The organism is Streptomyces sp. NPDC021356, from assembly GCF_040641015.1.
Lineage (GTDB): Bacteria > Actinomycetota > Actinomycetes > Streptomycetales > Streptomycetaceae > Streptomyces.
Genome location: NZ_JBFACU010000002.1, coordinates 1 through 56,980 on the forward strand (window position 1 = coordinate 1; position 56,980 = coordinate 56,980).

The 56,980-nt window shown below is 71.5% G+C and carries 45 protein-coding genes and 1 pseudogene; 19 read left to right on the forward strand and 27 right to left on the reverse strand.

Features of this window, described 5'->3' with window-relative positions; all coding sequences use genetic code 11:
* Positions 1-385: 385 nt before the first annotated feature.
* A complete protein-coding gene (locus AB0G56_RS02190; RefSeq protein WP_360962264.1) occupies positions 386-1,036 on the reverse strand; it encodes a DNA-3-methyladenine glycosylase in 651 nt (216 codons plus the stop codon).
* 139 nt (positions 1,037-1,175) lie between these two features.
* Between AB0G56_RS02190 and AB0G56_RS02195 the strand changes: the two genes are divergently transcribed.
* The 3 genes from AB0G56_RS02195 to AB0G56_RS02205 all read left to right on the forward strand — a co-directional run bounded on the left by AB0G56_RS02195 (position 1,176) and on the right by AB0G56_RS02205 (position 3,228).
* On the forward strand, positions 1,176-1,958 hold the full coding sequence (locus tag AB0G56_RS02195) for a sporulation protein (RefSeq protein ID WP_360962266.1): 783 nt from the start codon (positions 1,176-1,178) through the stop codon (positions 1,956-1,958).
* 59 nt (positions 1,959-2,017) lie between these two features.
* A complete protein-coding gene (locus AB0G56_RS02200; RefSeq protein ID WP_360962268.1) occupies positions 2,018-2,557 on the forward strand; it encodes a YbhB/YbcL family Raf kinase inhibitor-like protein in 540 nt (179 codons plus the stop codon).
* Positions 2,558-2,721: 164 nt separating this feature from the next.
* Positions 2,722-3,228 carry an HNH endonuclease gene (locus AB0G56_RS02205; RefSeq protein ID WP_360962271.1) on the forward strand — a complete coding sequence of 169 codons (507 nt, stop codon included), beginning with the start codon at positions 2,722-2,724 and terminating at the stop codon, positions 3,226-3,228.
* Positions 3,229-3,373: 145 nt separating this feature from the next.
* Here the strand turns inward: AB0G56_RS02205 and AB0G56_RS02210 are convergent, their stop codons facing one another.
* The 3 genes from AB0G56_RS02210 to AB0G56_RS02220 form a co-directional block, all read right to left on the reverse strand.
* Positions 3,374-4,354 carry an SPFH domain-containing protein gene (locus AB0G56_RS02210; RefSeq protein WP_360962274.1) on the reverse strand — a complete coding sequence of 327 codons (981 nt, stop codon included), beginning with the start codon at positions 4,352-4,354 and terminating at the stop codon, positions 3,374-3,376.
* A 129-nt stretch (positions 4,355-4,483) separates the two neighbouring features.
* On the reverse strand, positions 4,484-4,915 hold the full coding sequence (locus AB0G56_RS02215; RefSeq protein WP_360962277.1) for an NfeD family protein: 432 nt from the start codon (positions 4,913-4,915) through the stop codon (positions 4,484-4,486).
* A gap of 179 nt (positions 4,916-5,094) precedes the next feature.
* Positions 5,095-5,892, reverse strand: coding sequence for an ABC transporter ATP-binding protein (locus AB0G56_RS02220; RefSeq protein WP_360962280.1), 798 nt, complete (start codon positions 5,890-5,892; stop codon positions 5,095-5,097).
* A gap of 152 nt (positions 5,893-6,044) precedes the next feature.
* On the opposite strand from AB0G56_RS02220, the gene AB0G56_RS02225 reads away from it, so the two are divergent.
* Positions 6,045-6,833: a hypothetical protein gene (locus AB0G56_RS02225; RefSeq protein WP_360962283.1), complete on the forward strand. Its 789-nt coding sequence runs from the start codon at positions 6,045-6,047 to the stop codon at positions 6,831-6,833.
* A gap of 244 nt (positions 6,834-7,077) precedes the next feature.
* Here the strand turns inward: AB0G56_RS02225 and chpE are convergent, their stop codons facing one another.
* The 3 genes from chpE to AB0G56_RS02240 all read right to left on the reverse strand — a co-directional run bounded on the left by chpE (position 7,078) and on the right by AB0G56_RS02240 (position 9,259).
* Complete coding sequence (gene chpE, locus AB0G56_RS02230; RefSeq protein ID WP_037862057.1) at positions 7,078-7,323, reverse strand: chaplin ChpE; 246 nt, start codon at positions 7,321-7,323, stop codon at positions 7,078-7,080.
* A 156-nt stretch (positions 7,324-7,479) separates the two neighbouring features.
* On the reverse strand, positions 7,480-8,121 hold the full coding sequence (locus AB0G56_RS02235) for a response regulator transcription factor (protein WP_360962286.1): 642 nt from the start codon (positions 8,119-8,121) through the stop codon (positions 7,480-7,482).
* A complete protein-coding gene (locus AB0G56_RS02240; protein ID WP_360962289.1) occupies positions 8,114-9,259 on the reverse strand; it encodes a GAF domain-containing sensor histidine kinase in 1,146 nt (381 codons plus the stop codon). The genes AB0G56_RS02235 and AB0G56_RS02240 overlap by 8 nt, the downstream gene beginning before the upstream one ends.
* A gap of 196 nt (positions 9,260-9,455) precedes the next feature.
* Between AB0G56_RS02240 and AB0G56_RS02245 the strand changes: the two are divergent.
* Both AB0G56_RS02245 and AB0G56_RS02250 read left to right on the forward strand, forming a co-directional pair.
* A pseudogene (locus tag AB0G56_RS02245) lies at positions 9,456-9,608 on the forward strand (S-adenosylmethionine:tRNA ribosyltransferase-isomerase); the annotation flags it as partial.
* 297 nt (positions 9,609-9,905) lie between these two features.
* On the forward strand, positions 9,906-10,622 hold the full coding sequence (locus tag AB0G56_RS02250) for a transglycosylase SLT domain-containing protein (RefSeq protein WP_360962292.1): 717 nt from the start codon (positions 9,906-9,908) through the stop codon (positions 10,620-10,622).
* Between the two features lie 122 nt (positions 10,623-10,744).
* On the opposite strand, the gene AB0G56_RS02255 is transcribed toward AB0G56_RS02250, so the two are convergent.
* Positions 10,745-13,285: an FHA domain-containing protein gene (locus tag AB0G56_RS02255; protein WP_360962295.1), complete on the reverse strand. Its 2,541-nt coding sequence runs from the start codon at positions 13,283-13,285 to the stop codon at positions 10,745-10,747.
* 738 nt (positions 13,286-14,023) lie between these two features.
* Between AB0G56_RS02255 and serB the strand changes: the two genes are divergently transcribed.
* A complete protein-coding gene (serB, locus tag AB0G56_RS02260) occupies positions 14,024-15,232 on the forward strand; it encodes a phosphoserine phosphatase SerB (RefSeq protein ID WP_360962298.1) in 1,209 nt (402 codons plus the stop codon).
* 69 nt (positions 15,233-15,301) lie between these two features.
* Here serB and AB0G56_RS02265 read toward each other — a convergent pair whose 3' ends face one another.
* From AB0G56_RS02265 to AB0G56_RS02280, 4 genes are all read right to left on the reverse strand, one after another.
* A complete protein-coding gene (locus tag AB0G56_RS02265) occupies positions 15,302-15,820 on the reverse strand; it encodes a histidine phosphatase family protein (RefSeq protein ID WP_360962301.1) in 519 nt (172 codons plus the stop codon).
* A gap of 111 nt (positions 15,821-15,931) precedes the next feature.
* Complete coding sequence (locus tag AB0G56_RS02270) at positions 15,932-16,138, reverse strand: hypothetical protein (protein WP_360962304.1); 207 nt, start codon at positions 16,136-16,138, stop codon at positions 15,932-15,934.
* Positions 16,139-16,326: 188 nt separating this feature from the next.
* On the reverse strand, positions 16,327-16,446 hold the full coding sequence (locus AB0G56_RS02275) for an SGM_5486 family transporter-associated protein (protein WP_360962307.1): 120 nt from the start codon (positions 16,444-16,446) through the stop codon (positions 16,327-16,329).
* Positions 16,447-16,493: 47 nt separating this feature from the next.
* On the reverse strand, positions 16,494-17,852 hold the full coding sequence (locus AB0G56_RS02280) for an MFS transporter (RefSeq protein ID WP_360962310.1): 1,359 nt from the start codon (positions 17,850-17,852) through the stop codon (positions 16,494-16,496).
* 91 nt (positions 17,853-17,943) lie between these two features.
* Here AB0G56_RS02280 and AB0G56_RS02285 point away from each other — a divergent pair, with 91 nt between their 5' ends.
* On the forward strand, positions 17,944-18,636 hold the full coding sequence (locus AB0G56_RS02285; RefSeq protein ID WP_360962313.1) for a FadR/GntR family transcriptional regulator: 693 nt from the start codon (positions 17,944-17,946) through the stop codon (positions 18,634-18,636).
* A gap of 320 nt (positions 18,637-18,956) precedes the next feature.
* Here AB0G56_RS02285 and fabI read toward each other — a convergent pair whose 3' ends face one another.
* From fabI to AB0G56_RS02320, 7 genes are all read right to left on the reverse strand, one after another.
* Positions 18,957-19,724, reverse strand: a complete 768-nt coding sequence (gene fabI, locus AB0G56_RS02290; protein ID WP_360962316.1) for an enoyl-ACP reductase FabI — start codon at positions 19,722-19,724, stop codon at positions 18,957-18,959.
* A gap of 5 nt (positions 19,725-19,729) precedes the next feature.
* Positions 19,730-20,434, reverse strand: coding sequence for a 3-oxoacyl-[acyl-carrier-protein] reductase (gene fabG, locus AB0G56_RS02295; protein WP_360962319.1), 705 nt, complete (start codon positions 20,432-20,434; stop codon positions 19,730-19,732).
* 239 nt (positions 20,435-20,673) lie between these two features.
* Positions 20,674-21,996 carry a restriction endonuclease gene (locus tag AB0G56_RS02300; protein ID WP_360962321.1) on the reverse strand — a complete coding sequence of 441 codons (1,323 nt, stop codon included), beginning with the start codon at positions 21,994-21,996 and terminating at the stop codon, positions 20,674-20,676.
* Entirely contained in the window at positions 21,993-24,203 is a 2,211-nt protein-coding gene (locus AB0G56_RS02305) for an AAA family ATPase (protein ID WP_360962327.1), read from the reverse strand. Before AB0G56_RS02305 ends, AB0G56_RS02300 begins: the two co-directional genes overlap by 4 nt.
* Positions 24,204-24,249: 46 nt before the next feature.
* Positions 24,250-25,164, reverse strand: coding sequence for a hypothetical protein (locus tag AB0G56_RS02310; protein WP_360962330.1), 915 nt, complete (start codon positions 25,162-25,164; stop codon positions 24,250-24,252).
* Between the two features lie 113 nt (positions 25,165-25,277).
* Entirely contained in the window at positions 25,278-25,550 is a 273-nt protein-coding gene (locus AB0G56_RS02315) for a hypothetical protein (RefSeq protein ID WP_360962333.1), read from the reverse strand.
* 139 nt (positions 25,551-25,689) lie between these two features.
* Complete coding sequence (locus AB0G56_RS02320) at positions 25,690-26,163, reverse strand: ATP-binding protein (protein ID WP_360962336.1); 474 nt, start codon at positions 26,161-26,163, stop codon at positions 25,690-25,692.
* A 170-nt stretch (positions 26,164-26,333) separates the two neighbouring features.
* Between AB0G56_RS02320 and AB0G56_RS02325 the strand changes: the two genes are divergently transcribed.
* The gene (locus AB0G56_RS02325) at positions 26,334-27,188 is read left to right on the forward strand and encodes a helix-turn-helix transcriptional regulator (RefSeq protein ID WP_360962339.1); all 855 of its coding nucleotides are present in this window, start codon (positions 26,334-26,336) and stop codon (positions 27,186-27,188) included.
* Positions 27,185-27,379: a DUF397 domain-containing protein gene (locus AB0G56_RS02330; protein ID WP_360962342.1), complete on the forward strand. Its 195-nt coding sequence runs from the start codon at positions 27,185-27,187 to the stop codon at positions 27,377-27,379. Before AB0G56_RS02325 ends, AB0G56_RS02330 begins: the two co-directional genes overlap by 4 nt.
* 79 nt (positions 27,380-27,458) lie before the next feature.
* On the opposite strand, the gene AB0G56_RS02335 is transcribed toward AB0G56_RS02330, so the two are convergent.
* From AB0G56_RS02335 to AB0G56_RS02345, 3 genes are read right to left on the reverse strand one after another with little or no spacing between them, the layout of a single operon-like run.
* Positions 27,459-31,916, reverse strand: a complete 4,458-nt coding sequence (locus AB0G56_RS02335; RefSeq protein WP_360962345.1) for a DNA methyltransferase — start codon at positions 31,914-31,916, stop codon at positions 27,459-27,461.
* Entirely contained in the window at positions 31,913-34,936 is a 3,024-nt protein-coding gene (locus AB0G56_RS02340; RefSeq protein WP_360962348.1) for a helicase-related protein, read from the reverse strand. The genes AB0G56_RS02335 and AB0G56_RS02340 overlap by 4 nt, the downstream gene beginning before the upstream one ends.
* Positions 34,933-40,197: a DEAD/DEAH box helicase gene (locus AB0G56_RS02345; protein WP_360962351.1), complete on the reverse strand. Its 5,265-nt coding sequence runs from the start codon at positions 40,195-40,197 to the stop codon at positions 34,933-34,935. The genes AB0G56_RS02340 and AB0G56_RS02345 overlap by 4 nt, the downstream gene beginning before the upstream one ends.
* Positions 40,198-40,471: 274 nt before the next feature.
* On the opposite strand from AB0G56_RS02345, the gene AB0G56_RS02350 reads away from it, so the two are divergent.
* The 3 genes from AB0G56_RS02350 (at position 40,472) to tyrS (ending at position 44,720) form a co-directional block, all read left to right on the forward strand.
* Positions 40,472-41,995, forward strand: coding sequence for a TldD/PmbA family protein (locus AB0G56_RS02350; protein ID WP_360962354.1), 1,524 nt, complete (start codon positions 40,472-40,474; stop codon positions 41,993-41,995).
* Complete coding sequence (locus AB0G56_RS02355; protein ID WP_360962357.1) at positions 41,992-43,386, forward strand: TldD/PmbA family protein; 1,395 nt, start codon at positions 41,992-41,994, stop codon at positions 43,384-43,386. The genes AB0G56_RS02350 and AB0G56_RS02355 overlap by 4 nt, the downstream gene beginning before the upstream one ends.
* Positions 43,387-43,451: 65 nt before the next feature.
* Positions 43,452-44,720: a tyrosine--tRNA ligase gene (tyrS, locus tag AB0G56_RS02360; RefSeq protein ID WP_360962360.1), complete on the forward strand. Its 1,269-nt coding sequence runs from the start codon at positions 43,452-43,454 to the stop codon at positions 44,718-44,720.
* Positions 44,721-44,847: 127 nt separating this feature from the next.
* Here tyrS and AB0G56_RS02365 read toward each other — a convergent pair whose 3' ends face one another.
* Positions 44,848-45,135 carry a GlsB/YeaQ/YmgE family stress response membrane protein gene (locus AB0G56_RS02365; RefSeq protein WP_360962363.1) on the reverse strand — a complete coding sequence of 96 codons (288 nt, stop codon included), beginning with the start codon at positions 45,133-45,135 and terminating at the stop codon, positions 44,848-44,850.
* Between the two features lie 291 nt (positions 45,136-45,426).
* Here AB0G56_RS02365 and AB0G56_RS02370 point away from each other — a divergent pair, with 291 nt between their 5' ends.
* On the forward strand, positions 45,427-45,921 hold the full coding sequence (locus AB0G56_RS02370; protein WP_360962366.1) for a DUF3099 domain-containing protein: 495 nt from the start codon (positions 45,427-45,429) through the stop codon (positions 45,919-45,921).
* A gap of 223 nt (positions 45,922-46,144) precedes the next feature.
* Positions 46,145-46,366, forward strand: a complete 222-nt coding sequence (locus AB0G56_RS02375; protein ID WP_360962369.1) for a hypothetical protein — start codon at positions 46,145-46,147, stop codon at positions 46,364-46,366.
* A gap of 34 nt (positions 46,367-46,400) precedes the next feature.
* Here AB0G56_RS02375 and moaA read toward each other — a convergent pair whose 3' ends face one another.
* The 3 genes from moaA to AB0G56_RS02390 form a co-directional block, all read right to left on the reverse strand.
* Positions 46,401-47,390, reverse strand: coding sequence for a GTP 3',8-cyclase MoaA (gene moaA, locus AB0G56_RS02380; RefSeq protein WP_360962372.1), 990 nt, complete (start codon positions 47,388-47,390; stop codon positions 46,401-46,403).
* A 219-nt stretch (positions 47,391-47,609) separates the two neighbouring features.
* Positions 47,610-49,259, reverse strand: a complete 1,650-nt coding sequence (locus tag AB0G56_RS02385; protein ID WP_360962375.1) for a cation acetate symporter — start codon at positions 49,257-49,259, stop codon at positions 47,610-47,612.
* Positions 49,256-49,612: a DUF485 domain-containing protein gene (locus AB0G56_RS02390; protein WP_360962378.1), complete on the reverse strand. Its 357-nt coding sequence runs from the start codon at positions 49,610-49,612 to the stop codon at positions 49,256-49,258. Before AB0G56_RS02390 ends, AB0G56_RS02385 begins: the two co-directional genes overlap by 4 nt.
* Positions 49,613-50,269: 657 nt before the next feature.
* Here AB0G56_RS02390 and AB0G56_RS02395 point away from each other — a divergent pair.
* The 3 genes from AB0G56_RS02395 (at position 50,270) to AB0G56_RS02405 (ending at position 54,400) form a co-directional block, all read left to right on the forward strand.
* Positions 50,270-51,802 carry a S8 family serine peptidase gene (locus tag AB0G56_RS02395; RefSeq protein WP_360962381.1) on the forward strand — a complete coding sequence of 511 codons (1,533 nt, stop codon included), beginning with the start codon at positions 50,270-50,272 and terminating at the stop codon, positions 51,800-51,802.
* A 47-nt stretch (positions 51,803-51,849) separates the two neighbouring features.
* A complete protein-coding gene (locus AB0G56_RS02400; protein WP_360962384.1) occupies positions 51,850-53,250 on the forward strand; it encodes a CoA transferase in 1,401 nt (466 codons plus the stop codon).
* Between the two features lie 154 nt (positions 53,251-53,404).
* A complete protein-coding gene (locus AB0G56_RS02405) occupies positions 53,405-54,400 on the forward strand; it encodes a CopD family protein (protein ID WP_360963270.1) in 996 nt (331 codons plus the stop codon).
* A 320-nt stretch (positions 54,401-54,720) separates the two neighbouring features.
* Here AB0G56_RS02405 and AB0G56_RS02410 read toward each other — a convergent pair whose 3' ends face one another.
* Positions 54,721-55,431 (reverse strand): VIT family protein, encoded by a 711-nt coding sequence (locus tag AB0G56_RS02410; protein ID WP_360962386.1) that lies wholly within the window; start codon positions 55,429-55,431, stop codon positions 54,721-54,723.
* Positions 55,432-55,740: 309 nt separating this feature from the next.
* Between AB0G56_RS02410 and AB0G56_RS02415 the strand changes: the two genes are divergently transcribed.
* On the forward strand, positions 55,741-56,727 hold the full coding sequence (locus tag AB0G56_RS02415) for a DEDDh family exonuclease (protein ID WP_360962389.1): 987 nt from the start codon (positions 55,741-55,743) through the stop codon (positions 56,725-56,727).
* Positions 56,728-56,980: the final 253 nt, after the last annotated feature.

Genomic DNA, 56,980 nt, shown 5'->3' on the forward strand with positions numbered 1-56,980 from the left:
GGCGTTGACTTTTGGCACGCTGTTGAGTTCTCAAGGAACGGACGCTTCCTTCGTACTCACCCTCTCGGGCTTTCCTCCGGGCGCTTCCCTTCGGTCTTGCATTTCCGACTCTATCAGACCGTTTTCCGATCCGATTCCCAGTCGGGGGGGTTTGCCTCGGGCTTTCGGGCTTTCGCCCGTCGGCCTTTCGACATTCACTACGTTAGCCGATTCCCGTCCCGATTCATAATCGGGCTTCGCGGGTTCGAATTCGGGCGTGCGAGCACGCCACAATCGACCCCGGCGAAGGGGCTGTAGCTAGATAGTGGGTGGCCGCTCCGGCTGCAGGCGAACGCCGTACCCGGTTCAGCGGCTCGGGATACACTACGCACCTTCCCGAGACGAGTCAACTTCGGCGCCGCTTGGGCACGTGGGGACGGTAGGGGCTCACCGTCGGGTCGTCGGCGACCCAGTAGCGCCAGGGGTGGGCATCCCCGTTCCCGCCCTCGCCGGCGACGCCGGTGCGCGGACCGTTGCGCACCTGACCGTCCGGAGCCGGCGTGCCGGTCAGGATGCGGATCGGGGTGTCGCCCGCGGCGCAGGCGTCGGTCCCGTCCAGGGCGCGGTCGACGCCCAGGGCGGTGGCCAGCCGGGCTGGGCCCTTGGCGAGTTCCTTGTCGTTGCGGGCGGAGGGCCTGCGGGTGCGCGCCAGCTCGGCGCCTTCGACGACCTCGCCGGCCCGGAGCAGGACCCCGCTCGCCTGTCCCTCCGGTCCGCACACCAGGTTCATGCAGTGCCACATGCCGTAGGTGAAGTAGACGTACACGTGGCCGGGAGGACCGAACATCACCGCGTTGCGGGCCGTGCGGCCCCGGTAGGCGTGGGATCCCGGGTCGTTCGGGCCGTCGTAGGCCTCGACCTCGGTCAGGCGCAGCGCGATCGGGCCGTCGGGGGTCGTCCGGACGAGGAGGCGGCCCAGGAGGTCGGGCGCGACGTCGAGGACGGGACGGTCGAAGAAGTCTCGGGGCAGTGGCGTACGGTCCGGGGGCGCGATCATGGCTTCCGAGCGTAGTCCAGACGGGTGGCTGTCAAGGACTGGTCAAGGATCCCTCCCCTTGCCAGGGTGTGGATGCGGAACCGGCCGGGGCCGCGTCGCGTATGTAGGGATCAGGGTTCAACACCGTAGAGGGAGAGACATGGCGTTCAAGAAGCTGCTCGCGAGCCTCGGAGCGGGCGGGGCGTCCGTCGAGACCGAGCTGCACGAGGTCAACGTCGTGCCGGGCGGGGTCGTGCAGGGTGAGGTGCGGATCCAGGGCGGGTCCGTGAACCAGCAGATCGAGGGTCTGTCGGTCGGGCTCCAGGCCAGGGTCGAGGTCGAGAGCGGCGACGAGGAGTACAAGCAGAACATCGAGTTCACCAAGGTGCGGCTCGGCGGTGCCTTCGAGCTGCAGGCCGGAGCCGTGCACGCGGTGCCCTTCGGTCTGGAGATCCCTTGGGAGACGCCGGTCACGATGATCGACGGGCAGTCGCTGCGGGGCATGCACATCGGGGTGACGACGGAGCTGGCGATCGCCCGGGCGGTGGACTCCGGTGATCTGGACCCGATCAACGTGCACCCGATGCCGGCGCAGAAAGCGATCCTGGACGCGTTCATCCAGTTGGGCTTCCGCTTCAAGCACGCGGACATGGAGCGCGGCCACATCCGCGGGACGCGGCAGCGGCTGCCGTTCTACCAGGAGATCGAGTTTTACCCGCCGTCGGAGTACCGGGGTCTGAACGAGGTCGAGCTGAGCTTCGTCGCCGACGAGCAGGCGATGGACGTGGTCCTGGAGATGGACAAGAAGCCCGGCCTGTTCAGCGAGGGCAGCGACACCTACCGCTCCTTCCAGGTGGGTCTGCACGACTACCAGCAGACCGACTGGGCGGCGTACCTCCACCAGTGGATCGCCGAGGTCGGCAGCAGGCGCAGTTGGTTCTAGGGTCCGGACGAGGGCCCTAGGCTCGGTACCGACAACAGGAACGATCAGGAGGTACCGAGGTGACCGAGCTCAAGCGGCGGCCGCTCCCCCACGACTTCCACCCGCCCGTGCCGTCGTTCACGGTCACGAGCGACGACGTCCGGGAGGGCGGGACGCTCAAGGACGCGCAGGTCCAGGCGGCGGGGAACACCTCGCCGCAGCTGCGCTGGGAGGGTTTCCCGCCCGGGACCAAGAGCTTCGCCGTGACCTGCTACGACCCGGACGCCCCGACGGGCAGCGGGTTCTGGCACTGGGTGCTGTTCGACATCCCGGCCTCGGTCACGGAGCTGCCGGCGGGTGCGGGCGGCGGGAAGTTCGAGGGCCTGCCCGAGGGCGCCGTGCACGCGCGCAACGACTACGGGTCGAAGGACTTCGGGGGCGCCGCGCCGCCGCCGGGGGACGGCCCGCACCGGTACGTCTTCACGGTGTACGCCGTCGATCAGGAGAAGCTCGGTCCGGACGCGGACGCCTCGCCGGCCGTGGTGGGCTTCAACCTGCGGTTCCACACGCTGGGCCGGGCCCAGCTGATCGGTGAGTACGAGGCGCCCGCCCGAGGCTGAGACACCCGCCGCGCGTTTTCGCGTTCACCGAACGTTTGCCCGCCTCTGGTCTTGGAAGTGATCGGAGGCGGGCATTTTTATTGCGTTGTCCATCCCGGCGCGCCCGTCCAGAGTTGGTCCGGGCCCGCCGGGGGGTGGGCAGGTGCACACGGGAGGTGGGCCGGATGCGGGACACGCTGGTGCTGAACGCGAGCTTCGAGCCGCTGTCGACGGTGACGCTGAACCGAGCCGTCGTGCTGGTGCTGCAGGACAAGGCCGTCGTCGAGCAGGCCCACCCCGAACTGCGCATGCGGGGAGCCGAGGTGGACATACCGGCGCCCCGGGTGATCCGGCTGTGCCGGTACGTGCGGGTGCCCTTCCGAAGACAAGCGCCGTGGTCGAGGCGGGGGGTGCTGGTGCGGGACCGGCACCGGTGCGCGTACTGCGGACGGCGGGCGACGACCGTGGACCACGTGGTGCCGCGCTCGCACGGCGGGCAGGACACGTGGCTGAACACGGTGGCCTCATGCGCGGAGGACAACCACCGCAAGGCCGACCGGACTCCGGAGGAGGCGGGGATGCCGTTGCTGCGGACGCCGTTCGAGCCGACGCCCGCCGATGCGATGTTGTTCGCGCTGGGCGCGGACGAACTCGCCGGGCTGCCGGAGTGGTTGGGCCGGGAGGCCGCCTGACGCCTCGCCGCGGGGGTGTTCGCGGTTCGCCGGCCGCGCGTGGTACGCGGCTGGTCGCGCCCACACGGGGAGGCCGCGTGCGTGCCGAGACGTCCCCGCGCCCTGGGTGGGTGCGGGGACGTCGCGCTCTCCCGGGTGCCCTCGGTCAGTCGATGAAGGGCTTCTCGCGGCGTTCGGAGGGGCTGTTCCGGCCGTCGTTCTGGGCCGGGACGGTGGTGCCGCCGCCGTTGCCGCCGCCCGAATTGCCGCCCAGCGGGCCGAAGTTGCCCATGGCGCCGGAGAGGCCCTTGAGGGCGTCGCCGATCTCGCTGGGGACGATCCAGAGCTTGTTGGCGTCGCCCTCGGCGATCTTCGGGAGCATCTGGAGGTACTGGTAGGAGAGGAGCTTCTGGTCCGGGTCGCCGGCGTGGATGGCCTCGAAGACCGTACGGACGGCCTGGGCCTCGCCTTCGGCGCGCAGTGCGGCGGCCTTGGCCTCGCCTTCGGCGCGCAGGATCTGGGACTGCTTCTCGCCCTCGGCGCGCAGGATCTCGGACTGCCGGACACCTTCGGCCTGGAGGATGGCGGCGCGCTTGTCACGGTCGGCGCGCATCTGCTTCTCCATCGAGTCCTGGATGGAGGTGGGGGGTTCGATGGCCTTCAGTTCGACGCGGTTGACGCGGATGCCCCACTTGCCGGTGGCCTCGTCGAGGACGCCGCGCAGGGCCGCGTTGATCTCCTCGCGCGAGGTGAGGGTGCGCTCCAGGTCCATGCCGCCGATGATGTTGCGCAGGGTGGTGACGGTGAGCTGCTCGATGGCCTGGATGTAGCTGGCGACCTCGTAGGTGGCGGCGCGCGCGTCGGTCACCTGGTAGTAGATGACGGTGTCGATGTTGACGACCAGGTTGTCCTGGGTGATCACCGGCTGCGGGGGGAAGGGCACGACCTGTTCGCGCAGGTCGATGCGGTTGCGGATGGTGTCGATGAAGGGGACGACGATGTTGAGCCCCGCGTTGAGCGTGCGCGTGTAGCGGCCGAAGCGCTCCACGATGGCCGCGCTGGCCTGTGGGATGACCTGGATGGTCTTGATCAGGGCGATGAAGACCAACACCACCAGAATGATCAGGACGATGATGACCGGTTCCATCGACGGCTCCCTGTCCCCTTCTCCGCCTCGGCGCTTCGGGAAGATCTTATTGGGCTCTTGCGGCTGTTGAAGATCTTGCTGGTCGAGTCTGACAGACCGTCGTCCGCCTCGTGGGGTGTTCGGTGCAGGTCACATGACGACAGCGGTCGCTCCTTCGATGTCGACCACGTCGACTTCGGCGCCCGGCTCGTAGACACGGTCGGTGTCCAGTGCCCGCGCGGACCAGATCTCCCCGGCGAGCTTGATCCGGCCGCCGGAGCCGTCGACGCGTTCGAGGACGACGGCCTGCCTGCCCTTCAGGGCGTCGATGCCGGTGGCCAGGCGCGGGCTCTGCCGGGAGTGCCGGGCCGCGATGGGGCGTACGACGGCGATGAGGGCGACGGAGACGGCGAGGAAGACGACGACCTGGACGACGGTTCCGAAGCCGAGGCCGGCGACGATCGCGCCGGCGACGGCGCCGACCGCGAGCATGCCGAACTCCGGCATCGCGGTCACCACGAGCGGGATTCCGAGCGCAGCCGCGCCGACGAGCCACCACACCCATGCGTCGATGTCGTTCACATGGTCATGGTAGGACCGCGGGTCGCGCGGCGGACAGGGCGCACGGGGGGCGGCTCAGGGCGGGGGTTCGGAAGCGGGGGTTCGGAAGGTGTGCGGCAACCGCGGCCGGGGCGGGGGCCGTTGACGGCTGCGTACGGGCAACCCGGGGCCGGAGCGCGGGATTCGGGGCGGGCGGGCGGTCAGGAAAGCGGGAGGCCCTGGGCGGTCCAGCGGTCGCCGACCTGCTCGACGACGAGCGGGAGTCCGAAGCAGCGGGAGAGGTTGCGGGAGGTCAGTTCCAGCTCCAGGGGGCCCGCGGCGAGGACCCTGCCCTGATTGATCATCAGGACGTGGGAGAAGCCGGGGGCGATCTCCTCGACGTGATGGGTGACCATGATCATCGAGGGGGCGATCGGGTCGCGGGCGAGCCGGCCGAGACGGCGGACGAGGTCCTCCCGGCCGCCGAGGTCGAGGCCTGCGGCGGGCTCGTCCAGGAGCAGCAGTTCGGGGTCGGTCATGAGGGCGCGGGCGATCAGGGTGCGCTTGCGCTCGCCCTCGGAGAGGGTGCCGAAGCGGCGGTCGAGGTACTCGGTCATGCCGAGGCGGTCGAGGAAGGCGCGGGCGCGCTGCTCGTCGACGTCCTCGTACTCCTCCTGCCAGCCGGCGGTCATGCCGTACGCGGCGGTCAGCACGGTCTGCAGGACGGTCTGGCGCTTGGGGAGCTTCTCGGCCATGGCGATGCCGGCCATGCCGATGCGGGGGCGCAGTTCGAAGACGTCGGTGCCGGGCTTGCCGAGGGTCTCGCCGAGGATGGTGGCGGTGCCCTTGCTGGGGTAGAGGTAGCTGGAGGCGACGTTCAGGAGGGTGGTCTTGCCGGCGCCGTTGGGGCCGAGGATGACCCAGCGCTCGCCCTCCTTGACCGACCAGGAGACCTGGTCCACCAGAGCCCGGCCCTCGCGGACCACGGATACGTCCTGAAGCTCCAGAACATCGCTCATGAGCGCGTTGTCTCCCCTTGCAGTGTGCCGCCGGTCTCGGCTGTCGCGTACGCCTGTGGCTCGGTCCGCCGCGCCGGTGGGCGCAGCCCCCACCGAATCTACGCCACCGGCCGGGCGGGCTGTTCCATCGGTCCGGTCCTTAGGGTGGACACATGCTCTCGGAACCGCGTTCTGGACGCCTCACAGCTTGGGGAAACGCACTTCTTGCCGGACTTGTCTCTCCGGATGACGCCGTGCTCGCCGTGGTGGGCGAGGATGCCGTCCACCGAGTGGCGGGGCTGCCCGGCGAGGCGGGGGCCGTCGGGCTCACGCTCGCGCTGGGGCGGCTGCGCGCCCTGGGGGTGGGTGCCCTGCGGGTGGCACTTCCGGCGCCGGGGCATCCGCTGGGGCTGAGCGGTCCGCCGGAGTTCAACGCGCGGGCGCTGGAAGCCGGGGAGGCGGTGATCTGTCACGGCGCCGCGATCGGCCTTGTGCCCGAGGTGCACGAGGCGGGTCCCGCGGGTGATGTGCACGCCGAGGTGGTGTGGCACGTGCTCCCGGTGCGGGAGGCGCCGCCCGCCGACGTGCCGTCGCTGGGTGAGGCCGAGCGGGAGCTGGCGGAGGCGCTGCGGGAGGCGACCGAGGTGCTGTCGCGCCTCGACGTGGCGGGGTCGGGGCCCGTGGCGGAAGCCGCGGTCGATGCGTACCGGGCTCGGGCCGAGCGCGGGAGGGAGGTGCTGGCGCCCGGGTATCCGCCGCGGGCGGTGCGGGTGCTGGAGCTGGCGCAGCGGGTCGGACTGCTGGTGTCGCTGGCGTACGGCAACGGGCACGGGGGCGCGGTGAGCGCGTCCGAGATGGCCGCGCGGGGGGCGGCGCTGCGGCCGGTGGAGCGGACGGCCCGGCGGGCGCAGGTCGCGGCGTACAACTCCGTTGTGGAGGAGCGGGAGAAGGGGGTGCGGTGAGGGGGGCTGTTCTGTGGCCCGCGTCGGTGTGAGCGGCGGGGGGCTGTGCTCCCAGGCCTCCCCTTCGACCTGAACGGCCTCGTCCTCAAGCTCCCCCGAGCTCTTCGAGCAGGGGGTGCCCCCGGACGGACTGCTTCTGCCGACCTCGCTGGATCTGCGGGCCGCCGCCGCTGAAGGGGCCGGAAAGCCGAACGGCCTCCCGGGGTGGGCCCGGGAGGCCGTGGGCATCGGGGTGGCGCCGGTCTCAGTGGTTGAGGCCGAGGTTGCCGAAGGCCGGGTTCAGGACACCGATGACGTTGACGCTGTTGCCGACGGCGTTGACCGGGATGTGGATCGGGGCCTGGATGACGTTGCCCGAGACGACGCCCGGGGAGGCCTTGGCCGCACCGGCGGCCGCGGCGCCGTCATGGGCGGAGGCCATTCCGGCGCCGGCGGCCACGAGCCCGCCGGCCACCATCGTCACAGCCGCTGCCTTCTTCAGGTTCTTCACGCTTGAGTCCTCCTGGTGATCGCCACGGCAGTCGCCGCAGCACGCACTGGAGAACGGCCGGGGCGCGCGGAGGTTGCGCCATCCGGGGGACATTCCCACGACGGTATGAATCTCAGTCCGGAAGGGGACGCTCCGTATTGCCGGGCGCGGGGCTCGTCACCCGGTCACGCCATGGCGTACGGCCCACAGCGCGGCCTGGGTGCGGTCCGCCAGGTCGAGCTTCATCAGGATGTTCGACACGTGCGTCTTGACGGTCTTCTCGGAGAGCACCAGGGCACGGGCGATCTCGCGGTTGGAACGGCCGTCCGCTATCAGGCCCAGCACCTCCCGCTCCCGGTCCGTGAGGGACGTGCCGCGACCCTGACCCGTGTGGGCCTCCTCCTGGGACAGCAGGGCCCCGGCGACCTCGGGCTGGAGCAGGATGTGGCCCGCGTGCACGGAGCGGATGGCGCCGGCCAGCGCATCGGGGTCGACGTCCTTGTAGACGTATCCGGCGGCGCCCGCGCGCAGGGCCGGGACCACCGTGCGCTGCTCGGTGAAGCTGGTGACGATGAGCACGCGCGCGGGGTTGTCGAGCGCGCGGAGCCGGCGCAGTGCCTCGACGCCGTCCATGACGGGCATCTTGACGTCCATGAGGACCACGTCGGGTCTCAGCTCCTCGGCCCGGTCGACGCCCTCCGCGCCGTCCGCCGCCTCGCCGACGACCTCTATGTCGTCCTGCACCTCCAGGAAGGTGCGCAGGCCCCGGCGGACCACCTGGTGGTCGTCGACGACCAGCACCTTGATTGCGTCAGCCACCCGGGGCCTCCATCTCGATCGTGGTGCCCTTGCCGGGCGCCGATTCCACGGTCAGCACGCCGCCGGCGCCGCTCGCCCGGTCCCGCATGGAGACCAGCCCGAGATGGCGGCCGGCGCGGCGCACCGTGCGCGGGTCGAAGCCGGTGCCGTCGTCGGTGACGCGCAGGACGGCGCCACCGCCGCGGCGGTCGAGGGTGACGTCGACATGTTCGGCGCCGGAGTGCCGCAGCGCGTTGTGCAGCGCCTCCTGGGCGACGCGCAGCAGTGCCTCCTCCTGGGCGGCCGGCAGCGCGCGGAAACCTCGGGCGGCGAAGGTGACGCGCGCGCTGTGGGCGCGGTCCAGGACCTGGACCTGGGTGCGCAGGGTGGCGACCAGTCCGTCCTCGTCGAGGGCCGCCGGGCGCAGCTCCACCACGGCGGCGCGCAGTTCGTCGGCGGCCTCGGCGGCGAGTACGGCCACCTGGTGCAGCTCTCCCTTGGCGCGGACGGGGTCGCGGTCGACGAGCGCGGCGGCGGCCTGGGCGGTCAGGCGCAGGGAGAACAGCTTCTGGCTGACCGCGTCGTGCAGTTCGTGGGCGAGGCGGGAGCGTTCCTCGGCGATGGTCAGTTCGCGGCTGCGCTCGTAGAGGCGGGCGTTGGTGAGGGCGATGGCGGCGTGCTGGGCGAGGATGGCGAGCAGTTCCTCGTCCTCCTCGGTGAAGCCGCAGCTGCCCTCCGGTTTGGGGCAGCGCTTGTTGGCCAGGAAGAGGGCCCCGATGACCTCGTCGCCGTCACGGACGGGCAGCCCCAGGAAGTCGGACATCTCGGGGTGGGCGGCCGGCCAGCCCTCGAAGCGCGGGTCCTTGCGCACGTCGGCCAGGCGCTCGGCCCGCGCCTCGTGCAGCATCGCAGCGAGGATGCCGTGCTGGCGCGGGAGCGGGCCGATGGCGCGCCACTGCTCGTCGCTGACGCCGTCGACCACGAACTGTGCGAAGCCGCCGTGGTCGTCGGGGACGCCGAGCGCCGCGTACTGCGCGTCGAGCAGCTCACGGGCGGAGGCGACGATCGTCTTGAGGACGTCGCGCACCTCCAGGTGCCTGCTCATGGCCAGCAGCGCGGAACTCACCGCGGCGAGGCCGGACCGGGGGCCTTGACTCATGTCCTCACGGTACCGGCGGGGTGTGACAGCGGGATCGGACCTGTGGAGGCCCTTCCTGGGTCGCCGGTCCTAGGTCCGGCGACGGGCCCGACCGGGAAGCGGGAAGGGAGGGCGGCGGCGCGGTGGCTCCGCGCTGCGTCGCGTCCTCTCCGGCTCCCGTCCCGGGTCCGGGTCCTGGAGCCCCAGGACAGGCGGGATGCTCGAAGCGGCCGCCGGGCGGGCGGCGATCGCCCGCGGTTATCAGGAGGCGGTGCGCGGGCACTGCCTCTGGCACGAGTTCGGCGACGTGCATCTCGTCCTTCCGGAGGAGGACACTCACACAATGCGTTGCGACGGCAACGAACAGTGAGGAAGGGCCTCCGTCGATGTGAGGACGCACATAGGGCGCAGGTCACGTACGAAGGGGCATAGGAGAGGACGCTCCCCTGGTGAACGGGACAGACATCCCTGTCTGTCCCGTTTTGTCGGTTCCTGATCCACTACCCGGCTTCGTACGTCACACCTTTGCCCTCGGATTTTGCGACCGCTAAGAATTGCTCTCGTCGCTCAGCGCCGTGGGTTTCCGCTCGTGGCGTTCGTGTGGGAAGGACCCCCTCCCGCAGTCCGGAGAGCGACCTCCGCGCTACTCGAAGAGGTCCATTTCGCCATGCCCGCAAACTTCCGTCTGCTCCGCCATAGTCGTTCCCTGACCCGCACCCACAAGGTCGCCGTCGCCGGTGCCGCCACCCTCGGTGCCGCCGCCCTCGCCTTCACCGCCGTCCCCGGCGGCGCTCACACCACCACGTCCGCCGACACCGTCGCGGCCCCGGTGAAGGTCGGCTCGCAGTCGGTCAAGGACGTCAAGGCCGACGTCACCGACCAGCTCGCCGGCCAGAGCGTCAAGATCCAGGCCATCGAGGCCAAGCAGCAGGCCGCCACGAAGCACAAGGCCGAGGCCGCCGCCGCCAAGCACAAGGCCGAAGCCGCCCACCAGGCCGAGAAGGCCGCCTCCCGGTCCGCCGCCCGCCCGCAGATGCAGACGGTCGCCGCCTCCACCAGCTACGGCAACAACCTCGACGGCTGGATCCGGCAGTCGCTGTCCATCATGAGGCAGCACAACATCCCCGGGTCCTACAGCGGCCTGCACCGCAACATCATGCGGGAGTCCTCGGGCAACCCGATGGCCATGAACGGCTGGGACGTCAACGCCCGCAACGGCATCCCCTCCAAGGGCCTGCTGCAGGTCATCCAGCCGACCTTCACCGCGTACCACGTCTCCGGCACGTCCAGGAACATCTACGACCCGGTCGCCAACATCACCGCCGCCGCCAACTACGCGGCGCACCGGTACGGCTCGATCGACAACGTCAACAGCGCGTACTGACCCTGCGGGGTCGGCGCGGACCTCTGACGGCACGACGCGGAAGGGCGGCACCCGGTGTGGGTGCCGCCCTTCGTCGTACCGCGCGCGGTCCGTGTCTCACCGCCCGTGCGGCGCGGTGCGCGTCACTTGCGCATGACCTCGGGCTCGTGGCGGCGCAGGAAGCGCGCCACCAGGAAGCCACAGACGACACCGAGGGCGATCAGCGCGGCCATGTCGAGGCTCCAGGCCGAGGCCGTGTGGTCCCACAGCGGGTCGGTGCTGGTCGGGTCGTCGATGTTCGGGGAGATCTTGTTCAGGTCCAGCGTGGTGCCGGCGCCCGCCACCGCCCAGCGCGACGGCATCAGGTACGACAGCTCGTTGACGCCGAGCGTGCCGTGCAGCTTGAACAGGCAGCCGGTGAACACGACCTGGATGATCGCGAACATCACCAGCAGCGGCATGGTCTTCTCGGCGGTCTTCACCAGCGAGGAGATCACCAGGCCGAACATCATCGAGGTGAAGCCCAGCGCCATGATCGGCAGGCACAGCTCGAACAGTGTGGCGTTGCCGAGGATCAGGCCCTCGCCGGGGATGTCGCGGCTGGAGAAGCCGATCAGGCCGACCATCAGGCCCTGCAGCACCGTGATCACACCGAGCACGACGACCTTGGACATCAGGTACGCCGACCGGGACAGGCCGGTGGCGCGCTCCCGCTCGTAGATCACCCGTTCCTTGATCAGCTCGCGGACGGAGTTCGCGGCGCCCGCGAAGCACGCGCCGACCGCCAGGATCAGCAGGACGGTGGTCGCCGTGCCGTTCGGGGTGGGCAGGTGCGTCCTGGAGTTGACCGGGTTGACCAGCAGGCCCTTCTCGTGGTCGATCAGCAGGCTGACCGCGCCGAGCACCGCCGGGAGGATCACCGTCAGCGCGAGGAACCCCTTGTCGGAGGCGATGACCGACACGTACCGCCGCACCAGGGTCAGCAGCTGCGAACCCCAGCCCTGCGGCTTGGGCGGCTTGATGGCCTGCGGCGGGGGCATGGTCACCGACTGCGGGGCGACCGCGTCGATGTCCGCGGCGTACATCTGGTAGTGCTGCGAGCCCTTCCAGCGGCCCGCCCAGTCGTAGTCGCGGTAGCTCTCGAAGGCGGAGAAGACGTCGGCCCAGCTGTCGTAGCCGAAGAAGTTCAGCGCCTCCTCGGGCGGCCCGAAGTAGGCGACCGAGCCGCCCGGCGCCATCACCAGCAGCTTGTCGCAGATCGCCAGCTCGGCCACCGAGTGGGTCACCACGAGGACGGTCCTACCGTCGTCGGCCAGACCGCGCAGCAGCTGCATCACGTCGCGGTCCATGCCCGGGTCGAGGCCGGAGGTCGGCTCGTCCAGGAAGATCAGTGACGGCTTGGTGAGCAGCTCCAGGGCGACCGACACGCGCTTGCGCTGGCCGCCGGAGAGCGAGGTGACCTTCTTATCCTTGTGGATGTCGAGCTTCAGCTCGCGCAGCACCTCGTCGATGCGGGCGTCGCGCTCGGCGCCCGTGGTGTCGGAGGGGAAGCGCAGCTTGGCCGCGTACTTCAGGGCCTTCTTGACGGTCAGCTCCTTGTGCAGGATGTCGTCCTGCGGGACCAGACCGATGCGCTGGCGCAGCTCGGCGAACTGCTTGTACAGGTTCCGGTTGTCGTAGAGGACCTCGCCCTGGTCGGCCGGGCGGTAACCGGTGAGCGCCTTGAGCAGGGTGGACTTGCCGGAGCCCGACGGACCGATGACCGCGATCAGCGACTTCTCCGGGACGCCGAACGAGACGTCCTTGAGGATCTGCTTGCCGCCGTCGACCGTGACGGTCAGGTGCCGTGCGGAGAAGGACACCTCGCCGGTGTCGACGAACTCCTCCAGCCGGTCGCCGACGATCCGGAACGTCGAGTGGCCGACGCCCACGATGTCGGCGGGGCCGAGCGTGGCCGAGCCGCCCTTGGGGATCGGCTGGCCGTTGACGTACGTGCCGTTGTGCGAGCCCAGGTCCCTGATCTCCATGCGCCCGTCGGGCATGGCGTGGAACTCGGCGTGGTTGCGGGAGACCTGGAGGTCGGAGACGACCAGTTCGTTCTCGAGGGCGCGGCCGATGCGCATCACACGGCCCAGGGAGAACTGGTGGAACGTGGTCGGGCTGCGGTCGCCGTGGACCGGCGGCGCCCCCGCGCCACCACCGGGGCCCTGCTGCGGGATCGAGGGCGCCTGCTGCGCCTGCGGCGGCTGCTGCTGCCAGCCGGCCTGCGGGTCCTGCTGCGCGGCCGGCGGCTGGGGTGCCTGCGGCTGCCCCCAGCCCGCGCCGGCACCCGCGCCCTGTGCGGCGTAGGGCTGCTGCTGCGGCTGGGCCTGCGGCGTCGCGACGGCCGCGGCGGCGGCCGAGAGGTTCAGGCACGGGCCGTCGGTGGCGTTGCCGAGGTGAACGGCCGAGCCCGGGCCGATCTCCGTCTGCTGGAAGCGCTGCCCCCGCACGAACGTGCCGTTGGTGCTGCCGTGGTCCTCGATCACCCAACTGCTGCCGTTGTGGCTGACCGTGGCATGGCGCCAGGAGACCCTGGCGTCGTCGAATGCGATGTCACCCTGCGGATCGCGGCCGAGGGTGTAGGTCCGGGACGGATCGAGCGTCCAGGTCCGTCCATTGGTTTCCAGTACGAGTTCCGGCACTCCAAGCCCCACTGAGTTGTCCCCCGAATTGCCCCCGTCGCGCGGGGAGTCTAGGGATGTCGAACATCGTGGGGAACTATTCCAGGCTCCGCCCTCTGACCGAAAGCCGGGCCTTGTCATGAGTAGGTAACGCGTGCTCCCGGCAGAGGGCGCCCGCACGTTCCAAATGCGGCCGGAGAGTGGCAATCCCGGCCGAGGAGGCCATGGGGAGGACGGGTGGGGGACGGGCGGGGGACGGACGGAGGACATGCGGGAGGCTCCACGGTGGCGGCACCCGGTGCCGGAGGCGCGGTCGCTCCGTCCCGCGGCGTTTCCGCCGTCGGCCAGGACACGCACGAGGCGCGCGCCGCCGTCGACATCACGCCAGGGGGGCGTGTGCCGGTCGGACGGGGGCGGACCGGGCCGGACGGTGGGTGGGCCCGGCCGGGCAGTGGGCGGACCCGGCTGGACGGGGGCGGACCGGGCCGGACGGTGGGCGGACCCGGCCGGGCAGTGGGCGGACCCGGCGGGACGCTGGGCTGGCCACCGCGGTCGGATCATGTGGACAGACCGCGGGCGGACCACGGGAAGGGCCGGGCGGACGGACCATGGGAAGGGCCCGGCGGACGGACCGGAAGGACCCGGCGCAGATGGCCGGCCCGGTGCTCGGTGGCCACCTGAATGACACCCAGTGTTCCCCGTCCGCCAGGCGGACCTGAGGGGCAGGAGGCACTGGGTGCCGGATACGGTGGAGGCACCATGAGCGCTTCGCAGAGTTCCGATGACCTCACCCTTCTCGTCAAGATCTTCGGGAAGGACAGGCCGGGCATCACGGCCGGCCTCTTCGACACCCTCGCGGCCTACTCCGTCGACGTGGTCGACATCGAGCAGGTCGTCACCCGCGGCCGCATGGTGCTGTGCGCGCTCGTCACCCAGCCGTCCCCCGGTCTGGAGGGCGACCTGCGGGCCACCGTGCACAGCTGGGCCGAGTCGATGAGGATGCAGGCGGAGATCATCTCCGGGCGCGGCGACAACCGGCCGCGCGGCCTCGGGCGCTCCCTGGTCACCGTGCTCGGCCATCCCCTCACCGCGGAGGCCACCGCCCGGATCGCGGCGCGGATCACCAAGGCCGGCGGGAACATCGACCGGATCTTCCGGCTGGCCAAGTATCCGGTCACGGCCGTGGAGTTCGCCGTGTCCGGCGTGGAGACGGAACCGCTGCGCACCGCCCTGGTGACGGAGGCGGCGGCCCTGGGGGTCGACGTCGCGGTCGTCGCGGCGGGCCTGCACCGCCGGGCGCAGCGTCTGGTCGTCATGGACGTGGACTCGACGCTCATCCAGGACGAGGTCATCGAGCTGTTCGCCGCGCACGCCGGTTGCGAGGACAAGGTCGCCGAGGTGACGGCGGCCGCGATGCGCGGGGAACTGGACTTCGAGCAGTCGCTGCACGCCCGGGTGGCGCTCCTGGCGGGGCTGGACGCCTCGGTGGTGGAGAAGGTGCGCAGCGAGGTGCGGCTCACGCCGGGTGCGCGGACCCTGATCCGTACGCTGAAGCGGCTCGGTTACCAGGTCGGGGTGGTCTCGGGTGGTTTCACCCAGGTCACGGACGACCTGAAGGATCGGCTCGGGCTGGACTTCGCGCAGGCCAACACGCTGGAGATAGTCGACGGGAAGCTGACGGGCCGGGTCACGGGCGAGATCGTCGACCGGGCCGGCAAGGCACGGCTGCTGCGCAGGTTCGCCGCCGAGGCGGGCGTTCCACTGGCGCAGACCGTGGCGATCGGTGACGGGGCGAACGACCTGGACATGCTGAACGCGGCGGGCCTCGGGGTCGCCTTCAACGCCAAGCCGGTGGTCCGCGAGGCCGCGCACACCGCGGTGAACGTGCCCTTCCTCGACACGGTCCTGTACCTGCTCGGTGTCACCCGCGAAGAGGTCGAGGCGGCGGACGCCCACGAGGAGCGCTGAGGTCTCGGGGAGCGCTGAGGTCACGCGCGCGCCCGCCAGGGCCGGGTCCTGCCAGAGCCGGGGGCTTTGCTACTCCGACGGCGCCCAGTAGTCGACCAGCGTGGCCACGCCCGGCTCCAGGGTCTTCCAGGAGCCCTCGAAGGAGACGACGGCGAAGGCCGCGGCCGGGAAGCCGCGGCGGGTCAGCCGCTCACGGGCGTCGCCCTCGGCCGCGCCGGACAGCACCTCGGTCAGCCCCTGGACGCCCGGGTTGTGGCCGATCAGGATGGCGTTGCGCACGTCGTCCGGCGTCTCGTTGAGCACGGCGATCAACTCGCCCGGCGAGGCCTCGTAGATCCGCTCCTCGTAGACGGTTTTCGGCCGCTCCGGCAGTTCGTGGACGGCGAGCTTCCAGGTCTCACGGGTGCGGACGGCGGTCGAGCAGAGGGCCAGGTCGAGAGGGACGCCGGTGTCGGCCAGCTTGCGGCCGGCCACCGCCGCGTCCTTGCGGCCCCGGTCGGCAAGCGGTCGCTCGTGATCGTTCACCTGGGGCCAGTCGGCCTTCGCATGCCGGAAGAGGACAATCCTGCGGGGTTCTGCGACGCTCATGGAACCCAGCTTCGCACGAAACAGGCCATGGGGCGCAGGGAGTTGACAGGCGGCTCCCGGCGTGACGGGGGCCGGTGCCGACCGGTGCTGTGGCCGGGGAAGGCCGCCGGTTCAGCGGCCGAGCAGCTCCTGGGCGCGCTGCAGGAGCTGGGTGATCGCCGGGTCGCCGGTGGCCGCGTGGGCGTCCGACGGGTTGAGTATCAGAGCGAGCAGGGCGACGAAGGCGAGGGCCGGCAGGGCCAGGGCCCACCACGGCAACCGGATGTCGACGCCGCCCGAGGTCGCCGGGTGGGGCCGGGTGTGCGTACGGGCCGACATGCTCGCCTCCGCTGGTCGCCGCTGTCTCCGAGTGCTGCGCGGACCGCCTGTCGCGGTCACATCTCGAAGGTACGGAACCAGCGCGCCCCGGCCTATCCGGTGATCCACCCACTTGACCCTGACCCGTACCCCCTAGGGGACGGGGGGCTGGCCCTACCCCGCCCGGTCCGGGCCCGAGGCAACCGGGATCAGGGAGAGACGGCGGTCGCGACGATGGCGATGATCACGAAGATGGCGAGGAACGAGCCGAAGATCAGTAGCATCTTCTTCTGGCTGTTCTTCGGGTTCGGGTCGAGCACAGGCTGCATGGCCCCAGTTTCGCACCTTCGTCCCGCGCGAACGCGCCGGGGGCGCCTCAGCGCGTCGCCTCGTCCTCCACGGTGCGGTCCCGGCCCGCCACCCAGCCCACCACCATCTGCGGGATCATGAGGCCGCACATGAGCGCGATGGGCACGCCCCAGCCGCCGCTGCTCTGGTTCAGGACGCCGACCAGCAGCGGCCCGGGGATGGATATCAGGTAGCCGGTGCTCTGGGCGAACGCCGACAGCTGGGCCACGCCGGCGCCGCTGCGGGCCCGCATGCCGACCATGGTGAGGGCCAGCGGGAAGGCGCAGTTCGAGACGCCGAGCAGCACGGCCCAGGCCCAGGCTCCGCCGGCCGGTGCCAGGTACAGGCCTGCGTATCCGGCGAGGCCGCACACGCCGAGCGCGAGGACGATGGGGCCCTGGTGGGGCAGCCGGGTGGCCAGGCGCGGGATGACGAAGGCCAGCGGTACGCCCATCACCATGGTGACGGCGAGCAGCAGTCCGGCGGTGCCGGCGGACACGCCCGCGTCGCGGAAGATCTGCGCCATCCATCCCATGGTGATGTAGGCGGCGGTGGCCTGGAGTCCGAAGAAGACCGCCAGCGCCCAGGCGGTACGGCTGCGGGTGATCCGCAGGGCCGGGGCCTCCTCGCGCGCGGACGTCCCGGCGGCGGGCGTCTGCCCGGACTCCTGGGGTGTCTGTCGTCGGGAGTCCTGGGCGGCGGGTGCCGCGCCGCGGTCGCGGACCAGCGGCAGCCACGGGAGGACGGCGGCCAGGGCGATCACCGCCCACACGGCCAGGCCCGGCTGCCAGTCGCCGCCGAGCGCGTTGGTCAGCGGCACGGTCGCGGCGGCGGCGGTCGAGGTGCCGAGAGCGAGGGCCATCGAGTACAGGCCGGTCATCGAGCCGACCCGGTCGGGGAACCAGCGCTTGACGATGACGGGCATCAGGACGTTGCTGACAGCGATCCCCATGAGGGCGAGGGCGCTGGCGGCCAGGAACCCGGCCGTGCCGCCGGCGTAGGGGCGGATGAGCAGTCCGGCGCCGATCGCGGCCATGCCCGCGCACACCACGGCGGCGGGCCCGAAGCGGCGCGCGAGCCGGGGTGCCATGACACCGAAGACGGCGAAGCAGAGCGGGGGCACGGAGGTGAGCACTCCGGCCACGCTGCCGCTCATCCCGAGCCCGTCGCGGACCTCTTCGAGGAGGGCGCCGAGGCTGGTGATGGCGGGGCGGAGGTTCAGCGCGGACAGCACGATGCCGATGACGACCAGGCGTGTCGCCCACGCGCGCGTGGCGGGCGTCCGGGGTGCGCGGGCGGCCCCGGGCGCCCGGTCGGCGGCGGTCGCGGCCGGGTCGTGCCGCTCGGTCGGTGACGTCGGCGTCCGGGTTGTTTCCTCACGTGCCATGAGGCCCATCATAGAATGATGGGATGATTGACTGTCCAGTCCGTCCATGGTCCGGGACCCCGCTCCCGGGCCACGCCCGCGAAGGTGTGCCATGCCTCTGAGCCATCCGCGCCGCTCGGTGCTGTCCGAGCAGGTCATCGCGGCCCTGCGGAGCCAGATCGCCTCGGGCGAGTGGCCGGTCGGCTCGCGCATCCCGACCGAGCCCGAGCTGGTGGAGCAGCTCGGCGTCGCCCGCAACACGGTCCGCGAGGCGGTTCGCGCGCTCGCCCACAACGGCCTGCTGGACATCCGCCAGGGGTCCGGCACGTACGTGGTGGCCACCAGTGAGCTGGCGGGTGTGATGCAGCGCCGGTTCGCCGGCGCGGACCCGCGGCACATCGCCGAGCTGCGTTCCACGCTGGAGTCGGCCGCGGCGAAGCTGGCCGCCACCAGGCGCGGCGAGAAGGATCTCAAGCAACTCGACGCGCTGCTCGTGCGCCGGGAGGAGGCGTGGGAGACCGGGGACGCGGAGGCGTTCGTGGCGGCGGACGCCACCTTCCACCTGGCGGTGGTGGCCGCCTCGCACAACGACGTCATGACGGCGATGTACGCGGACCTGGGCGAGGTGCTGCGGGACGCGCTGCGCGCCGACGTGGGCGCGGAGCTGAGCGCGCGGGCGCACATGGACCACACGCCTCTGGTCGACGCGATCCGCGTGGGCGACGCGGAGGCAGCCGCCGCCGAGGCCGCGAGCTACCCGTTCCAGTGCCGTCCGGGGTGGGTCGCCCCGGACGGGCGGGTGTGAGGCGCACCGAGCGGAACCCCCGGCCGGCCGGGCAGCCCGGCGCGCAACGGCTCGTCCCTGTCCGCCTCGTCCTCGCGCACACACGCGCGCGTGCCGGGCGACCCGCGCGTGTTGCCCGCGACCGTCACCACGGCCATGGTCACCGTTGTGCATCACCCGCGCGCACGCGCGCGTGCCGCATCGCCGCGTACGCCCCGGTGCGTCGCCGGGTGATCAGTCGCCCGGGGGGCGACACCGACCGGGTGACGCGGCGGCGGGGCCCGCATCCCGGAGGATGCGGGCCCCGCCGCGTCGTTCGCCGCTCACCGGAGCGGCGGCGCTCACGCGCCGATGGCGTGCAGACCGCCGTCCACGTGGACGATCTCGCCGGTGGTCTTCGGGAACCAGTCGCTCAGCAGCGCGACGATGCCGCGGCCGGCCGGCTCGGGGTCCTTGAGGTCCCACTCCAGCGGGGAGCGGGTGTCCCACACGGCGGCCAGGTCGCTGAAGCCCGGGATGGACTTGGCGGCCATGGAGCCGAGCGGTCCCGCGGAGACGAGGTTGCAGCGGATGTTCTGCTTGCCGAGGTCACGCGCCATGTAGCGGCTGGTGGCCTCCAGCGCGGCCTTGGCCGGGCCCATCCAGTCGTACTGCGGCCAGGCGTACTGCGCGTCGAAGGTGAGGCCGACGACCGAACCGCCGTTCTGCATGAGCGGCAGGCAGGCCATGGTCAGCGACTTCAGGGAGAACGCCGAGACGTGCATGGCGGTGGCCACGGACTCGAACGGCGTGTTGAGGAAGTTGCCGCCGAGCGCGTCCTGCGGCGCGAACCCGATGGAGTGCACGACTCCGTCGAGGCCGCCCAGCTCCTCGCCCACGACGTCCGCGAGCCGGGCGAGGTGCTCCTCGTTGGTGACGTCCAGCTCGATGACCTTGGCGGGCTTCGGCAGCTTCTTCGCGATGCGCTCGGTCAGCGTGGGCCGCGGGAACGCGGTCAGGATGATCTCGGCGCCCTGCTCCTGGGCGAGCTTCGCGGCGTGGAAGGCGATGGACGCCTCCGTCAGCACACCGGTGATCAGGACGCGCTTGCCCTCGAGGATTCCGCTCATGGTGATCAGTGACCCATTCCCAGTCCGCCGTCAACGGGAATGACGGCTCCAGTGATGTACGAGGCGTCGTCGGAGGCGAGGAACCGCACCGCGGCGGCGATCTCCTGCGGCTGCGCGTACCGGCCGAGCGGCACCTGCGCGACGATGTTCTCGCGCTGCTCGTCATTGAGCGCCCGGGTCATGTCCGTGTCGACGAAACCGGGGGCGACGACGTTGAAGGTGATGTTGCGCGAGCCCAGCTCACGCGCGAGGGAGCGCGCGAAGCCGACCAGGCCCGCCTTGGAGGCGGCGTAGTTGGCCTGCCCCGCGGAGCCGAGCAGCCCGACGACCGACGAGATCAGGACGACGCGGCCCTTCTTGGCGCGCAGCATCCCGCGGTTGGCCCGCTTGACGACACGGAAGGTGCCCGTGAGGTTGGTGTCGATCACCGAGGCGAAGTCCTCCTCGGACATGCGCATCAGGAGCTGGTCCTTGGTGACGCCCGCGTTGGCGACCAGGACCTCGACCGTGCCGTGCTGGGCCTCGATCTCCTTGTAGGCCTGCTCCACCTGCTCGGGGTCGGTGATGTCGCACCGGACGGCGAGGAAGCCCTCCGGCGGCTCCCCCGACCGGTATGTGATCGCGACCTTGTCGCCGGCGTCGGCGAACGCGCGGGCGATGGCGAGGCCGATGCCCCGGTTGCCTCCGGTGACGAGAACCGAGCGGCTCAACGGATCACCCTTTCGTAGCGGTCTGAAGCGGTCCGACAGCACGCCCGATCACCTGGATGACAGGCGGCTTCACCCGAAAATCTATCGGTCCGCCCGCCGCGACGGACAATCGGGCACCGACAGTGGCTCATCGCGGCGCCTGTCGGGTTCCTACAGTCGGTACAGCCCCGCTCGGTGCGCCGGTCCGGAGGCGCGAGCAGGCGGTCCCCCGGCGGGCCGTGCCGGGTGACCTGATCGCCTCACCCTTCTGGACGTGGGAGAAGACCGCGAGGGGGTGGTACGGGGACGCGCGAACGGGAATGGTGCTCACCACGCCCAGTGCGCGCGGTGTCGACCGACTCGGCGAGCTCGTCGATGTCCGAGGCCAGGTCCCGCCAGGGGCGCGCGAGGTCGACGACGTGCCGCCAGATCCGCAGCCGCCCCTCTCCCACCGGCACCTCCACGACTCCGGGCCTGCCGGACGCGTAGACGAGATGCCCCTCGGCGAGACCGAGTCGTACGCAGTACGCGGTCATCTGGTACAGGTCGCCCCGCTGCGGCCTGGTCTTGAACTTGGCGTCCAGCACGACGGCCTGGCGCATCGACCCGTCGCGCGGCGACGGCAGGTAGTGCACGAGGTCGGGCTTGAGGACGTGCCGGCCCGCAACGTCCAGGGAGAAGTTGCGGTCCTGCGACTCGGGCCTGCCCCCGATGCGCAGGCGCAATGCTTCACCGACCGCCCGGGCCAGGTAGGCCTCGAAGAGGCGCCACATGGTCACGAGCATCCCGTCGACGGCGATCTCGCGGCCGTCGCCGAGTTCGTAGGAGGCGCCGCGCAGAACAAGTTCGGCCAGGACGAGGGCGTGGGCGTAGCGGGCGTTGTGTCGGCCGGGTGTCCACCGGGGCGCCGGTGCCCCGGCGGGCAGGAGCCGGACTCCGTCGAGTCTGGCGGTGAGGCGCTGGAGCGCGGAGCGCGGGGCCGGATCGAGGCCGGGCACCCGCAGGAGGCGGCGGGCGGCGGCGAGAAGGAGACGGTTCTCCGGTATGTCGGGCGTGTGGTCGTCGTAGGCGACCTCCAGGGGCACGGGGACGCCCGGTCTGCGGCGGATCTGGTCGGCGTGGCGGATGCGGCCCCGGACGACGGGCAGCGTGTCGTGCGTCTCGCGGTAGTCGTGGAGGACGCCGTGCAGCAGGGCCCGTTCGGCGGCGGAGACGAAGGCGTGCGCGAGGGCCGGAAGAAGGTCCGGGCGAGCGTCGGCGGTCACCGGACGCGGGTCGAAGTCGACGCGTTCGGGGGCGTAGGAGACGAGGTGGAGGAGGCGGTCGACCGGGACCTTCGGCGTGATCGTCAGTTGAAGAGCCCCGTCACCGGCACCGAGGCGTACGGAGCCCACGCGGTCCTTGGCCTTCAGGCGCCACCGCGTGGCGGTCTCGGGACGCAGGTGGACGAGGCCGTCGTGGGCGGCGAGCGTGGTGACCTGGGCGGGGGCGAGGTCCCAGGCGGTCCAGCCACCGCCCTCCGCCAGCCGGATGCGCGCGGCGGTGTCACGGCAGTCCCGTGGCTGGGCGCGACGGGGGTTCACGTGTCCTCGGAGTCAGCGGTTTCGTCTGCGGGCGGCAGGATGCCGATCTGCTCCTTCAGCTTGTCCAGCCCGTAGGTGAACTCGACGTCGGTGCCGTCGCCCCAGTGGTGCTCCGTGAGGAGCGGGATGATCTGCGTCTTCCACAGCCGTTCGAGGGCACCCTCACCCGTGTGGGCGAGGTCCTGCATGAAGTACGAAGGGCCGACGCGGAAGGAACGGTCATCGGGGCTGCCGTCGGCGAGGAGTCGGTTGATCTCGTCGAGGAGGCGGGCGTGGGAGTCGTCGTACGAGTCCGGGTCCTCGCCCTGCTCCTCCACCCGCCTGCGGAGCCAGGAGTCCAGCAATCCGGCCACCGGCGGGGTGTCCGGGTGCAGTTCCATGAAGGAGAAGCGGCGGCGCATGGCGGCGTCCATGTACGCCACCGAGCGGTCGACGGTGTTCATGGTGCCGAGGAGGTAGAGGTTGGGCGGGAGGCGGAAGCCTCGGCCGTCGTCGGAGCCGTACAGCAGGTGAACGCGCTCGTTGCGGTACTCCAGGAGGAAGTACAGCTCGCCGAAGATCTTGGCCAGGTGGCCGCGGTTGATCTCGTCGATGACCAGGACGAAGACCTCGGCCGGACGCCGCTCCGCCTCGTCGGCCAGTTTGCGCAGCGGCCCCCGTACGAGGTCGTAGGCGAGAGCGCCGCCCGTGCCGCCTTCCTGGCCGGCGCCCAGGCGCGGGCGGATGCCCTCGAAGAAGTCCTCGTAGGCGTAGGCGGGGTGGAACTGGACGAGGCGGACGTTCGTGGCGCTGGAGGCACCGGCCAGATGGCGGGCGAGGGCGAGCGCCGTGTACGTCTTTCCTGTGCCGGGCGGCCCGTGGAAGATCAGCTGCGGGGTGGCGCGGAGGAGTTCGACGCACTCCTGGAGCCAGGCCGTGTCGGGCATGTGGAGCGCTGCGGCCAGTTCGTCGGTGGCGTCGGGCAGTACCGCCGGGCCGGCGGGCAGCGGGGCGGTGCGCGGCATGTCGCCGATCAGGGCGAGGACGGTCTCGGCGTACTCGGTGGCCTCCAGGATCTGGGAGTCCGCGTCCTGGACCACGCTGGAGAGTCCGGAGGGCAGGTCCTTGAGGAAGTCCAGGGGTTTGTTCAGGTTGCGCCAGTCGACGGGGCGCTCCAGCCGCTCCGCGCTGTGGACCGCCGGGCCGCCGACCACTCCGACGTACGTCTCGAAGCCGTCGGTGGACAGCACGATGTCGCCCTTGCGCATGCGGTTGAGGAAGGCGTCCAGCTCCCGTGCGACGGCCTCGCGACGGGCCGGGGCGGTGGCGGGGAGGGCCGTTTCGACTGCCCTGCGGATGCTCTCCAGGTCACGGGTGGCCGCGCTCGGAGGCGGGAAGCCCGTGTCGAGGGTGATCATCGACTCGTCGCGCCACGGTCCGCGGATGAGGGAAACGCCGGTGGCGGCGTCCACGCCGCGGATGATCCAGAGCTGGCGGGGGGTCTCCTCGTCGTCCGCGGTCGCTTCGAGCGGTTGATTGGCGGCCTTGAGCGCCTCCCAGACGGGCATCCGCCGGTCGGGCAGGGCGCGGACGGTGTCCAGGCTGCTGCGGCCCTGGTCGAGCAGTCCCTCCTCATCGAGCAAGGTGCGCCACTGGTCGCGCTCGAAGGGCCACATGGGCAGCCCGGCACCCGCCTGACCGTCGTCCCCCAGCGCCAGATACCAGCCCGGCGGCCGCGCGCCACGCAGCACCGGTCCCAGAACGTCGGGGTCGACAGTGAACTCTGCGGCCAGTTCCTCCAACGCGACCCAGTGCCCCCCGTCAGGAAGCTGCTCCAGCGCGGTCGTCGCGACCGCGACGTGGTGCTGCTGACGCTCCCACTGCCGGTACCGGCGACAAGCGTCGAGATAGAAGTCGACAGGGTCGGGCCAGCGGTCGAGGGCATCGACGCCGATACCGGTCAGCTGCCAGCGGCGCGCGCCCCGGTACAGCCATCCGGCCTTGACAAGGTTGGGCGCGTTCCGATTCACGTAGTCCTTGAAAGGGGTGTTGTTCCCCTGTCCGGACTCGTTGACCGCTCGTAGCCAGTCCGCCTCCAGAGCAGGTTTCCGGTCGATGACCCACTCCCAGAGCTCTCGGAAGACCATGCCGTCCTGGGGCGCGTCCCTCCGCAGGATGGTCGCGGCGGTGTGCAAGGCCTGGGCGACGACGGTCGTGATGCTGGGCACGGCGTCCATTCTTCGGAGGGTACGGGGGTGACGGCGCCGTCCGGACTCAGTCCAGGCCGACCGGAGTGAGCGGCGGGACGGGGCTGTCGTCGGGGCCGTTCGTCTGGACGAGCAGGAGGTCACCGACTGTGGCGTCCCGGCCGAGGCCGAGGGCGGAGACCGGAATCGCGCCCGGGGCCTGCGCCGTGCCGACCGGCTGCAGGCGCAGCTCGTCCTCCGCGCCGCGGTAGGCGAGGACCGCCCACACCTCGTCGTGGCCGATGCGGGACACCACACTGCTCAGCCGGTCGGAGAGGACCGCGCACACGACGGTGAGCCGTCGCCGCTCCGTTCTGGGCACGGGAAACGCCGCGAACCACTCCAGCGCGCCGGGCAGCGTGAGGGTGCCCTCCAGCAGCCGCTGGACGGTCTCGCGCTCCTCCTCGCGGCCGTCACCGGTGTCGGCGGCGGCGAACCGGACCAGGGGCAGGCCGTCGTCCAGAGTGCGCTGCCACTTGGGCAGCAGGAAGTCGATGGTCAGTGCCTCTTCCCGGGTGGGTGGGCACACGTCGTCGCCCTCACCGAACTGGGCGAGCCAGGCGTTCACGTCTCCCCAGCGCCACACCGGCGAACGTCCGGCGATCCCCTCGGGATCCGGGAAGGGCCGCTTGTCCTGCCGTCGCTCACCGCTCACCCACTGCTGGACGTTCTGCCGCGACCGCTCGACGCGCTCGGCGATGTCCGAGACGCCGACGAGATCGGGGTCGACACGCACCAGTCTCAGATCGGGCAGGGAGCTGCGCAGCCGTACGACGATGCGGTGGGCCGCGTCGATCGCGTTCACCCCGCTCTCGGACACGTCCAGGAAGTGCCGGCCCCGGTGGCGGGTCAGCACTCCGTCGAACGTGTCGTGGACGATCTCGACAACCTTGTCGTCGTCGATCCCGATCCCGTCCACCACGAAGTTGAATTCATACTCCATGACGCCCCAGTCCCCCATGCGTATGCCGGTCTGCGCTTCCTGGTATCCGTTCGCACGCCTCTCACTCCAGGGAACGCCCCCTGGCGCAAGCTTCGCCGACCCTGACGGTGTTGTCAATTGACAACACCACCTCGGAGAGCCACGCGCGGGTCGTCCGGAGGCAGCGGGCACCACTTCGCCTTGCGGGCTATTCGACGGGCCTCCTGCCCGGGGTTCTTCGGAGTGCCGCCGACACGGATCACCGTGCAGTGGTCCGGGCACGGGCAGTACAGCGTGCCCCAGTGCGCCTCCGACGCCAGCTTCCACCCGTCGCCGACGAGTCGCTTGAGAACCGCCCGGACCTCCTTGCTCGGATGGTCCGCCGCAGCGATCTCACGTCCGACCACGCACGCCTCCACAAGCCGTCACCCGTCGCAGAGTTGACCGTCAACTCGAGCGGAGCGACAACCCTACCCGCCCCCACCGACACTGACCGAAACCACAACTCGGGTGACCGGAAGGGACGTTGCGGAAGATGATCGTCAACTACGGCCGAACGGGACACGGGCCGTCCGGGGCGCGGACCGCGCACTCGGCCCACACCGTCTTCCCCGGCCCGGGCCGCCCGGCCACGCCCCAGCGGTCGGCGACGGCCTCCACGAGAAGCAGCCCCCTCCCGCCGTCGCTGTCCACGGAAGGCTGCGCCGCCGACGCGGAGAGCTCCGGACGTCCCGGGTGGGTGTCGGACACCTCGACGCGGATGAGCCCCCGGTACCGGTCGTACGTGAGCCGCAGCTCGAAGTCGCGCCCCGGGACGCGGCCGTGGAACGTCGCGTTGGCGGCGAGCTCGGCCACGACGAGGGTGACGGTGTCGGAGACGGGGCTGCCGTAGGGCAGGCCCCACAGGTCGAGCCGGTGCGTGGCGAGTCTGCGGGCGAGGCGGGCGCCCCGGCGGGTGGCGGAGAACCGCTGGGCGAACACACTTACGGTTAAGGCCTCTTGGGTGCGTGGTGCTGGCATGCGGCCAGCGTTCCGACCCCTCCCCGGTGTCCAACAGGGACGACACCCATACAGGCCTGGCTGTATCAGTGCACACTCTGGACTGGGTGGGTAACTCCCCGTGACCCTGGGTGGGCCGGGCGGGGTTGAGCGGGTGAGGCGTGGACACGCGGACACGGAGGCACGAGGCGATGAGGACGGATCACGGCGGAGCCGGCGGCGCGAACGGTACGGAGGCGGAGCTCTCCGACAGTCTCAAGACGTTCGGCGCGGTCCTCAAGGCCCTGCGCGAGGAATCCGGCCTGACGCAGGAGGAGTTCGCGCTGCGGGTACGGTACTCGGCCGCGTACGTGGCCAAGATCGAGCAGGGGAAGCGGTTCCCGCCGGCGGATCTGCCCGGGAGGGCGGAGGAGGTGCTGGGGGCGGTCGCGGTCAAGGTTCTTACGGCGGCGGCGAAGAGTTTGACGAGGAGGGCGGGGCTGGCGTCGTGGTTCCGGCAGTGGGCGGGGATCGAGGAGGAGGCGATCTCCTTGTACGCGTATGAGTGTCGGGCGATTCCGGGGTTGTTGCAGCCGGAGGGGTACATCAGGGCGATCTTCGACCGGCAGATTCCTCCGCTATCGGAGGAACAGTTCGAACGGCAAGTGGCCGCTCGGCAAGAACGGCAGCGGCTCCTGAACGAGCGCCCGAACACGGCGTTCTCGTTCCTCATCGAACAGGCTGTGCTTGAACGTCGCCTCGGGGGCGTCGAGGTAGCGCGGGAGGTCATCAGCAACCTCTTGGAGGAGGGCAGCCGACGGAACGTCGAGATCTTGGTCATGCCCCTCCGACAGGAGGACCACTCCGGTGTCGATGGTCAGATGTACCTCGCTGAACGCGACAACCACCAGTGGGTCGGCTACGTCGAGGGGCACGACAGCAGCACCCTCCTGGCCGACCCGAAATTGGTGAGTTCCATGCTCCAGCGCTATGGGAAGATGCGGTCACAGGCCCTGAGTCATATGGCCTCTGTGGACCTGCTGAGGGAGATGCAAGGAGCGCTATGAGCAGCGAACTGGCCTGGTTCAAGAGCAGCTACAGCGGCAGTGGCGGCGGCAACTGCGTCGAGGTCGCCGTGCGCCCCGAGGCCGTCCACATCCGCGACTCCAAGGACACGGGCATCCGTCCACTCGTCGTCACGCCAACCGCATGGGCGGCGTTCGCGGCACTCGCGGCCGGCGCGTCTCTGGACGGTTGAGCTCGCGTCTTACGTGACCGTTAGCGGGCGGGCACGGGAACTGTTCCCGTGCCCGCCCGCTGGTCTCTGCCCGTCTGCCCTACTCCTGTTCGTCCTCACCGAACAGGTTGAGGAGGTCGAGCTGGATGTCGCCGCCCTCGACCTCATCCAAGCCGAACAGGCCACCGCCCAGTTGGTCGGGAACAGGCTTGCCCCGACGCTTCTTCTTGGCCGCCGGTGTGGTCGGGTGCTTCGGCGGGCCACCGACCGGGATGGCGCGGGTCAGCGGGCTGGTGCCCGGAGGGTGGCGGTCGCCCTGTGCGGGAGGTGGGGTGAGAGAGGGGTGGGTGTAGGGCCGCCCCTCGGCCATCGCCTCGTAGACGCGGACGATCTCGTCCTTCGTGTCCTGGAAGACGGCGGGCTGCTTGTTCTTGAACGCCCGGAAGCTGTCCAGGACGAGATCAACGTCCGCGCGCTCGATTCCGTACAGGTGGAAGTACGCGGCGTCCAGTTCCGCACGCATCAGGAAACGGCGCTTCTCGTCCCATACGAAGGGTGGGCCGCCGTCACCAAGGTAATTCGCCCAAGGGGCCATTTCGTATGAGGTGTAGGTAAGTTCGAGGACTCGGGGTCGGATCCAGTCGGCGAGGGGAGCGTCTTGAGTCCAGGGGGCGGAGAGGGCGTAGACGGTGGGGGCCAGGACGGGAAGTTGCTCCAGGTACGTGTACGTGAGATGGGCGCCCTGCATCTTCTGGCGAGCAGCGAAGTCCAGCGCGAAGGCAGAGAGGTTGGCTTGGAGGCAGTCCAGAGGAAGTGTCATCTTCTGGGGCAGGATGAAGGGCATTGTGTGTCCAACCGCCGTCCTCGGCAGCACGGACGCGATCACCGTCCGCTCGTCCGATGCCCGACAGACGTCACGCCAGCCCATCAGCCAACCGTGTCGCCAAGCCTCGCGTGGAACGGAGCGGTCCTCGACCAGGCGTTCCTTGACCTCCTCCTGGGCTACCCAATGGCGCGGCAGGGGAACGACCGATGGATCTCGATGCGCATCATGATCGAGCCTCGGGAGGGTTCCCTTGTTGATCTGCGCTTGGGTGGCATTCTCATAGGTACTGAAGCGAGCATCGAAATGGTGAACAAACTTGGCTTCGTAGAGAGGCAGGAACATCTGCCCTTCGCGGCCAAATACGTTCTCCTCTTGAGCCCATCCCTGTTCTGCAAGAGACTTTGCCGACGAGAAGCGCCCAGAGTCATCCGCCATATGGAACATGCGGAGCAACCTCAGACTCCATGGGTTGTGTTCGGCCTGATCATCCCTCGCCTGGACCCAAAGCGCTTTCCTCGCGCCGTCATGCAGATTCCGCAGCACCCGGAGATGGTGGCGACTCTCGCAGATTGGCGCCGTCCGCGTATTCGGATTGATCCGCTTGAATCCCTCCTCGTCCAGCGTGAACTCCCGCACATCCAGCTGATCCGGCCGCCGTGCCCGGAACGCAAGCCGTACGACCGGGTAGTGCTCGGCAAGGTTACGGCCCGCCATCGTGAACAGGCAGAACGCCACCCGGTTGGTGACCGCCGGAAACAGCTTCTCCTCGTTCTCCATGTCCAGCACGGCCACCATCTGCCGCGTCTCCACCAGATCCGAGAAGAAGGGCGCCGTCGTCTTGTCCGTCGCGATCCCCGTAGGCAGGACCAGCCCCGCCATCCCCTCCGGGCCGATCAGCTGGCGTGCCTTCTCCGCGAAGACGGCGTACGTGTTCACGTCGCCGAAGCCGGTCTTCGGGAACAGGCCCGACTTCCGGTACATGGTGACCTGGCCCTTGGACTCCCGCTGGTCGGACTGGTACTCCGCGTACAACCGGCGGTCGCCCTCGTTCGGGCGGCCCTCCTCGTCCACGCTGGTCGCCAGCTTCTCGATCATGCGGTCGCGGATGCTGGCCGTGGCCGCCGCGGCGATCTTCTCGTCGCGAGCCGCGAACCACTCCTTCTTCTGGATCTTGACGCGCTCCCACGGCGGGTTGCCCAGCACCGCGTCGAAGCCGCCCTGCCAGCCGGTCTCCGGGTTGACGTCGTCGCCCTCGGACTCCTCCACCCGGAAGACGCGCGGAAACTCCAGATGCCAGTGGAAGAACTGGTTGCGGCGGACGATGTCCCTCAGCATCGCCTCCGCGCCCTCGTCCGCCAGCGGCCCGTCCTCCACGTCCTTCTCCACGGCCCGCAGGACGTTCGTCGTGATGGCCGTGGGCGCGCCCTTGTGCTTGGGCCACAGGAAGGACGCGCACCACACGTCCGCGACGCGCTTGAGGTGCCGCAGTTCGGGCTGCTTCTCGAACTCCCGGTGCGCGCGGGCGTGCTGCCGCACCTCGGCGAGACTGTGGTCGCCGATCTTCGCGACGTTCTCCGCCTCCGCCCGCACCATGGCCGTACTCGTCCGCATGACCCGCTCGGCGAACGGAAGCTGCTCCGTACCCTTGCGCTCCTGGTCGTTCTGCTGGCGCAGCCTGGTGACGACCGGCTGCTGGTCGCCCTCCAGCTTCTCGAAGGCGCCGTCGGGGATGCCCCGCTCCAGGACGGCCGGGGTCGCTCCCAGCAGGGCGTTGCCCGTCTTGATCCGGTCGTCCAGGTAGGCGAGGGGCTCACCGGAGGTGAGGGACTCCAGCCACAGCGAGACCTTCGCCAGTTCGGCGGCGAGCGGGTTGATGTCGACGCCGTGGACGCAGCGGCGTACGACCTTGGCCATCGCCTCGCGGACCAGCTCCGGGGCCGGCTGGCTCTCCTCGTGCTGCATCTGCGCGTACCGCAGGGCGATGCGCCGGGCCGCCGCGACGAGGAAGTGGCCGGAGCCACAGGAGGGGTCGACGAACTTGATGTCCAGCAAGTGCCTCGGGACGCCCGATGCGGCGTACCGCTCTATGACCGGGTCCAGGGCCGTGTCGAGGAGCTTCTCGATGAGGGACGACGGGGTGTAGTACGAACCCGTCAGCTTGCGCTTGTTGCCCGCGACGAGGTCCTTGAGCTCGAACAGCTCGTTCTCCGGCTCGCGGGCCGGGACGAGTTCCAGCAGGGACTCGTAGACGCTGCCCAGCTCCTCCGCGCCCAGGTGCCGGTAGTCGACGCGGGTGGTGCGGCCCTTGTCCTTGATGCGGGAGAGCAGGCGTACGGCCTCCAGCAGGCGCTCGTTGGGGAGCTTCGCGGCGCGCAGTGGCTCCGGGCTGCCCGGGAGGCGGGCGGACCGGGTCTCCTGGTCGATCTCGTCGGGCCCGGGAAGGTAGTAGAGGCCGCCGAGTTCGGGCAGCGCCAGCGTGGGTTCGCCGCCGATGGTGCCGAGGGCGTTGAGGACGCGGACGAGTCCCTGCCACAGGTCGGTGTGGTGGTCGCCCTTCCTGCGGGCGGCGATCCGGCGCAGGCGGGCGGTGGAGAAGTACCGGGTGTAGCGCTCGCGTGCCGCCTGGTTCGCCTTGATCTCCGCCTTGGTGGGCTTGCGGCCGGGGCGGCCCGGGTGAGCGAGCAGCGCGTCGCGGTCCTCGGCGACGAAGAGGAAGATCAGCTGGTAGGCGAGGCGCAGCAGTTCGTGGTGGAAGTCGTCGAGGGCGCGGCGGCCTCCCGCGGTGATCGCCTCCGCCAGGGCGGGGTTGTTCTGGAGGAAGCCCGTGCCGAGGACGTTCAGCGCCTTGGCGACCTGGTCGCGCAGGAGGTTGCGGGAGCGGATACCGGTCTCGACGGCGAAGTCCCGCCACCACTCCAGGCGGCAGTCCGCGGGGGTCAGCGGAAGCTCGTCGGGGCCGGCGAGACTGTCGGCCTCCGCCTCGTCCGCATCCTCCTCCTCGTCGGCGTCCGCCTCGTCCTCCGCCACCGCTGCAGCCGCGCCCCGGCGCTTCTTCTCGGGCTTGGGCACCAGTTCCAGACGGGAGGCGTGCAGCAGCGCGTACATCAGGAGGAAGTCGGAGAAGTCCCCGCCGCCGAAGATCGCTTCGAGGTCGAACTCGACGTACGCGGAGCCGACCAGGGCCGTGGAGTCGCGCAGGAGGCGCAGGACCCTGCCGTTGGACAGGATGCCCCACAGGTGGTCCGGGGAGGCGTTCAGGAGCTCCTGCATCATCGACTGGGGGACGCGGGCACTGCCCGCCGACCAGCGGTCGAGGGGGGTGGTCCAGCCGAGGAGGTGGACGGGAAGGTGGTCCATCCACTGGTGGCTGACCTGGTACGGCTCGCGGCCGGGCAGCCGGATGCCGCCGCGCCGGGGGGCGAGGCGGCCGTAGCCCAGCTCCTCCAGGAGGGTGAGGAGCCAGACGCGGGTCGCCTTGGTGGGGTCGGTCTTGCCGTCTAGTTCCTTCAGTTCCTCCTGGAGGGAGGTGTACGCGGCGCGCAGCGCGTTCCACTTGCGGCTGGCGGCGTCCTCGATGCGCACACCGCGGCCGAGCCCGTAGTCGGCGGGGGCGCTGCCGGGCAGTTCCGGGTCGCCGGCGCGGATCTTACCGAGGAGGTCGGCGGAGAGCAGGCCGCCCTCGACGCGTACGGCGGCGGAGGCGGGGAGGCGGTCGGGGGCGAGGCTGGTCACCGGTCTCCTCCGGGGGCGGGCTGCGGTGCGGCCGGGACGTTGAGGTACACGTACACGCCGAGGAGGTCCGGCTTGCCGGACGGCTCGACGTCGATGCGGCGTACGGCGGCGGCGCCGCGTTCACGGCCGCGTTGTCCGGCGGCCTCGCGGACCCGCTGGTGGGCGTCGCGGAGCCGGTCCGCGAGGAGCAGGCCGCGGGCCTTGAGGTGCTCCTCGATCTCCTCGTCGTCGAGTTCCGCCGCTGCCCGGGCGGCCTGCTGGTCGCGCAGGGCAGGCAGGGTGTTGAGGTCGGGGGTCGCGGTGAGCAGGGCGGCGGTGTCCTCGTCGGACAGCCAGGTGCGGGCGCCGTCGTCGCCGGTGCGCCAGGCGAGGACCTGGGCATCGTCGGCGACCAGGACGCGCTGCTCGTCGGTCGCCGTGCGGCCGGGCAGGGTCAGGCGGAAACGGTAGCGGGCGAGCAGCAGGACCGTACGACGGTCGACGGCGCTGGTGCGGATCACGCCGAGTCGGCGGGCCGGGCGTTCCTCGGGGGGCAGGCTGGTGTCGACGGCCGCGTCGAGGAGGTAGCGGGCGAGGGCGCGCACGGCCGGGTCGGTGCGGGAGAGGGCGTGTTCGCCGCGGGCGACAGGAAGGTCCTCGCGGAAGACGAGGTCGCGGGCGGCGGTCTTGGCACGGCCCTTGGTCTTGGCTCTGGCCGCTGAGCCCGGCGCGGTGGTCTGGTCGGCGTCCTCGTAGAAGCCGAGGGCGTGCTTGAGGCCGGTGGGCAGCGGGTCCACGGGGGCCTTGAAACCCCGGTCACGGGCGTCACCGATGGGCTGGGCACCCAGCTGGGCGAGGGACTCGCGGGTGAACGTGGCGATGTCGCCGGGGTCGCCCAGGGCCTGGCGCAGCGCCTCCAGTTCGGCCTCCACCTCCTCGGGGCGCAGACCGACGTGGGCGAATTTGGTGAGGACCTTCGACTCGCGCTCGGCTGCCGACTCCCACTCCTTGTGGAGGGCCTCGCGGGCCCGGCCGAAGTCGGGATCGTCCTCGAAGTCGAGGGTGAGCTGGCCCTCGGCCTGCCCGCCCCGCAGCAGCAGCGCGCTGGCGAGGGCCTCCAGGACGCCCCGGCCCTGGTCGGGTACGAGGACGGCCACTCCGGTCTGGTCGGCGATGTCCTTGTGCTTCTGGATGAGGACCTTCAGGACGAGGCCGTCGATGCCGGTGTCCGTGTCGTAGACGGTGATCTCGCGGACGCGGCGGCGGGGCTGCCCGAACCGGTCGACGCGGCCCGCGCGCTGGAGGTGACGGGTCGGGTTCCAGGAGAGGTCGTAGTGGATGACGGCACCGAAGTGCTCCTGGAGGTTGACGCCCTCGGAGAGGCAGTCGGTGGCGACCAGGACGTGCCGGCCGCGCCGGGCGGTCAGCTCGTCGACGCGGGCCTGCCTGGCGTCGGGGTGCAGGGTGCCGGTGACCGCCTCGACGCTCGCGCTACGGCCGAGTTCCTCCTTGAGGTGCTGGGCGACGTACTCCGCGGTCGGGATGTAGTGGCAGAAGACGATCGGGTCGTAGCCGTCGACCAGTTGCCGTTTGACCCGGTCGACGAGGATACGGAGCTTGGCATCCGTCTCGGGGCCGGCGAGGGCGTCCGCACGGTCGGCGAAGCCGGCGAGGAGCTTGGCCTCGCTCGTGCCTCCCGTGCGGGGCCGCTCGGGGGCGGCTGCGCCCTCGTCCGGGAGTGACGGGAGTGAACCGGGCACCACGTCCATGCCCTCGGCGGTCTCGTCGTCGGTGAGTTCGAAGGCGGCGGCCCGTCCCAGCCGGTCGGCCTCGGCCGGGGTGCGGGTGGCGGCGATCAGGGAGCGGGCGCGCAGGGTCGCGGCGGCGGCGGCGGGCGAGGACAGGACACAGCGCAGCAGGGTCAGTGCCGTCCACCAGGACATGCGCTGGTGGTGATCACCGCCGGGACCGCGCACCTGCCGGCGGGTGTGGGCGAGGATGTCGGCGACGAAGCGGGCGTAGTCGGTGTCGAGCCGGTAGAGGGCGTCCTGGGTGTCCCGGTCGTCGGGGAAGGGCGTGTCCTGGCCGACGTACCGCTTGATGTCGTGGCGGCGGCGCTGTACGAAGTGGCGGGCCAGCTTGTCGCGGTCGGCGGACCGGGTGGTGTCCAGGGAGCGCAGGGACGGATCGAGGAGCCCGGTGAGTTTCGCGAACGCCTGCGGGTCGCCGCTGTGCGGGGTGGCGGTGACCAGGATGAGGTGGCGGTCGCGCTCGGTGCGGTCGGCGAGCGCGGACAGCAGTTCGTACCGTTTCTGCTGTTCGTTGCCTCCGGTGCCCACGCAGGTGTGCGCCTCGTCGACGATCAGCACGTCCGGGCAGTGGCGGCGGAAGGCGTCACGGCGCTCGTCCTGCTTGATGAAGTCGGTGGAGACGACCGTGACCGGGTAGTGGTCGAAGATCGAGCGGCCGGGGTCGTCGATCGCCTTCTGCAGGCGTGCGGCCGTGGACGGCAGGACCAGCTCGGGGTCCATGCCGAACTTGTCGCGCAGTTCCCGCTGCCACTGCTCGGCGAGCGAGGGAGAGCAGAGCACGGTCATGTTGCGGGCGGAGCCCTGCTCCATGAGCTCCTTCGCGATCAGTGCGGACTCGACGGTCTTGCCGATACCGACGTCGTCGCCGATCAGGAGGCGTACGGGGTCCATGCGCAGCGCCATCATCAGGGGCACCAGCTGGTACCGGCGAGGTTCGACGGCGACCGCGTTGAGGGACCGGAAGGGACCGGCACCCGCCGTCGAGGCGATGCGCAGGGCGGTGCGCAGGAGGGAGGCGGAGGCGAAGTCGCCGGCCTCGCCGGGCAGGGCCCGGGGACGGCCGAAGCCCGGCTCGTGGACCTCGTCGGGGAAGAGGGCGGCGACGAACTCCCGGTCGCCGTCCAGCGGCTGGGCGAGGACCAGGTCCTCGGTGCTGCCCGGCAGGACGACCCAGTCGCGGTCCCGGGCGCTCACGAGGGTGCCGGGCGCGTGACCGGCCGGGGCGCTCATCGGTCGCCTCCCCTGTGGTCACGGCCGATGCCGAAGACGTCCGGGTATGCGCGCACGGTGTCCTTCCAGTCGGGTTGGGCGCCGGCCCTGATCACCAGCCAGCCGTCGTCCATCATGCGGTACTCGTCCTGCTCGCCGAGCAGCCGTGCTCCGTCGTACTCCAGGAACACGGCGACCTCGGCCCCGGGGAGGTGGAAGACCACGTCCGCGACGTCGGTGGCCGTCTCGTCGGGGAGCCGGTGACCGCCGTCGGCGAGCAGGCGTACGAACGCCTCGACGGGGCTGTCCGGTGCCTGTCCTGCGAGTGGGGCGGGCGAGAGCGAAGACTCGGGGCGTTCCGGGCGCGACTCGTCTTTCGTGCGCGAGTGGGCCAGTGCCACCAGCCAGGGTGCGGCGCGGTGCCGGTCGATGCGCCGGTGGAAGCCCTGGTTGGAGTAGGACAGCAGGCAGTCGTAGCAGCCGAGTTCGCAGCGCTCGGCCGCGCCGTCGGCCCGGTCGAGGTCCTTGCCGTCCTCGTCGTAGTGGATGATCCGCAGGGCTTCCTTCGCGACCAGGGCGAGGGCTTTCTCGTCGTCGTACAGGCGGCGCAGTACGCCCGCTCCGCCCTCGGCGCTCTCGACGAAGAGGGTCCGGCCGTGCCGCTCCGCGTCGGGGAGGTCCTCGCTCTCCAGCTCGGAGTCCTCCAGTTGGAAGTGCGCCTCGATGCCGCGCTCCAGCGCGTAGCGCAGGGAGATCGCGGTGAGGTCGTCGACCGGCTCGGCCAGCCGCACCACCGCGATGTTCTTGGTGTCCTGCGCGTAGGGGATGACCTGGAGGGTGCGCTGGGCGCGGTCGAAGGACGCCAGCGACTCCTCCTCCGCGGACTCCTCCCGGGCCAGTCGGGCCGCCTTGCTCTCCGAGAGCCATCTGCCGCTGACCGGGTCGAGCCAGAATCCCTGCCCCGAGCGGTCCTGGGCGGCGCGTTTGCGGTAGCCGAGGTTGAGGACGCGGACGCTCGCCGAGTCCCCGTAGGCGACCTCCGCGAGGGGCTCCCCGTCCGCGCCGCGCACCTGGGCCTGATACGCGCCGCCCGGTGCGTACCGGTACACGGTCCGCAGGTGGAAGCCCCGCTTGAGGCGTTCCTCCTCGTCGGAGGAGATGCGGCGGCGGGGCTCCGCGTGCACCTGCGTCAGCTGCATCAGTTTCGGCAGGGTGCGGTGGAGCGGGACGCCGCAGTTCTCGCAGCGGTCGGCGCCCTCGACCCGGTCGTGCCAGTAGCCGCAGGCCTCGCAGGGCCTGATGTCACTGGTCGCCACCTGGCCGGGACGGTCACCCATCGGGACTGTCACGCGGTCGATGGTGTAGCGGTTGCCCTCGTGGTAGATCAGCGCGCCCGGGCCGAACTCGCCGATCGCGATGAAGCGGGGCCGCTGGATGTAGGCGCCGCCCCGCTGTCCGTACGCCCCGGCCGAACGCTCCCCGGGCACGTAGGCGGCCAGGGGCAGACGGGGGAAGGAGTAGCCGGGCAGGAAACCCTCGGAGGCGAAGTAGCGGTAGGTGTAGAAGTCGCTGTACGACTCGGTGCCGGCCTCGTTGCGCAGCAGCTTCAGCTGGTTCTCGGCCTCGGCCCGGCGTCCCGCCGCGCGGTCGCGGTCCCGGCGGCTGAGGGAAAGGTCGTTGGCACGGCGGTGCTGCTGTTCCACCTCGCCGCGCGCGGTGCGGTAGAGGCGGCGCCAGCGCTCGCACGCCTCGTCGAGACTGCCGAGGGCCTGGCGGACGGTGCGCTCGACCCAGCCCTCGTGCCACCAGGAGGCGGCCGAAAGCTCGTCGTGCAGCGGGGCCAGGACCTCGGTGGCCCGGCTGATGGCACGCAACCGGGCCGTTTCGCTGTCCAGGTCGGCACGTACCCGCGCCAGCAGGTCCAGTGGCCACCGGCCTTCGGCATCCCCGGTCCCCGCGGCCTCCCCGGTCTCCGCGTCGAGCACGTCGGTGAGGCGGCTGCCGAGGTGGACGCCCGTCTCCGCGAGCCAGATCGAATGGACGTGGGAACGGATCAGCTCCTCGTTGGCCAGGTCGAGCCGGGGCGGGGTGACGCTGCCGGACACCATGAGGCCGGGGCGGCGGAAGTAGTACTGATCATGAGGGGAGCCGGTCGAGCAGTAGGTGGTGACGAGGGCGGGCTGGCCGCTGCGGCCGGCGCGTCCGGAGCGCTGCGCGTAGTTGGCAGGGGTCGGAGGGACGTTGCGCATGCCGACCGCGTTCAGCTCGGCGATGTCCACGCCGAGTTCCATCGTCGGCGAGCAGTAGAGGATCTCCAGGTCGCCTTCGCGGAACGCGTCCTCACGGACGCGGCGGGTCGCGGAGTCCACCTGTGCGGTGTGCTCGTGCGCTCTTATGCCGGTGAGTCCGGCGGCCCCCTCGCGGTACAGGTCGCGGAAGTACAGGTTGACGCGGACGTCGGCCTCCGCGTCGGTCACCTTGCGCACCGGGTCCGGTTCGGGTCGCGTGCCGTCACCGGGGAGCCAGCGCAGGGCGGATGCGCGTAGCTGGTGGCCGTAGGAGCCGTCACGCTCCTCCTGGACGACAGCGAGGAGCCCGCATTCGCGCAGCACCCGCATCAGGTCGCGGATGACCGCGTCGGCGTCGGCGACCGGGATGCGTCTGCCCGCCTGGCCGGGGAGGGCGGCGAACTGACCGATGCGGCGCAGGTAGCGACCGTATCCGCCGAGCCCGCTGAGGTGCACGGTGTCGGCCGCCGCGCCCGTCCGCCCCGGGCCCGCGTAGGCCAGACGGGATCGGACGCGCGGCTCACGCGCGGACAGGGCCCAGGGAGCCACGAGGTGGGTCTCGCTGATGCTGCCGAGCCGGTCGAAGCCCTCCTGGGTCAGGCACTCCACTTCCACCGCGAGGGAGCGCCGGAGTTCGTCGAGGAGATCGCGGGCCAGCTGCTCCCGGTGGGCGGCGGTGTCGCCGGTGAGGAGGGGGTGGCAGCCCTCCCAGGAGCCGGGGTCGTGCGCGATCTCGGTGAGGGACGTGTAGTCGAAGCGCAGCAGGCCGGTCTGGGAGAGGTTGGGCATGGTGACGCGCCAGCCGCGCTCCAGGTCGGCGTAGACGCGGTAGGCGAGGACCTCGCGCAGGGCCGAGTGGGCAAGGTCGCGCTGGTGGAACTTGGCGGTCGGCACCCTGGCGTACGTCTCCATGGGGAGGGCCAGGGTGTCGAACACGGCCTGGGGGAGCCGGTCGTAGGTCAGACCCTGCTCCCCCGCCGCCGCAAGGGCACGGTAGAGGGCACCCCGCACCTGGCTGACCAGTGCGAAGTCGTTGAAGTGGCCGGCCTGGAGACTGGCGTCCTGCCGGTTGTCGACGAACGTGAGAAGTTTCTGTGCCCTCTTCGTCAGGTCTTCCTGGTCACGCAGGGAGCGTACGACGCGGGAACTGATCAGGGAGACGGCAGAGCTGCGGCCCTCCGCTGAGAAGGTGCCCAGCTTGGCGAGGTCCTTGAGACGCAGCTGCTCGTACGAGGTGCGGCAGTGCAGGCAGAAGCGGAACGGCGCGGCGATCCACCAGGCACGCAGCCCCGTGCCGGGCTCGGTCGCCCGGCCGTCCGGGCCGACCCACACCTCTTGCGGAAGATCTCCGGACCGGGCCTTCAGGACCGTGGAGCGGCCGTCGTCGTCCGTCTCGACCCAGCTCGCCGGAAGGCGCCGGAAGACGGCGTCCTCGTCGAGCGCGTCGGGCCAGGGCCGGTCGTCGCTGACATAGAGGAAACCGTCACCGTCGGAGGCCGGGGCATCCGGGTCCTCCCGTGCCTCGAACACCGCGCCCTCGTGCTCGGCGGGGCGGGTGACCACCAGGTACTCCTTGCCGCAGTCACGGCAGAAGTGCAGGGGGACGAGCGGCTTGTCGCGGTGGTCGGGAACGCGGGTCTGGTACTGGCTGGTGAGGTGACGGCGGCCTGGTGGTTCGAGGCTGACGTAGACGGTGTCGCCCTTGGACAGGAACTGGTGCAGCCGGAACGCGAACAGGGGCCTGTCCAGCGTGCGGTGCCTGGCCTTCGCACCGACCCGCAGCACGGTCTCGATGGCACGGTGGCACATCTCGGCGGGCTCCCCGCTCGCGTCGGCCAGCAGTCCGGATGCCTGGGGAATCGTCAGCGGAGGGCGGCGCACGAGCCGTCCACTGGGCTTCTCGACGGCCAGTCCCACGGTGTCCTCGACCCAGATTGCGAGGGGGTCGTGGCTCAGGTTGTCGAAGTCGGTCGGAAGTTCGTGTGGCGTTGCGGCGGCACGGCGGACAGCGTCGGCGAGGGAGGCGCGCGGGTGTACTCCGGGTACCGCGTCCCGGCCCGGGTCGGTCGAACGCTCGAGTGTCTCGCCGATCACCCGCTCCGGCTCGATCTTCGTGCCGAACAGACGTGTGGCGACCTTGGCGATGTCCTCGCGGGCCTCGGCGAAGGTGACTCCGGTCGCCATGGTGGCCGACGTCCCGATGCACTGGAGGCCGGGCGCTTCACATGCGTCCCGCAGCCGGCGCACGAGCAGGGCGACGTCGGCTCCCTGGCGGCCCCGGTAGGTGTGCAGCTCGTCGAGGGCGAGGAAACGCAGGCCGCGGGCGGCGCCGATCAGCTCCCGGCGCTCGTCGGGGCGAGTGAGGAGGTATTCCAGCATCACGTAGTTGGTGAGCAGGATGTCCGGCTTGTTCCGCAGGACCTGGAGTTTCTGCTCCGAATCCTCCTGGCCGGTGTACCGCGCGAAGGTCACCTTGCGGCGGCTCTCGGGCACCCCCCACGTGAGGTACTTCTCCAGCTCGTGGAGCTGGCTGTTGGCCAGCGCGTTCATGGGATAGACGACGATCGCCGAGATCCCGTCGGGGTTCGGGTTCCGCAGTACCTTGTCGACGATCGGCACGATGTAGGTCAGGCTCTTGCCCGAGCCGGTGCCGGTGGTCAGTACGTACGAGTCTCCGCGGTCGGCCACGATGATGGCTTCGCGCTGGTGCTGGTGGAGGGAGAGAGTGCGGCTGCCGGGGTCGTTCGGGTGCTTCTTGTGCCGGAAGTACTCCCGGCACATCGGGTCCAACAGGCCGTCGTCGCAGAGCGAGGCGACCGTCCCCCCGCTGCGGAAGGTGGGATTCAGCGCGAGCTTGGGGTCGGGCCAGCGGGTCTTGCGCTCGCGCTCGCCGGCAAGGTGCCTGTCGATGTCCGGGTCCCGCACGGCCACGAGGGAGCTGGTGAACGCCTCGTACTCGGCGATGAGGTCGTGATGGACACCGAAGACGTCCATAGGTTGGCCGGGCTCCCTTGGGTTCTGTGCCACCGTTTGTCGGCGTGCCGCATCCCTGAAAGCCGGCCGACGGCTTGAGACGACCACGCAACCCGGCCACCTTACTGCCCAGCCAGACTTCACTCGTAAGACGGCTTACACCAGGGACGGCTCGGACCTCTGCTGCCTTCCATCCCAGCAGGAAAGTGAGCGTCTTCTCCCCGGATCAGAACCCGGGAGACATAATTCACAGCTCTGAAGGTCACCGCAGACAAGCGCTCGGAAGGATCCACCCGTGGCCCATGAGATCGATCAATCGTTCCTCACCCTTCCGCTGCGCGCCCTGGCCGACGCCGCCCTCGCCCGCGCGCGGGCGCTCGGCGCGGAGCACGCGGACTTCCGGTTCGAGCGGGTGCGCAGCGCGTCCTGGCGGCTGCGTGACGCGCGGCCGGCCGGGTCGTCGGACACCACCGACCTCGGGTACGCGGTGCGGGTCGTGCACGGCGGGGCGTGGGGGTTCGCCTCCGGGGTGGACCTGAGCATGGACGCCGCCGCCAGGGTCGCCTCGCAGGCGGTGGCGATGGCGAAGCTGTCCGCTCAGGTGATCGCGGCGGCCGGTTCGAAGGAGACGGTGGAGCTGGCCGGCGAGCCGGTGCACGCGGAGCGGACCTGGGTGTCGGCGTACGACATCGACCCCTTCTCCGTACCGGACGAGGAGAAGTCCGCACTGCTCGCGGACTTCAGCGCGCGGCTGCTGGCGGCGGACGGCGTGGACCACGTGGACGCCTCGCTGCTCACCGTGCACGAGAACAAGTTCTACGCCGACACCGCGGGCACCGTGACCACGCAGCAGCGGGTGCGGCTGCACCCGCAGCTGACGGCCGTGTCGGTGGACGCCGCCAGCGGGGAGTTCGACTCGATGCGGACGCTGGCGCCGCCCGCCGGACGCGGCTGGGAGTACCTGACCGGGACCGGCTGGGACTGGGACGGCGAGCTGGAGCGGATCCCGGAGCTGCTCGCGGAGAAGATGCGCGCGCCGAGCGTCGAGGCAGGCGTCTACGACCTGGTCGTCGATCCCTCCAACCTGTGGCTGACGATCCACGAGTCGATCGGGCACGCCACGGAGCTGGACCGGGCGCTCGGCTACGAGGCCGCCTACGCCGGCACCTCCTTCGCCACCTTCGGCCAGTTGGGCAGGCTCAGGTACGGCTCGGAGCTGATGAACGTCACCGGTGACCGCACCGCCGAGCACGGCCTGGCGACCGTCGGCTACGACGACGAGGGCGTTCAGGCGCAGTCCTGGGACCTGGTGAAGGACGGGACGCTGGTGGGCTACCAGCTGGACCGCAGGATCGCGCGGCTGACCGGTTTCGAGCGGTCCAACGGCTGCGCCTACGCCGACTCCCCCGGGCACGTGCCGGTGCAGCGCATGGCGAACGTGTCGCTGCTGCCGGACCCGGCCGGGATGTCCACCGAGGATCTGATCGGGGGCGTCGAGCGGGGCATCTACGTGGTCGGGGACCGGTCCTGGTCGATCGACATGCAGCGCTACAACTTCCAGTTCACCGGGCAGCGGTTCTTCCGGATCGAGAACGGGCGGCTGGCCGGGCAGTTGCGGGACGTCGCCTACCAGGCGACCACGACCGACTTCTGGGGTTCCATGGCGGCGGTCGGCGGCCCGCAGACGTACGTCCTCGGCGGCGCCTTCAACTGCGGCAAGGCCCAGCCGGGCCAGGTCGCGTCCGTCTCGCACGGCTGCCCGTCGGCCCTCTTCAAGGGCGTCAACATCTTGAACACCACCCAGGAGGCCGGTCGATGAGTCCGCGTACGAGCAAGCCGCACGAGGTCGTCGAGCGCGCCCTGGCCCTGTCCCGGGCCGACGGGTGTGTCGTCATCGCGGACGAGACCTCGTCCGCCAACCTGCGCTGGGCGGGCAACGCGCTCACCACGAACGGTGTCACGCGCGGGCGCACGCTCACCGTCATCGCGACCGTGGCCGGCAAGGAGGGCACCGCCTCGGGCGTCGTGTCCAGGTCGGCGGTGACCGAGGACGAGCTGGAGCCGCTGGTACGGGCCGCCGAGGCCGCGGCCCGCGGCGCCGGGCCCGCCGAGGACGCGCAGCCGCTGGTCACGGACGTGCCCGCGTCCCCGGACTTCACCGACGCGCCCGTCGAGACCTCCTCGGCCGTGTTCGCGGACTTCGCGCCCGCCCTCGGTGAGTCGTTCGCCCGCGCGCGTGAGGGCGGCCGCGAACTGTACGGCTTCGCCAACCACGAGCTGGTCTCCACCTACCTGGGTACGTCGACGGGCCTGCGCCTGCGGCACGACCAGCCCAGCGGCACCCTGGAGCTGAACGCCAAGTCCAAGGACCGCACACGTTCGGCGTGGGCGGGGCGCTCGACGCGCGACTTCAAGGACGTCGACCCGGCGGCGCTCGACGCGGAGCTGGCCGTACGGCTCGGCTGGGCCGAGCGGCGCGTGGAGCTGCCCGCCGGGCGCTACGAGACGCTGCTGCCGCCGACCGCGGTCGCGGACCTGCTCATCTACCAGATCTGGTCCTCCTCGGGCCGGGACGCGGCCGAGGGGCGGACCGTCTTCTCCCGGCCGGGCGGCGGCACACGGGTCGGCGACCGGCTCAGCGAGCTGCCGCTGACCCTGCGCAGCGACCCGGACGAGCCGGGCCTGCAGTGCGCGCCGTTCGTCGTCGCACACTCCTCCGGCGCCGACCAGTCGGTGTTCGACAACGGGCTGCCGGTGCGGGCGACCGAGTGGATCGGCGGCGGACGGCTGGAGCACCTGCTGACCACCCGGCACAGCGCGGGCCTGACCGGACTGCCCGTCGCCCCGTCCGCCGGGAACCTGATCCTGGACGGCGGCGGCGACCGCTCCCTGGCGGAGATGGTCGCCGGGACGGAGCGCGGACTGCTGCTGACCTGCCTGTGGTACATCCGCGAGGTGGATCCCGCGACGCTGCTGCTGACAGGGCTGACCCGGGACGGGGTGTACCTGGTCGAGAACGGCGAGGTGACGGGCGAGGTCAACAACTTCCGGTTCAACGAGTCGCCGGTGGACCTGCTGGGCCGGGCGACGGAGGCCGGGCGCACCGAGCGGACCCTGCCGCGGGAGTGGAGCGACTGGTTCACGCGGGCCGCGATGCCGGCGCTGCGCGTCCCGGATTTCAACATGAGCTCTGTCAGTCAGGGCGTATAACCTCGTAGTCGGCTGTCACCCGACTGCCCGAGGACCCTGTGCACCACCTAGGAGACACGAGAACCGTGACGGACATCGTCGACGAGCTGAAGTGGCGTGGGCTGTTCGCCCTGTCCACCGACGAGGACGCTTTGCGCAAGGCGCTCGCGGACGGTCCCGTCACGTTCTATTGCGGCTTCGACCCGACCGCGCCGTCGTTGCACGTGGGGCATCTGGTGCAGGTGCTCACCGTGCGCCGGCTCCAGCAGGCCGGTCACCGGCCGCTGGCGCTGGTCGGCGGTGCCACGGGCCTGATCGGCGACCCCCGTCCCACGGCCGAGCGCACGCTGAACGCGCCGGAGACGGTGGCCGGCTGGGTGGGGAAGCTGCGCCGCCAGATCGAGCCGTTCCTGTCCTTCGAGGGCGAGAACGCCGCGGTCATGGTGAACAACCTGGACTGGACCGAGGGCCTGTCCGCGATCGAGTTCCTGCGGGACATCGGCAAGCACTTCCGCGTCAACAAGATGCTGACGAAGGACTCCGTGGCCCGCCGCCTGGAGTCCGACCAGGGCATCAGCTACACCGAGTTCAGCTACCAGATCCTTCAGGGCATGGACTTCCTCCAGCTCTACCGGCGCCACGGCTGCACGCTCCAGCAGGGCGGCAGCGACCAGTGGGGCAACCTCACCGCCGGGCTGGACCTGATCCACCGGCTGGAGCCCGACGCGAGCGTGCACGCGCTGGCGACGCCGCTGATGACGAAGGCGGACGGCACCAAGTTCGGCAAGACCGAGGGCGGCGCCGTCTGGCTCGACCCGGAGATGACGACGCCCTACGCGTTCTACCAGTTCTGGCTGAACGTGGACGACCGGGACATCTCGAAGTACCTGCGCATCCTGTCCTTCAGGTCCCGCGAGGAGCTGGAGGAGCTGGAGGAGCAGACGGTGCAGCGTCCGCAGGCGCGGGCGGCGCAGCGCGCGCTGGCGGAGGAGCTGACGACGCTGGTGCACGGCGCCGATCAGACGGCGGCCGTGATCGCCGCGTCCAAGGCGCTGTTCGGCCAGGGTGAGCTGGACGATCTGGACGAGCGCACCCTGACCGCCGCGCTGTCCGAGGTGCCGCACGTCCGGGTCGCCGAGCTGGGCCAGGTCGTCGACCTGTTCGCCGAGGTCGGCCTGGTGCCCAGCAAGTCGGCCGCGCGGCGCACGGTCAAGGAGGGCGGTGCCTACGTGAACAACGTGAAGGTCGTCGCCGAGGACGCCGTGCCCGCCCGGGAGGACCTGCTGCACGGCCGGTGGCTGGTGCTGCGGCGGGGGAAGAAGAACCTGGCGGCCGTCGAGGTCACCGCCGGCTGATCCGTCCGCGGCCGGACCCGCGGGAGGACGATCCGCGGGCGGGCCGCCCGCGGGAAACGGAAGGAAGGGGCGGTCCCGGGATGCTGGTCCCGGGGTCGCCCCTTCCCCGCGTCCCGTGCCGTGCCGGTCATGCCCGCTCGCGCCGCCGGTGCCTGTTGCCCCACATCGCCATGTAGAGCATGTCGCCGATGAAGACGATGATGATCGCGGCGACGATCTGGAAGATGTGCCGGCTCCAGTCGATGCCGCGCGTGGACGCCACACCGGCCGCCCTGGCGACGGCGTTGCCCGCGATGGCGCCGAGCATGCCGAAGATGGTGGTCAGCCAGAGAGGGCTGTGCTGCTTGCCGGGAATGACCGCTTTGGCGATCAGGCCGAGAATGAACCCCACGATGATCGCCCACAACCAGCCCATGGCTGCCTCCTCGTCCGGCTCGACGTGAGCATTACCGCAAGTGTCGGCCGGTGGACCGTACGACGCATGTCGGAGGCGGCGGTGCGCGGCGTGCGCAGAGCGTGTGCGCGGGTGTGCGCAGGACGCACGCGCGGGAGTGCGTGCGCCGTTCGCGCAGGCAGCGGGTGCCCCGGCCGCGTCGGCGGGGCGTGCGCGGCGTACCGTGGAAGGGAGTGCGGGCCGGTGTCCGCGACGGCCGGGAGCCGGAGGCGGACCGGGGAAGTGTCCGATGCGGGCGAATGGTGGAATGTGATGCGGAAGCAGCATGGCGGTGGCGGCGTCGAGGTGTTCCGGATCACGGGAGCGCGCACGGGCCTCCAGGAGGACGTGCGCGGCCGTCAGCGCCGGTATGTCATCTCCATGTCGATCCGCACCGTGGCGGTCCTCCTCGCGGTGGCGCTGTGGAACGTGGAACGGTACGTGGCGATCGTGGCCCTGGTCCTCGGTGCGGCGCTGCCCTACATCGCCGTGGTGATCGCCAACGCGGGCCGGGAGAACGCGCCGGGCCTGCCGTCGACGTTCGTGACCGTGCCCACCAAGCCGATGATCACATCGCCGCGGACTGCGGGCGCCGGCTCCGGCGAGGCGTTCGAGAACGGGCCGGGCGAAGAGGCCGGGAGCGGGTCCGCCGAGGCCTCGCCTGAGGGGTCCGCGAGCGGCTTCGCGGAATCCGTTGCGGAGGACGCGGCGGGCGATCCGGCGGCGGACACGGCGGGCGCCGCGCGGGAGCGTCGCAACGGGGTGTGACCGGCCGGGTGCTCCGGACCGCCGGATGCGGCGCGTGTGGCGGCTCCGGCGAACCTCAGGAAATGCTCAGATCAATCATGTTGTTCCGGTCCCGGGTGTCGGGTGACCCGTGACATACTTCGTACGCGCTCCGCATCCCCCGTCGGAGCGACAGACCGACGCCGGGCAGCTCCCCCCGTGGCTGCTCGGCGTCGCCTTGTGTGCTGCGGCTGTGAGACGAACTGTGAGTGACGAGACCGCCCCGATCTGCTCGGCCAAGGGCTGCCGGGCCGCCGCCGTGTGGGTGCTGGCCTGGAACAACCCGAAGATCCACACGCCCGAGCGGCGCAAGACGTGGCTGGCGTGCGACGAGCACCGCGAGCACCTGTCGCAGTTCCTCGGGGTGCGCGGCTTCCTGAAGGACGTGGTCCCGCTGGCCGAGTGGCAGGCGTCGCGGGAGGCTTGAGCGCGCCGCCGGGCCACTCGGTGGTCCGGCGCGGTCAGCCGCCGATCGCGGACATCGGACGGTCGGGCTGGACGAACGACGGGTCGTCCAGGCCCGCGCCCGCCTTCTTGCCCCACATCGCCACCCGCCACAGACGGGCGATCTCCTCGTCGGGGACGCCCGAGCGCAGGGCCGTCCGCAGGTCGGTCTCCTCGGTGGCGAACAGGCAGGTGCGGACCTGGCCGTCGGCGGTGAGGCGGGTGCGGTCGCAGGCCGCGCAGAACGGGCGGGTGACGGAGGCGATGACGCCCACGCGGTGCGGGCCGCCGTCGACGAGCCAGCGCTCGGCCGGTGCCGAGCCGCGCTCGCCTGCGCCCTCGGGGGTCAGCTCGAAGCGGGTGCCCAGGGAGGCGAGGATGTCCCCCGCGGTGACCATGCCCTCGCGCTTCCAGCCGTGCTGGGCGTCGAGCGGCATCTGCTCGATGAAGCGCAGCTCGTAGTCGTGCTCCACGGCCCAGGCCAGCAGGTCGGGGGCCTCGTCGGCGTTCAGCCCCGGCATCAGGACGGAGTTGACCTTCACCGGGGTCAGTCCGGCCTCACGGGCGGCCGTGAGGCCGTCCAGGACGTCCTTGTGCCGGTCCCGGCGGGTGAGGGCCTTGAAGACGTCCGGGCGCAGCGTGTCCAGGGAGACGTTGACCCGGTCGAGGCCCGCGGCCTTCAGGGCCGACGCCGTGCGCCTGAGGCCGATGCCGTTGGTGGTGAGGGACATCTGCGGTCGCGGATCGAGGGCGGCGACGCGCTCGACGATGCCCACGAGGCCGGGCCGCAGCAGCGGTTCACCGCCGGTGAAGCGGACTTCCTCGATGCCCAGGGAGGTGACCGCGATGTCGATCAGCCGGACGATCTCGTCGTCGGTGAGCAGATCGGGTTTGGCAAGCCACTGCAGGCCCTCCTCGGGCATGCAGTACGTGCAGCGCAGATTGCACCGGTCGGTCAGCGAGACCCTCAGGTCGGTGGCCACCCGGCCGTAGGTGTCGATGAGCACGTGGCCCCCTCCCTCTTCGCCTTTCGGTGGAACACGCGTTGCCGCTGTCGTGTTCCTTCCCGTCCTTCTCTTCTTCCTTCTCCTGCGAGCCTACGTGACGGGGGTGACAGCGACACCGGTCCCGATCCCACGACGTGGGGGGCGGCCGTGTCGTAGGTCTCTACGAGCCCCCACGGCACGGCCGCCCCCGGACGGGCGGGACGGGTGTGCGGGAGGGGCTCAGTGCGCTCCGGTGCCGGTCAGGGACCGCACCTCCAGTTCCGCGTACTTGGCGGCGTCCGGCGTCTCCCTGGACAGCAGGGTGCCGACGACACCGAGCAGGAAGCCGACGGGGATGGAGATGAGGCCCGGGTTCTCCAGCGGGAACCAGTGGAAGTCGGCGTCCGGGAACATCGACGTGGGCTTGCCCGACACGACCGGCGAGAACAGCACCAGGCCGACGGCGGTGACCAGGCCGCCGTAGATCGACCACAGGGCGCCGGCGGTGGTGAACCGCTTCCAGAAGAGGCTGTAGAGGATCGTGGGCAGGTTGGCGGAGGCGGCCACGGCGAAGGCGAGGGCGACCAGTCCGGCGACGTTCAGGTCGCGGGCGAGGGCGCCCAGGACGATGGAGACCGCGCCGATGCCGACGGTCGCCCAGCGGGCAGCCCCGATCTCCTGCTTCTCGGTGGCCCGTCCCTTCTTGATGACGTTGGCGTAGATGTCGTGGGCGAAGGAGGAGGACGAGGCCAGGGTGAGGCCCGCGACGACGGCGAGGATGGTGGCGAAGGCGACCGCGGAGATGGAGGCCAGGAGCACGGCTCCCCAGTTGGAGTCGACTCCGCCGAGGTGCAGGGCGAGCAGCGGGGCGGCCGTGTTGCCGGCCTTGTTGGAGGCGATGATCTCGTCCGGCTTGATGAGCGCGGCGGCGCCGAAGCCGAGCGCGAGCGTCATCAGGTAGAAGACACCGATCAGGCCGATCGCCCAGATCACCGACTTGCGGGCGGCCTTCGCGGTCGGGACCGTGTAGAAGCGGATCAGGATGTGCGGCAGGCCCGCGGTGCCGAGCACCAGGGCGATGCCGAGCGAGAGGAAGTCCAGCTTGGTGGTACCGGTCGCGCCGTACTTGAGGCCGGGCTCAAGGAAGGCGGCGCCCTTGCCGCTGTTGTCGGCGGCGCGGCCGAGCAGGTCGGAGAGGTTGAAGTCGAACTTCAGCAGCACCAGGAACGTCAGCAGGATCGCGCCCACCATCAGCAGCACGGCCTTGACCATCTGCACCCAGGTGGTGCCCTTCATGCCGCCGATGGTGACGTAGACGATCATCAGGACGCCGACCAGCGCGACGATGCCGATCTTGCCGCCGTCGCTGGTGATGCCGAGCAGCAGCGAGACCAGGACGCCCGCGCCCGCCATCTGGGCCAGCAGGTAGAAGATCGACACGACGATCGTGGAGGCGCCGGCGGCGGTGCGCACCGGGCGCTGGCGCATGCGGTACGCCAGGACGTCGCCCATGGTGTAGCGGCCGGAGTTGCGCAGCGGTTCGGCGACCAGGAGCAGCGCGACCAGCCAGGCGACCAGGAAGCCGATGGAGTACAGGAAACCGTCGTAGCCGAAGAGGGCGATGGCGCCGGCGATGCCGAGGAAGGACGCGGCGGACATGTAGTCGCCGGAGACGGCGAGACCGTTCTGGAATCCGGTGAACTGCCGTCCGCCCGCGTAGAAGTCGGCGGCGTCCTTGGTCTGGCGGCCCGCCCAGACGGTGATGACGAGGGTCGCGGCGACGAAGACCGAGAAGAGCGTGATGATCAGCGTCCGGTGCTCGCTCGCGGCGCCGCCCGCGGCGAGCAGGGTGTGGGCGGTGTGCGCGGCGGGGTGGGTCGCGGGTGTCATGCGCCGCCCTCCATCCGGGACTTGATGGCCTCGGCCTTGGGGTCGAGCTTCGCGGCGGCGTGCCGCGCGTACCACCAGGCGATGAGGAACGTGGTGAGGAACTGGGCGAGTCCCAGGGCGAGGGCGACGTTGACGTTGCCGAAGAGCTTGGTGCCCATGAAGCCGCCCGCGTAGTTGGACAGCAGGACGTAGAGCAGGTACCAGGCGATGAAGGCGATGGTCAGCGGGAAGGCGAACGAGCGGTAGGAGCGGCGCAGTTCGTCGAACTCGGCGCTCTGGGCCACCGTGGAGAACTCCTGTGCGGAGGGGAGGGGGGCCCGGGCCTTCGGGGGTGGCGGTGTCTCGGTGGCCACGTCTGTCTCCTCGTGTGCGGATCTCGGCGGACGGATCTCGGTGGACGCGTCTCGCGCGCGGATCTCGGCGGACGGTCTCGATGAACGGATGCGGATGCGGATGCGCCAGGGGGCTCGATGGTGCTCGGGCCCCCTGTCCAAGGTCCACGGCGCCACGCGAGGACCGGTTCAAGTCCTATGAGTTCTTTCGGCAAGTGGCCTGGACAAGTCATTGCCGACTCATTGCTGACCGGTGAGACGGCGGGATAGCTTCGCCCTGCACCACCCGTCATGTACCTGCCCGAGCCGTACCCGTGGCTCGGGCGGTGCCGCACCCGGATGATGTGGAGTCCCCATGGTTCGTCTGCGTTGCGGACGCCGGCCCGCCCCGGCCGCACCGGTCGTGCCGTCGCGCGCACGCCGTCAACCCCCGGGCCGGCCGTCACACCACCGCGCACGCGCGCGGGACGTGTCCCGGACGACGCCCCTGACGGCGGCGGGGCCGCGTACGCCGCCCGCCTCACGCCCGCGCCTTCGTCCGCTTCGTCTTCGTCCGCGCGCGCGTACCCGCGACAGTGCGCGCGGCTCGTGCCGCACCGTCCGTTCGAGCATCACTCGCGAACCGCTGTACCCACGCCACCGCGAACACCACCGCGAACACACTGGAGTCACAGACACATGACAGCGTCCCAGCCGCGCGCCCGCCGCGTCCTCGCCCTCCCGCTCGGTATGGCCATGGCCACCGCCGTCGCGTTCCTGCCCGGCGCCACCGCGTCGGCGACCCCGGCCGCGCCCGCCGCCCACACCGCCCGGACGGACGCGGCCTCGCTCAGCTACGTCGTCAACGTCCGCCCCGGGCACGGGATCTCGGCGCAGGTGAAGAAGGCGATCGGCGAGGCCGGCGGCACCATCGTGACCTCGTACGACCAGATAGGCGTCATCGTCGTCCACTCCGCCGACCCCGGCTTCGCCAGAACCATCCGCAAGGTCCACGGGGTGGACTCGGCGGGCGCCACGCGCACCGCGCCGCTGCCCGCCCAGTCGACCACCGACGTCGGCACCCCGCAGCCGCTCACCGCCGCCCAGGTGGCCGGCGCCGGAACCAGGGCCGCCGCCGGACAGGACCCGCTGGAACCCCTGCAGTGGGACCTGCCCGCCATCAAGGCGGACAAGGCGCACCTCAAGACGCTCGGCAGCCCGAAGGTCACCGTCGCCGTCATCGACACCGGCGTGGACGACACGCACCCCGACATCGCCCCGAACTTCGACCGCCGCGCCTCCGTCAACTGCGTCTCCGGCAAGCCGGACACCACGGACGGCGCCTGGCGGCCCAGCGCCTCCGAGAGCCCGCACGGCACGCACGTGGCCGGGGAGATCGCGGGCGCCAAGAACGGCGTCGGCATCACCGGTGTCGCGCCGGGCGTGAAGGTGGCCGGCATCAAGGTCGGCAACCCGGACGGCTTCTTCTACACGGAGGCCGTGGTGTGCGGATTCGTGTGGGCGGCCGACCACGGCGTCGACGTGACCAACAACAGCTATTACACCGACCCCTGGAACTTCAACTGCGTCGACGACCCGGACCAGAAGGCGCTCGTCGACGCCGTCCGGCGGGCCTCGCAGTACGCAGAGCGCAAGGGCACCGTCAACATCGCGGCGGCCGGCAACGAGAACAACGACCTGGCGTCCCACTCGCTCACGGACCCGGCCTCCCCGAACGACTCCACTCCGGGCGACCGGGTGATCGACCCGCACAAGTGCTACGACATCCCCACCCAGTTGCCGGGTGTGGTCACCGTCGCGGCGACCGGCGCCAAGGGGATCAAGTCGTCGTTCTCCAACTACGGCCTCGGCGTCATCGACATCGCCGCGCCGGGCGGCGACTCGACGGCGTACCAGAAGCCGGACGCGCCGGCGCAGAGCGGACTGATCCTCGGCCCGCTGCCGGGCGGCAAGTGGGGCTACATGGCCGGTACGTCGATGGCGAGCCCGCACGTCGCCGGAGTCGCCGCCCTCATCAAGTCGACGCACCCGCACGCGCCGGCCGCCCTGGTGAAGGCGCTGCTGTACGCGGAGGCCAACGCCACCCCGTGCACGGACCCCTACGACATCGACGGGGACGGCAAGGTCGACGCGGTGTGCCAGGGCACGAAGAACCGCAACGGCTTCTACGGCTGGGGCACGGCGGACGCGCTGGCGGCCGTGACCAGGTAGCCCGCCCGGCCTGCCGGGGCACGGGACCGGTGCTGCATAGTGCGGTCATGACTGACATCTCGTTCGCATGGTCCGCACTGGGCGGCGACCTGGGCCTCGTGGACCGCGTCACCACCGTGGCACGGGAAGGCGCGCTCACCGCGCGCCTTCCCGTGCGTGATCTGGCACGCGCGTGCGTGGGCGCGTGTTCGCTGGCCGCCGCCGAACTGGCGGCGCGCCGGGCCGCCCTCGCCGAGGTGCCCGCGGTGCGCGTCGACGACGGGGCCGTGGCCACCGCGTTCGCCAGTGAGCGGCAGTTGCTCGTCGACGGGCGGGCACCGGTCTCCTTCGCCCCGCTGTCACGGTTCTGGCGGACGGCCGACGGCTGGGTCCGCACGCACGCCAACTACCCGCACCACCGCGCACGGCTGCTCGCCGCCCTCGGTCTGCCGGCCGGGGAAGGCGACCCCGTGGCGTCCGTGGCGTCCGTGGAGGCCGCACTCGCCGCGCGGTCCGCCCAGGACGTCGAGGAGGCCGTGTACGCGGCCGGCGGGCTTGCCGTGGCGCTGCGCACCCCGAAGGAGTGGGCGGCGCATCCGCAGGGGGTCGCGGTGGCCGCCCGGCCGCTGGTCGAGCGAGGCCGGCTCGACACGGCACGCGCGCGCGTGCTCCCGCCCCTCGACGGCACTCCCGTGCTGCCCGCCGCCGGGCTGCGCGTGCTGGACCTGACCCGGGTCCTGGCCGGTCCGGTCGCCACCCGCACGCTCGCGCTGCTCGGCGCGGACGTCCTGCGGCTGGACCCGCCGCACCTGCCCGAGATCGCCGACCAGCACGCGGACACGGACTTCGGCAAGCGGTCGGCGACGCTGGACCTCGCCACCGACCGGGCGGTCTTCGAGAGCCTGCTCGCCGAGGCGGACGTGGTCGTCACCGGGTACCGGCCCGGCGCCCTGGACCGGTTCGGGCTCTCCCTCGAGGCACTGGCCGAGCGGCGGCCCGGCCTGGTCGTGGCCCAGGTGTCGGCGTGGGGCCGGTACGGGCCGTGGGGCGGACGGCGGGGCTTCGACAGCCTCGTCCAGGTCGCCACCGGCGTCGCGGCGACCGAGGGGACGGACGGGCGGCCGGGCGCGCTGCCCGCGCAGGCCCTGGACCACGGCACGGGCTATCTGCTGGCGGCGGCCGTGCTACGGGCGCTGACCGAGCAGTCGTACGACGGCGGCGGCAGGTTCGTACGGCTGGCCCTGGCCCGCACGGCGGGGTGGCTGACGGGCAACCGCACCGGTCCGGACACCGGGGGACGGAGTGAGCCGGGTGCGCCGTACGAAGGTCCCGAGCCCTGGCTCGGCGAGACGGACAGCCGGATCGGGAGGCTGCGCCACGCCCTCTCGCCCGTCGACTTCGCCGGCGGCCCGACCGACTGGGCACGGCCGCCGGGGCCCTGGGGGACGGACGAGGCGCGCTGGTCCTGAGCGGGCGCGTGGGCGGGTGCCCGAGCGGGCGCGCACAGCGCCTGAGCGGGCGCCCGTTCGGGCGGGGGGCCGCCGGGCGGAATGCGGTTCCCCCGGTTGTCGCTGCCCACTTGCCCCCTTTGTGGTGGCTGGCGAAGATCCTTGAGTGACGCTCATACGACCGGTCACCGAGGCGGCCGACGCCGGCCGGAAGGGGCGGCGCGCCGCCCTGGTGCGGGCGTCGGCGCTCCTCGGCCTGGTGATCCTCGCCGCGCTGATCCCGCTGCTCGGCCCGTCCGCCGCCCTGCACGCCACCGGCGAGGCCGCCGCTCCCGGCGTCGGCGGCATCTCCCTGCTGCGCGCGGCGCTCTTCGCGGCGCTCTGCGTACCGGTCGGCGAGGCGTTCGTGGACCGGCTGGCCGCCGGTCTCCCCGGTCCCCCGGCCGGGCCGCCCCGCAGCTGGTCCCCGCACGCGGCGGCCGCCGGTTTCCTCGCCGCCCTGGGCCTCGCCTGCGTGGTCGCCACCGGCCACCTCGTGCCGCACAGCCTGGCGCAGATCGACGTCGGCGGCCTCTACCGGACCCGGGACGGCTCCCTGGCCCTGCTGGAGGTCGACGCCTTCCTGGTGGCGGGTCTGTGCGCCCTCTCGCGCCGCCCAGCGGTCCGGCTGTGGCCCCTCGGCGCGGTGATCGTGGCCGAGGCGCTGCGCGCCCACCCCGGCACCGAGAACAGCCCGCTGACCGGCTCGGTGCTGACCCTCGTGCACCTGGCGTGCGGGGCACTGTGGGCGGGCGGCCTGCTGCACACCCTGCGCACACTGCGGCACTGGCACGGCACAGGGGCCGGCGCCGCCCTGCTGGGCCGGTACGCGCGCGTGGCGGCCCTGCTGCTCGCCGGTGTCACCGCGACCGGGGTGTGCAGTGCGCTGCGCCGGATGCCCCCGGACACGGTGCTGCACCAGCTGACGGCGACGGCCTACGGCCGCACCCTGCTCGCCAAGGTGGTCCTGGTGGCCGGTGTCGCCCTGCTCGCCCTGTGGGCGCGGCTGCGGCTCCGCCGGTCACCGGACCCGCTGAGCGCCCGCACTCCCGCGCGCGCGGAGATCGCCGCCCTCGGGTTCGTGGTCGTGGTGTCGGGGCTGCTGACGGCGCTGCCGCTGCCGGTCCGCTGAAGCCGACCGCAGCTCACACGCACCGGCGGCGGCCGAAGCGGGGCCGGGGACGGGAGGGGGTGGTGGCGTGGGGGGCCGATGTCACGCCCCGACAGGGGCGGGGCCGCTGTCACGCCCCGACGGGGGCAGGGCCGGTGTCACGCCCCGGCAGGGGCAGGGCCGATGTCACGCCCCGGCAGGGGCAGGGCCGATGTCGGACGGGTCATGGCCGGTGTCACGCCCCGACGGAGGCTGGGCCGATGTCACGCCCCGACGGGGGGCAGGGCCGGTGTCACGCCCCGGCAGGGGCAGGGCCGATGTCGGACGGGTCATGGCCGGTGTCACGCACCGACCTTGCCCAGCAGCGCACCCGCCACGTAGGTCACCGCCATGGCCAGTGCTCCGCCGGCCATGTTGCGCAGCACCGCCCGGCCGGGTCGCGCCGCCCCGAGCCGCGCGCTGCTGAAGCCCGTGAGGACGAGGGCGGCCAGCACGGACAGCACGGTGACCGCCAGCCGCCAGGGGGCGGGCGGCAGCACGATCGCCAGCAGCGGGAGCAACGCGCCCACCGTGAACGCGAGGAAGCTCGCCCAGGCCGCGTGCCAGGGGTTGGTCAGCTCGTCGGGGTCGATGCCCAGCTCCACGCGCGCGTGCGCCCTGAGCGCGTCCCGCGCGGTGAGCTGTTCGGCCGCCTCCCGGGCCACTTCGCGCGAGAGCCCCCGCTCCTGGAGCAGTTCGGTCAGCTCGCGCAGCTCGGCCTCCGGCTGCTCGCGCAACTCGCGCTTCTCCAGCGCCAGCGCGGCCCGCTCCGAGTCCCGCTGGGTGGACACCGACACGTACTCCCCCGCGGCCATCGACATCGATCCGGCCAGCAGACCGGCGAGCCCCGCGGTGAGCAGCGCCGAGCGGGAGTCCGTCGCGCCGGCCACGCCGACGACGAGGCCGGCGGTGGAGACGATTCCGTCGTTCGCCCCGAGGACTGCGGCCCGCAGCCAGTTGAGACGGGAGCCGAGGGCTCCGCCATGTGCCTCGTCGTGCGTGGGTTCGGTCACAGCAGGGAGGATCGCACGGCCGCGGCCCCGGGAACGGTCACGCCCCCCGCCCGTGCGGGTGAAGCGGCCGCGCGGAGCCGGGGGTTGCCCACGGACGCTCCGGTGCGCCGGACCCGTACGCGCTCGGCAACACGCGCCTCGGCGCGAACTCCGGCCCGCGCACGCCGCCTTGCACCCACGCGCGCGGGGCGGCACCCCTGACGGTGGACGCGGGGGCCCTGGCCCGCGGACGGCGCGGAGAACCGCGGAGGGTTGCGGAGGGCACCTGCGGGACCGGGCTGTCAGTCGTGGCCCGTATCCTCAGGGACCATGCTGGAAGACCGCACCCTCGCAGGGCCCTCCCCCACACCGTGGCCGACCGCGTATCCGCAGGGATACGCGGTCGTTGACGTGGAGACCACCGGCCTGGCCCGGGACGACCGCATCATCTCCGCGGCGGTCTACCGGCTGGACGCGCGCGGCGAGGTCGAGGACCACTGGTACACGCTGGTCAACCCGGAGCGCGATCCGGGGCCGGTCTGGATCCACGGGCTGACGAGCGAGGTACTCGAAGGCGCGCCGCTCTTCGCCGACATCGCCGAGGAGTTCGCAGCCCGGCTGGCGGGCCGGGTGCTCGTGGCGCACAACGCGGTCTTCGACTGGCAGATGATCGCCCGCGAGTACGCGCGCGCGAAGAGCGAGGCGCCGGTGCGGCAGCGGCTGTGCACCATCGCGCTCTCCAAGGAGCTGGGGCTGCCGCTGCCCAACCACAAGCTGGAGTCGCTGGCGGCGCACTTCGGCGTGGTGCAGCAGCGCGCGCACCACGCGCTGGACGACGCGCGGGTCCTGGCGGAGGCGTTCCGGCCGAGCCTGCTGGCCGCGGCGGCGGGCGGCGTCAGGCTGCCGCTGCTGGAGTGCCTGCCGCTGACGGAGTGGTCGGACCGGCCGGTGCCCCGGCAGCAGTCGGGCGGCTACGGCGGCTACCGGGCGGCGAGTTGGCGCCCGTCCCGCAAAAGGCCCGCATGCCCCTATCCCAACCCCGGACGCTACGAAGCGGGCAAACGCCTCAAACAGGGCATGCGGGTCGCCTTCTCGGGCGACACCTCCGTCGAGCGGGAGCTGCTGGAGGACCGGGCGACGGAGGCCGGACTGCATGTCGCCACCAGCCTGTCCCGGCTGACCAGCCTGCTCGTCACCAACGACCCGGACTCGGGGACGTCGAAGGCGGCCAAGGCGCGCCAGTTCGGCACGCCGGTGGTGGACGAGGCGGCGTTCGGACAGCTCCTGAGGGACGTGGAGCCCGCGGACGGCGACTGACGGCGGCGTCCGGCACCGGCGCGGAGGGCACGCCGCGCCCCTGGCGTCGCGCAGCGGCCGTGGGGGCGTGCCGCGTCCGCGAGGGGCGCGCGGCGGGCGGCGGGCGGCGGGCGGCGGGCGGCGGGCGAAGGGCGGCGGGCGAAGGGCGGCGGGCGGCGGGCGGCGGGCGGCGGGCGGCGGGCGAAGGGGCGTACCACTCATGAGGGGGCGTCCCGCGCACGAGGGGGCGTACGGGTGATTGGCGGACGACTCG

What these genes read in the sequence shown, in the direction of transcription:
- AB0G56_RS02190 (WP_360962264.1), bottom strand. Translation starts at nt 1,036, where the DNA reads ATGATCGCGCCCCCGGACCGTACGCCACTGCCCCGAGACTTCTTCGAC.
- AB0G56_RS02195 (WP_360962266.1), top strand. Translation starts at nt 1,176, where the DNA reads ATGGCGTTCAAGAAGCTGCTCGCGAGCCTCGGAGCGGGCGGGGCGTCC.
- AB0G56_RS02205 (WP_360962271.1), top strand. Translation starts at nt 2,722, where the DNA reads ATGCGGGACACGCTGGTGCTGAACGCGAGCTTCGAGCCGCTGTCGACG.
- AB0G56_RS02210 (WP_360962274.1), bottom strand. Translation starts at nt 4,354, where the DNA reads ATGGAACCGGTCATCATCGTCCTGATCATTCTGGTGGTGTTGGTCTTC.
- AB0G56_RS02220 (WP_360962280.1), bottom strand. Translation starts at nt 5,892, where the DNA reads ATGAGCGATGTTCTGGAGCTTCAGGACGTATCCGTGGTCCGCGAGGGC.
- AB0G56_RS02225 (WP_360962283.1), top strand. Translation starts at nt 6,045, where the DNA reads ATGCTCTCGGAACCGCGTTCTGGACGCCTCACAGCTTGGGGAAACGCA.
- AB0G56_RS02240 (WP_360962289.1), bottom strand. Translation starts at nt 9,259, where the DNA reads ATGAGTCAAGGCCCCCGGTCCGGCCTCGCCGCGGTGAGTTCCGCGCTG.
- AB0G56_RS02250 (WP_360962292.1), top strand. Translation starts at nt 9,906, where the DNA reads ATGCCCGCAAACTTCCGTCTGCTCCGCCATAGTCGTTCCCTGACCCGC.
- serB (WP_360962298.1), top strand. Translation starts at nt 14,024, where the DNA reads ATGAGCGCTTCGCAGAGTTCCGATGACCTCACCCTTCTCGTCAAGATC.
- AB0G56_RS02265 (WP_360962301.1), bottom strand. Translation starts at nt 15,820, where the DNA reads ATGAGCGTCGCAGAACCCCGCAGGATTGTCCTCTTCCGGCATGCGAAG.
- AB0G56_RS02270 (WP_360962304.1), bottom strand. Translation starts at nt 16,138, where the DNA reads ATGTCGGCCCGTACGCACACCCGGCCCCACCCGGCGACCTCGGGCGGC.
- AB0G56_RS02275 (WP_360962307.1), bottom strand. Translation starts at nt 16,446, where the DNA reads ATGCAGCCTGTGCTCGACCCGAACCCGAAGAACAGCCAGAAGAAGATG.
- AB0G56_RS02280 (WP_360962310.1), bottom strand. Translation starts at nt 17,852, where the DNA reads ATGGCACGTGAGGAAACAACCCGGACGCCGACGTCACCGACCGAGCGG.
- AB0G56_RS02285 (WP_360962313.1), top strand. Translation starts at nt 17,944, where the DNA reads ATGCCTCTGAGCCATCCGCGCCGCTCGGTGCTGTCCGAGCAGGTCATC.
- fabI (WP_360962316.1), bottom strand. Translation starts at nt 19,724, where the DNA reads ATGAGCGGAATCCTCGAGGGCAAGCGCGTCCTGATCACCGGTGTGCTG.
- AB0G56_RS02310 (WP_360962330.1), bottom strand. Translation starts at nt 25,164, where the DNA reads ATGGAGTATGAATTCAACTTCGTGGTGGACGGGATCGGGATCGACGAC.
- AB0G56_RS02320 (WP_360962336.1), bottom strand. Translation starts at nt 26,163, where the DNA reads ATGCCAGCACCACGCACCCAAGAGGCCTTAACCGTAAGTGTGTTCGCC.
- AB0G56_RS02325 (WP_360962339.1), top strand. Translation starts at nt 26,334, where the DNA reads ATGAGGACGGATCACGGCGGAGCCGGCGGCGCGAACGGTACGGAGGCG.
- AB0G56_RS02330 (WP_360962342.1), top strand. Translation starts at nt 27,185, where the DNA reads ATGAGCAGCGAACTGGCCTGGTTCAAGAGCAGCTACAGCGGCAGTGGC.
- AB0G56_RS02340 (WP_360962348.1), bottom strand. Translation starts at nt 34,936, where the DNA reads ATGAGCGCCCCGGCCGGTCACGCGCCCGGCACCCTCGTGAGCGCCCGG.
- AB0G56_RS02345 (WP_360962351.1), bottom strand. Translation starts at nt 40,197, where the DNA reads ATGGACGTCTTCGGTGTCCATCACGACCTCATCGCCGAGTACGAGGCG.
- AB0G56_RS02355 (WP_360962357.1), top strand. Translation starts at nt 41,992, where the DNA reads ATGAGTCCGCGTACGAGCAAGCCGCACGAGGTCGTCGAGCGCGCCCTG.
- AB0G56_RS02365 (WP_360962363.1), bottom strand. Translation starts at nt 45,135, where the DNA reads ATGGGCTGGTTGTGGGCGATCATCGTGGGGTTCATTCTCGGCCTGATC.
- AB0G56_RS02370 (WP_360962366.1), top strand. Translation starts at nt 45,427, where the DNA reads ATGCGGAAGCAGCATGGCGGTGGCGGCGTCGAGGTGTTCCGGATCACG.
- AB0G56_RS02385 (WP_360962375.1), bottom strand. Translation starts at nt 49,259, where the DNA reads ATGACACCCGCGACCCACCCCGCCGCGCACACCGCCCACACCCTGCTC.
- AB0G56_RS02395 (WP_360962381.1), top strand. Translation starts at nt 50,270, where the DNA reads ATGACAGCGTCCCAGCCGCGCGCCCGCCGCGTCCTCGCCCTCCCGCTC.
- AB0G56_RS02400 (WP_360962384.1), top strand. Translation starts at nt 51,850, where the DNA reads ATGACTGACATCTCGTTCGCATGGTCCGCACTGGGCGGCGACCTGGGC.
- AB0G56_RS02415 (WP_360962389.1), top strand. Translation starts at nt 55,741, where the DNA reads ATGCTGGAAGACCGCACCCTCGCAGGGCCCTCCCCCACACCGTGGCCG.